This window comes from Nocardioides alpinus (genome assembly GCF_900112035.1).
GTDB lineage: Bacteria > Actinomycetota > Actinomycetes > Propionibacteriales > Nocardioidaceae > Nocardioides > Nocardioides alpinus.
Genome location: NZ_FOKC01000017.1, coordinates 1 through 57,671 on the forward strand (window position 1 = coordinate 1; position 57,671 = coordinate 57,671).

Consider the following 57,671-nt stretch of genomic DNA (forward strand, 5'->3'; position numbering starts at 1 on the left):
CCGAGCCGCCCGAGCCGACCGAGCCGCCCGAGCCGCCCGAGCCGCCCGAGCCGACCGAGCCGACTCGCATCAGCCGAGACCTCGTGCGGACTCTGCGCGAGATACATCAAGCAGTCGCCCAACTCACACTCATGCGTGAGCATGCCGTCCCCACGGATGCGGAAGAAGCCGAGGAACCGACGCACGCGAATCTCATTGAGGCCGAGGTTGTGGCGATCTATTGGTGACTTCGCCCGGCCCCACCTCGACCTCTGCTTCGTAAAGGTGTCTTAGCCGTCCGTCGGTCCGAGGTGTTCGTCGAAGCGATTTCCTGCCGAAACCTCCGGCCCTGCATGACACATTGAGCCGATCCGGGAAGCGCGTCGTTTCGCCGCGAGCGGACCAGCGACCTCTGTGCGGGCGTCCTCGGTGACCGAGTCAGATCCGATTTCGCCGTCGGACTCAGGTGATACAGACTTGCTGAATGAGTTCTCCTTCAAGCTCCGCCCCGCGGCCGAGAGACCTCTTTACCGAGTTCCCCGCCACGGCGCATGAGAGCCTCATCGTGAGGTACCCGGATCGCGATGACGGACGTTTGGCCTATTGCTTCGCCGACGCAGCGGAGCGGCTCGGGGACTCGTACCGGGGGTCGGCACCTGACGACGCACTTCTGTTGCCGTTCCTCTATCTGTACCGCCACGCGATCGAGCTCGACCTGAAGTACTGCATCAAGTTCGCGGCTCGACTGCGTCGACGCGAAGGGCACACCGACCGCGAACTGATGCCTTCAGTTGTTGAGGCTCGGCTTCACAAGAAGCACGGACATCGCATCATGGCGCTGCTCGACGAACTCGATCGGCATATGGACGCACTCGGTCTTGAAAAATCGCCTCCTGCCGTACGGCAGATGCTCACCTTGCTCGCCAACACAGACCCCCGCGGCGAGTCGTTCCGCTACCCAGGTTCTCTTCCGCAGGCGCAGGACCACATCGACTTCGAAAGACTTCGCGCGGGGCTCAAGGATGCCTACAACGTGTCGAGCGCTGCAGCAGACGTGCTCTACACAGTCGAGGAGTACCAGCAGGACGCGGCGGAGGAGGCCCGTTACGTCGCGGCGGAGTACGCATACGACGGCGCCGAAGAGGCGCGGGAGATCGCGGCCGAGTTGCGCCGCGAATTCGAGCAGTACTACTGATCGAAAAAACCCCAGACAACGAGTCGCCCGTAGACGGAGGCGTCTGGGAAACCCAGTCGAATGTGGTTGGTCGACCTTCCCGCGACATCAACGAGACCGCCGCACCGTTGTCAATCCGCCGCGAGTCGAACACCACGGAGTGGTGAGATCGCTGGTCGGTGCAGGCGAGCTTCTCCAGTCAATTGCGCGGAGGCTGGCGCCACTACGGGGTCACCTTGGTTGTTGCTACTCCGACGCGCGTGAGCCATCATCCGGAGTCAGCCTGATGACGAGGAGCGGAAGTAGTGCTAGCGAGTTTGCTACCTGGATTGCGCGACGTCCGGACCCCTATCGCCGTGGGGTACCTCTGGCTCGTCCTCTGCTGGATCTGGTTTTCTGACGAGCTCCCCGCCGCACGTCCAAGTGGCGATGGACTGGTGGCGCGAGTCTTTGAGCTATCCGCGCTGGTGGGCAGCGCGGCGACCATTGGAGCGATTTCGTTTGTGGCCTACCTGCTCGGAGCGCTACTGACCTTGTCATTTGAAGGAGCGGTCGCGCAGAGAGTCATGCCTTCTTTTGCCGTATCTCGGGGCGTGCGCATCACGGGATACCAATACCGAGAGCTTGTAGATCGACTTGAAAGCGAGCTCGAGGAGCGACTCGGCTCTCTCGATGGCCCGATTGCACGGAGGTACGGTCTGCAACGTGGACTCTCCGCAGGTACAGAGGATGACCTGCGTGCCCGCCTACTCGTTGCAAACCAAGAGCTATATGGGGAGTACGACCGGTTAGCCGCCGAGTCAACCTTTCGATTGAATGTATGCCCCGCGCTCCTCGCCGGCGCCATCACGGCCGGTATCGAACTGTGGTGGGGGTGGCTTGCGATCGGGGTCGCCGGGGTCGCCCTCCTAGTGGCGCAAGGCGTCAACCGCTATGCCCTTTCGATGACCGTATTGAGGCGCGCCGTGCTTAACGGAGCGGTCGAGCACCCCTACCAAGCTGCGATGCGCTCGCTGGAGGAACAGGAGATGGCCGATCAGACTCGCGCTCTGGAGCAGGAACGCATTGCGGCGGAAAGGCGAGAGCGAGAGCGCAAGGGCGGGCGAATCATCAACTAGGGCCGCTCGATGCCAGCAGCCGCGCAGCGGAATCGGCATAAACGCGCCAAGCGGACCGCCTGTGGACTCCGTCGGCACATTGCAAGCGCGTCATTCCGCCGCGAATCTGTTACCCGGACGGGCAGCATCATTTTGGAGGGCGCTCGCTACTGCGTGAGTCGTTCGATGAGGATGCGATCGAGACGGACGCGCTCTGCCAGAGCCTCCACTACCGCCATTGCGTCCTCCCAGTCGCTGTCGCGCGGCGTTCGCTCGCCGGTTTCAATCTGTTGAAGTACCCCGCCGTCAGCGGCCACACGAGTCAGCATGCTGCGGGCGGTGGCAGCCGCCTCCTGAAGGTCGTTCACCACAGGTACCTCTCGACGAACGCGGCGCGGGTGTCCGGCTGGTGAAGAACGTCGGCCTCGATCAGCTCTTCTACGGTGACCGCCTGGAAGGTCGACTGGTCGTTCAGCACTGTTGTGTAGGTATCGGCCAGCGCCGCGAAAGAGGTGTTGCCGGCGGGATAAGCCAAGACGTAGCGGCCGTCGGCGAACTCCCCGGACGGATGCTGCAGGAGCGCCAACAGGAGGAGGTGATCTCGCCAGATCTGCTGGAGAGCGGTGCCCACGATGCGCGACTCCCAGTCGGGCTTGAAGACGTTGCGTTCGGCGATGGCCCGCTCGGTGATCTCGCGATAGCGGGGCATCCGGGTGGTCGCGTCGGGTGCCTTCTCCTTGACCGCGTGCTCGTGGTACTTGGTCTCGACTCCCACTACCGTCTGGCCGCCGATGGCCGGGTCCCCGAAGAACAGGGCCACGTCGAACGCTGTTCGGTCACCGGTGTAGGACGGGTCGGTACGGCCGGGGGACCACTCGAACTCAATGCGGTCGCCGTGCGCGGTCGTGCCGAAAAGGGCGGCCCCTATGGCTGTGAGGCGGCCGGGGTCGCCGTCAACCTCACCGAAGAGGTTGAAGCACATCGGCATGGACGACAGCAGGTTGTTGCGCAGACGCGTTTCGTCGAAGGTTTGCCACTTCTGCTTGGTGAGCGCTCGACGGCGAACGGCTTCCTTGATGCCGTCGCTGAGGAAGTTCCCATAGCCGCGGCCGACCTCATCCGCAAGTGTCGAGCCGTTGGGCTGGCCCTTCGGCTGCTCGCCCGCTTCGAACTGCTGATTAACGCGCCAGGTCGCTTGCTGTCGGCGCGCTGCCTGCTTGAACGCAGTCATGGCGGGATCGCCCGACACGCGGTCCCACTCCGGTCTCAACAGGCCGAGGTCATTCTCCGTCATGACGGCGAGAGTAGATCAGCCTCGGAGTCTTCAAGGGTGTTTCGCAGTGTCGGAGTTTGCCCCCGCAACCAGGGGACCGGTGCGACCATCCGCTGTCTGTCGTCGTGTCCGGGACGATGGTCCGTCAAAGGACTCGCCGAGCTCGGCCCTCATCTGCTCGCGCAACCGTGCGTAGATGTCCTCCAGTTCAGCATGGTCGCCGGCACTGCCGGCTTCACGCCAACGCTCCACGAGTCCCCTAACCTCTTCGCTTCCGAATGCCTCGAGGCCCGCACGAGCCTTGATACTCATCCGTACGCGTTCCCCCTTGGGAAAGGTCTCCTCGAGCTTGTCGAGTTTGTCTTGGCGCCCTTTTTGCGCGTAGCGCCGCCGGTGCGACTCAAGCTCGCCGTTTTCGAGAGCAGCCAGGTAGGCATCACGCTTCTCCTTCAGGATGCGTGCATGGTCCTGAACGTGCTGGTTCAACCGCACGACCCGCTCGGCATGCGCCCGGCCCTGCGCCCCGCTCCACCATGTGAAGAAGATGCCGCCGAGGCCGACCACGGCAGTGCCGGTCGGCGCAATCCAGTCCCAAGCCATCCGCACATCTTGCACAGTGCGGCGATGAATGTCAGCGACTCCCGGGAAGCGGCGGCGTCGCTCAGACAAGTGGGTCATTCACCCGACTGCGAGCCAAAGACAGGTCGAGGTACGCAAGGCGACAGCAGAAGCTGCAATCGCCTGCCGCCCCCCCGTGCGTGCAGCTAAAGTTCTTTACGCAATCCTGCGAGGACACGCACTGTGTAGATGAACCTGGGGGCGATGAATGCATCGGAGCACAGTCATCGTTTCGCTCGCAATCTGCTCGCTCCTTGCGGGATGCGCGGCTCAAGAGGCTGGGGACGCCGCCGCGCCCGCGGAGGCGACGACGACTGTGACAGCAACAGTCACAACCACGGTCACAGCAGAGGCGGGCAGCACGCCGAGTCCCCAAGCGACGCCCTCTCCCGCCGTTCCGGAGGAGGCTGCCGGAGTGTCCCTGCGCGGCACGCTGCAACTATTCGTAAATCGCAATCCGAACTACCCTGACAACTGCGCAGGATTCCCGGAAGAGGGTTACGGCGACATCCATGTCGGTCAGCAAGTAGTTGTTTCGGGGCAAACAGGGCAAGTCCTGGCTCTCGGTCAACTCACCAAGTGCGAGTTCTCTCCTTTGGAGGGACCTGACCAATCGCGTGGACTCCTCTTTAATTTCGTCGTCAAGGACGTCCCGGAGTCGCCCTTCGTGAAGATTGACATCGGAACGGGACAGCGTGGCGGCCCAACGTATTCCTGGAGTCAGCTTGAACAGGCTGGCTGGAAAGTCGATCTCACCCTCTAGTTGCTCGGGGTTGCTGACCAAGCGCGCGGCACAACCAACGAGTGCGTCGTGGTGACGGCGATGCATCGCCGTCGGAACCCACACGGGCGGTGCGGCTGCGCGCTCCTGCGTCATACCGCCGCGATCGGACGCTTGCTCCACGGTGGTCCGATGGCTAGCGCTGACTCGAGGCATCGGGGGGTGCCGCCTGCCCTTGCAACTCACGGTCCTGCTGATTCAGCATGACCGGCGCGACCTGCGGTTTTGGTGATTTGGACCTACTGCCACGCGCTCAGGTTGATTCCGCTCAGAACGCGGGGTCCGATCAAGTCGTCGGTCACGCACTCATTGTGCGTGTGGAGAGCACCACTTCTCGCCCGTCCTGTGCGCCCGTCCTCTGCGCCCGTCCCCGGACGGGCGGAGGAGCGCTGAGGGCATTCGCGCAGCTCCGCGCGGTCCCCGCCATGAGCAGAGGTTTCTAGTCCAGGCCGACCTTGAACCCGCGTCAACACGCCAGGTCAGGGCTTCACGCTCAGGTCGTAGCTTGCCGCGCTCGGCGATCGAGATCGTGTGCCCCGACACGTTCGCGTTCATGGGACTCGACCCCGTCGCCGAACTCCGACTTGAGGCGAGGGCTCACACGCAATCGGAAAGTGGTCGTCGACGCAGAGGTATCTATCGTCGAACAGCTCGTACGTCACTGCGTAGCAGCATGCCGTTGTCGACTCGGCGGATGCCGCCATCCTCGACGGGCCTGATGTGGGCGGCCTCCAGGAACCGGCTTGATTCTTGACTCGGTGATGGTGCAGTGGCGCTCGAGGGCGCCGATGACGGGGCTTCCATGCCTGACTGGCCCCGCGGAGTGGTCAATCAAGAGGTACCGACAAGCCCTGCGACGTCGAGCTGAAGGTAGGCGGGCCAGAGGCGCGACCGCGCGCCCGGGATGTCGGACCATCCTGTATCCGTCACACCGTCGACCCGGTGCCTGCTCGCACTCAAGCACTGCATCCGCAGCATGTTTGCTGATCCAAGAGTCGCGGGTCTCCATCCATCTTGAAGGTGTCGCAGAACTTCCGCCCGTCCTCAACCCATTTCGACATACACCTCTTGCAGATCGAGGTGGGTTCTGTCCGCCTGCGGCCTGAACAGCTGGCCGCTTGGCCGACGTGGAACAACTTCTGCACCTGCGTATCAAGGAGGTGCGTCTGCGACCGTCTCGACGCGTGCGATGTCGGAGGGCAGGGCTACAGCTACCTGCTCCAGGGCGTGGTCCATGGACACCTGTTGCGAGCTTCCGCTGAACCCGGCACGCGACAGCCGGCGGGCTGGGCTGCGACGTGACGCTCGACGTGGTCCCAGGAGTCGGGCACTCCCACCGCGCCCTCCTGTCGTACGTCACAGGTTTGATGGCGCGGCTGGATCACGCGATTCCGCGCACGTCGTCGACTAAGCCAGACGGTTTGCCCCCGACTCGGCGCGGCTGTGCAGCGCGAGCGGCGGCACCACGAGCGGCAGCACCACGAGCGTGTCCACGATGACGTCGATGCGCTCTCGAGGCAGGTCGCCGCGGATGGCCAGCTCGTGGCGTCCGAGGTCGAAGGGGAGGGCCATCACGGCGGCCGGGATGTCGTTGCTCCCCAGCTCGCCGCGGGCGCGGGCGTTGTCGATCGCTGGCTCGACCAGGTGTGCGCCCCACTGGGAGATGAGTTCACTGGTCGAGGCGGCCGAGCGCTCGTCGAGCTCGGCGAGGAGCCCGAGCATGGTGGCGCGCCCGGCGCCAAAGTTCTCGCGCATCGCGTGCATCAGGGTCTTGACTTCCTCCGCGAGTCACCGTGGTCTGGTGTTGTCACTACTTCCGTGCCTGACGTCATCACGGCGGTCAGGACGATCTCGGCTCTGGTCGACCAGCGGCGGTGGAGCACGGGCTTGCTCGGCCACGACATCGGCGAGGCGATCTTCCTCGCCGACCGCGTCGCGATCAGAGCCCGCTTAGCAACTTGGCCTTGGCGCTCGCGAACTCCTCGTCAGACAAGATCCCTTCCCGGTGGAGGGTGGCGAGTTCGCGGAGGCGGTCCGCCAGACTCGGAGGGGCGACCTGAGCAGCGACTTCCACTCCGGGCTGGACTGCTGGCTGAAGCTCCGCTGCAGCAGCCTCCACAGTCAGAGAGCTGTCGGTGCCGAGCACCGCATTTCCCGCGGCTACGAGCGCCAGTCCGACGTCGACGTGGCCCTTCTTGGCGGTCTTGAGGCCCATGCTGTTGGGGACTTGGTTGGAGAGCGTGTAGATCTGACGGTCCGTAGCGATCGTCAGGTACGAGGTGCGAGACCCTTGGCTTGCGACATGCGCGATCCCGGCGGCAGCCAATCCCGGTGCACTCGCCTTCATTAGGTGTTTCGTGCCCTTGAGGAGACCCGCTACGGCCGGACCGATGACACTCTCGAGACCAGGGCCGTCTTGTGAGGTCTGACCCGAATCGGGAGAGGTAAACGTGATCGACCGCAACTTCTCGTATGGAGTTTTCGCCGTGATTCCACCGCCGTTCAAGTTCGCGGCCATCTGCGAACGCACATTCGCGGCGCTTGGGCGCTCGGGCTGCTCCCCGAACGCAACGCGGGCGTAGCCACCTTCGTAGATCTCGACGGTGGACAGCCCAAAATTTCCGCTGGTGACAAGCGCGCCCGCAGCGGCTACGTCTTCGGCCCATCTTCGCTCTTGGGCCTCCTTTGCTTCCTTCTTCTCGGCTGACCGATCGGCGGAAGCCTTCCTTAGCCTGGCGAATGCGCCGTCTTTCTTGGCTGCCTCTGGGATCACGACACCCGCGCCCTGATCCTGGGGTTCCTCTGTCCAGGCTGTTCCGTCCCAGTATCGCGTCGTGCCCTGTTGGTCCGGGTACCACCCCGCGGGGGTCTGCTGGCTCATGGCGGCATTCTGGCACCACGAGTCGACTGAGCCGAGGAAGTCCATGGATTTGGTGGCCAGCCCTATGACCGAGATCTACGGCATTTGCTGGCCGGTCAAGCAGTCATGGCAATTGCCACTGGCGTTGACGGCCGCAGCGATCTGCGCCGGCACCATCGGTCATGGGCTGGATGGACGGCCACTGGGACCTCCGCCCTGCTGCTTCGACTTCGAAGCTCATGGAAATCCCCGCTCCCCGTCACCGAGGCGTTCAACCCGTTAGCCCGTCCATTCCGTAGGTGGTCAGGCGCCATCGGGACCGGGGAAGATCGCGTCGCGGGGCTCCGGCGGGTACGTAGAACCGCACGAAGGGATGGTGTACGTGACGAAAGGCGGAAGTGCGTACCACTTTCGAGAGGACTGCGGAGCCCTTCGTAGCGGGCAAGCAGAGGCTATTGACAGGGGACTGAGACTCCATCGAGTCCGGCTGGTCGCCGCGTCTAAAGTCATGCACCTCAGGCATCCATGCTCGCGGTGTACCTCGTAATCGGAGCCTTCAACCCAAGTGCGCGCGGCGACCACGCGACACCTCGCCTTGTGTGAGCGAGTCGACCTACCGTCGAGCTGCGAATGCCTCCGCGGCGCGTCGACGTGCGCTACCTGTGAGCGACTTCAGGCGGCGAACGAACCTGTCCTCGTCAATGGCGACTTCCACGAAAACCTCGTCCGACGTAGCGATCGTGATGAGAGCTTCGTTGGTCTCCACCGAGGCGCCCGCAGGAATCCGCACCCTGTGCTCGACCGGCCATCCCATCGCTCGGGAGACCTTGATGCGGAGTGCCTCCTTCTTCGATTCTGCCGTCTTCTGATACTTCGACACCAGGTCCGGCAACAGGGCGCCGTGCGAGGCCACCTCGACGCCGCCGATCTTCAGGGAGGTACCGCGACTGTTGGCGACAAGTTGAGCCTTTCCGAGCACCGCCGATCCTCCGCAAGACACGCGGACGGCCCACGCAGCGGTCAGGTCATCCAGCGCCAGCGAGCGCAGCTCAGTCGATTCCCGTGCCAGGCCCCGGAGCCGGCCAGCGAGAGCGGCTGCCGCGACCCGTGTGGCGTCGTCAGCCCCTGTCTCATCGTCCGGCCAGGCGAGCAGTTGATCGAGTTCCTGTCGCAGGAGAACCAGAAGCAGAGCCTTGGCACTGACGAGCGCGCGTGCCGACGGCCGGAACGGCTCGAAGTCGACCTCGACGTTGACGATCGAGCGAACGCGGCTGAAGTTCTGGACCATCGCGTCGGCCGCGTCGGCGGCCAAGCCAGCGTCGCGCACACGGCGCTCCACTGCGTCGAGCACCTCGTTCGGACTCCACGCCTCGCTTACGTCTCGGTCGCCCAGGACGTCATAGGCAGCCCTGAACCCGACGTGGTCCGGCCGCGTGCTGTCGGGCTTGGGGCGAGTATCGGGGGCGGCGTGGTCGTCGAGGTCGAGCCATCCGAACCACGCGGGCACACTCACGGTGGCCGGCAGTTTGGTCGCGCCGACCAGCGCAGCCGCGAGGACCAGCTGGTCGCCGGACCTGACCGACGCGAATACGGCGTTGATCGCTCCACGGACTCGGTCGATGCTGCGCCAGTCGATAGCAGGTGCCGGACTCGCCGGGCTAAGACTGATCACATCCGAGGCGTCCGACTGGAACAGCTCGGGAGTCGCCCGCAGGAGCTGGTCGTGCGGATGGACGTTGCTGTAGCCGCGAGCGCGGTGCTCGCGTAGGTCCCGCTCGGACGGAAAGTGGATCGCCACAGCCTCTGCCAAGGCGACCGCGGGCACGTAGACAATCGGGTCGTCCGACTTGACCTTCCCGAGGACATCGAACGGGAACTCAACCAGCACCGGTGCTCCTGCGCCCTGTTCGCTGGTGACCGCTTCGATCTGCGCAGGCGTCGGTGCGTCTCGGAGAAGTGGAACCCAGCCGGGTGTCTGCTGCAGAAGATCGATGTAGTACTTCTGGAACGACTCGCGGGGCGCCACGAGCCGTGAACTAAGGATGCCGTTGAGGTTCATCCGGTTGGTCAGGAAGTAGAGCGTCCGAGCGGGGACGGCAGACTCGCTCGCCGCGGCGCCGGCAGCGGATGAGTCGGTCGTCCCAGTCGGGCCAGTCCCAGACTCGGCCGACTGCGCCGCGATGTCGTGCCCCCCAGGCATCGGGGGCTGCTCGGATCTCTCGACGATGGGTTCCTCCAACGCTGGCTCATTCACTTCCACCGACTCTTCGGCGTGGTCGTCAGGATCGCTGGCGCTCGACGCGACATCGGCCTCGGCGGACGTGTCCCCGGAGTCGGGCGCGGGCTGGTTCTGCTGTTCGTCGCTCGGACCGGCGAACGGAATCTGATCATCCTCGGTCACAGTTCGCGCACCAGGCCTTTCACGTCGCTGAGGATCGGCGGGAGTCCCCCCCTACCGCTGTAAGACAGATGCAGCTCGTCCCTAGCGCGGGACATCACCACGTAGAACATCATCCTCGTTGCCGCCGACGTCGGGTCAGCAGAGTGCTGCTGCAGCTCGGGCACAAAGAGCGTGTCGAACTCAAGACCCTTGAGCGAACGGAAGTTCACGATGGTCACGGCGGGGGCATCGAAGTCGAGCGTCTTGTGTTGCTTGTTGCCCGAGGCGTACATCTGCACTGGCACCGGCAGCTTGCGTTCCTCAAGCAGTCGCAGGATTCGGTACTGCATCCGCTTGTTCTCGCAGGCGATGCCAACCGTCAGGTTGTTGCGAGCCTTGACGTAGCGCGCGACGAAGTCGGCCAGGTCGGCGTCCGAGTCGTACCGGCGCAACGTCGGCGCCTCCCCGTGCCGAATCGGCAACTCCGGGATGCCCGTGGGTGTGCCTGAGTAGAACTTGGCTGCCACGGCAGCGATCTCAGCCGTGTTGCGGTAGTTCCGCTTCAGTTCGAGTTGCGCGTCGGCACTGATGGCCTTCGCTATCTCGTCTAGCGTCGTGTTCTGATCTGACAGCTGCTGATTCTCGTCGGCGAAGACGGTGATGTTCGTCGTGAAGAACCGCGTCAGTCGGAAGAAGCCGAGCGACAGATCCTGTCCCTCATCGATGAGCAGGTCGGCGAGGGTGTCTGGGTCTGGTGGCGACGCGAAGAACTGGCTGGTCATCTCGGCCCAGTCGGGCGCGTAGGAATCACCCTCCAGCGTCGGTGGCTGCTGCTTGAAGTGCTCGCGCCAGAAGCGCCAGATCCAGCTGTGGAAGGTCCGCACGAAGCCGGCGACTTCGAGGGTGTCAGCCGCCTGCGCGGTGTACTGCTGGAGCACATTGTTGTACATCAGCAGGGCTGGTTCACGGTCGTCGAACGTCAGCACCTGTGCTCGATAGAGCGCCATGACGGACTTGCCGGTGCCAGGTGGGCCCGACACGAGGTAGTTGCCATCGAGGTCGAGGTTGTAGATGAGGTCCTGCTCTTTGGAGAGGTCCTCGAAGGCCGGCAGTCTCACGAGATCCCTCGGATCCCTTCGCCGGCCGCTTCGACGGCCGCGTCGAGCACGTCCTGGAAGTAGCCAGGCACCTTGTCGCTCCCAACGACGAGGACCCGGTCGAGGAGGTAGTTGCCGCTCTCGCAGCTCGTCTCGGCGACCAGGGTGCAGGCATGGCAGGCCGCGAAGTTGAGGCTGGCGAACGTCGAGGCGAGATTCTCGCTGCAGAGCGGATCGGACGAACACCACATGGCGTCCTGAAGTGCCTCCAGCACAGTCCCCTGCAGCTGCGGCGGTTCGCCTTGGCGCACCAGACCGCCCAGTGTGCCTTCCGAGTCTCCGGCGGCCGTGTAGATCAGGATGCCCGCCTGCTTGGAAGCGCCACCTGTCTCGACTGCACTCCTGGCGTAGATGCGCTCGCGAAGACTGGTGGCGGCATAGCCGGACTCGAACGCAAGCCGACGTATCAACAAGTGGGCGAACGTGTGCAGCAGGACGTACCGCGGAGTGAGGATCGGACCGGTCCGCTCACGCAGTCTCGGCTCCATGAACGACGCGTTGAGGCGCTTCTCCAGCTCCAGGACGCGATCACGAACCGCGCCCTGCTCTTCCCAGACAGCCAGGCGCCCCTCGTCCATCGAGAGGAAGATGCCCTCGCCGCGCACGTCGATGGCGGGTAGCCAGTCGACCGTGGCCTTGTGGTTGAGGGCTACGGGCACCAGCTTGTCGCTACCCGCCGGAGTGACCCGGTGGAACCCTTCGAGGGCTCGCACCTCGCGGAGGCGGTCAGCCAGCACCACCTTGTCGACACGGTCAGCCAGGAGCGAGGTGACCTTGGTCTTGGTGGTCTGCACCAGGTCGACGTGCCTGGTACGGAAGTGCGGGTCGTCGGAGTTGTCCATCTCCGTCAGGAAGGCCGCCCATTCCTCTCCCAGGAGGTCACCCGGCGTCGCCTCGACCGTGGTGGCCTTGCCAGCCTCACGCTGCTTCTCGTCACGGACCAGGCCCTTGACGTACTCAGTCGTGACACCGTGTGCCTTGACCAGGGTCTCGACCATCATGTCGAACATCGGGGCGTCCTCGTTGACGCCCAACAGGGGCCGGAAGAAGTCGTCCGCCTTGATCGCCAGGGCTGTCGCGCTCTGGGAGTCTGCCCGTGATGCGTTGGGGATCTCGATCGACGAGTGCACCATTGGGAAGTGGACATTGGAGGCGCCTCGTTGGACTGCCAGCGGCACCTCGTCACAATCCGAGCGCTCGTCCCAGCGCTGCCAGGGCTGCCGGCCGTTGCAGGTCACACCGATCGACTTGAGCGATCCCTTGGTCGTGATGCCCATCAGGTTGCGTCGGCTGTGGCAGCTGTGGCAGTGGACCTGGAGCGTGTCGAGACCACCGGCTCCCTTGCCCGAGACGGACTCGAAGAAGAGGTTGTCCTTCTGACACTGCCGCGCTTCGGGGTTGGTGTTGCGTGAGTGCGCCCATCGCTTCCAGTCCAGATCATCCATGTGCCCGTTCGGACAGATCTGGATCCAGCGCATAGGCACTAGCTGCTTCTTGCCGGGACAGCTCCCGCAAGTCGGCGCCTTGTCCGATTGCTCGAGCGCCCGCGTCCAGCGGGTCATGCGTCGGCACTTCTGGCAGAACAGCCACGCTGGGAAACGGGCGTATGGCACACCTGCGGACGGAGCAGCCCAGGCATTGCTTGCGACGGCCGGGGCGGCGCGGAACTCCGAGACGCCGAGGACAGCGGCCAGTCGATCACTCTGGATGCGTTCACCGCGCGGACCCCAGCGGAAGGTGTCACACGCGACGAGCGACTCACCCTGGAGATCGAAGATGGCGCCGACACCGAACGGGACGATGGTCTGCGACTGCCGGATCTTGCGTTGCATCAGTCCCCCTTTGCGGCAGCGCCGCCGCCGCTACGCGCGACCTCGATGAGCGATTCCATGTCCACGTTGCGCATCGATCCGAGCGTCTGCCAGCCGACCGCCTTGGTGTGGAACTGACGGATCAAGTTGATCTGGCCCTTGCCGTTTGGCTTGTAGTACAGGAGCTTGCTTTCCCTGTCTGCCCGTTCAGCGCGCTCGACCCAGTCCTCGAGGAACTGGGCGAGGTGCTGTTTGGCGCCCTGCCTCTCACGTGGCTCGACGCGTTCGACGACGTCGACCAGCCTGGCGGCCATGTCCTCGACCTCGAGCCGTCTGTCCAGGATCTTGCCCGCGCTCCCGTCCGACTGCATGCCCAGACGATGGCGGGCCAGGATGACCAGTGCCGCGTGGAGAGCGCGGTCACGCGATGGCGGTGAGTATGGCGTCACGCTCATGGGCTCCACGTGGCGATATAGCGCCGAGTGGAAGGCACGGAAGTTCTCGTAGTGCGAGCGATCGCGCGGCTTGGTTGAGCGGAACAGCCCGAAGACCAGACCCGGGGCTGTCGAGCGACCGACTCGGCTGGTGGCCTGGATGTACTCGGCTGTCGCCTTCGGCTGCCCGTTCACCAGCATCAGACCGAGACGCGGGACGTCGACACCGACCGACAACATGTTGGTGCTGGCCAGGAAGTCGATCACCGAGCCGCTCGACACCGGCAGATTGAGGCGCTCCAACAGGCGGGGCTGCAAGGCACGTGGCACAGACGACGACAACTCCTCGACGTCGTACTCGCGGCGGGGCCGGCCGACGACCAGGCTGCCCAGCCGGGCATTGATGTCGTCGCGCGCGATGGTGACGGTACGGCCGAGCTCACGGAGCGAGCTGTGGTAGGCCACCACAGTCCAGTAGGCGTCTTGGGCCTCCCCTGTCAGACCGAGATCCACCGGTGCCTGGAGCAGCGCCGTGCCGGTGTGCACGACGGCAGTGTCAGATGTGTGACCCTGCGCCATCATGCCGACGTAGAGCCGCCCTGGTGTGCTCTCGTCGGCTCGGGCGAAGTAGGAGTCGTCGGCGTCGATGCCCGACGGTGGGAACAGGTCGACCCGCCGCCCGAAGAGACCCATGATCTGCGCGGAGGCGCGACGGATCGTCGCCGTGCTGGAGATGACCTTCGGCGGACGGTCATCGACCTCGCACAGCAGATTGATCGCCGCCTCATACAGGCCGACGGTGGTGCCGAGCGGGCCGGTCAATAGGTGCAACTCATCCTGGATGATCAGGGTCGGTGGGTGGTTGCCGGCGCTGCGACCGAACAGCACCCCTGACTCGGGCACCCAGGCGAGCTGCGCGAACTTGTCGACCGTCCCAAGCAGGAACGTCGGCGGCGCGTCGTAGAGCCCGTCGTCGATGACCTGCACCGGAATCTGCTCGTGGAACTCGCACTTGGTCGACGGGCAGTTGAAGGCGAACGAGCGGTCGGTCGACGTGATTCCGTAGAGGGCGTCGTTGTCGTGGTGCTCGCGCGGGACGATCTCAGTGCCACACCAGGGACAACGGTCGAGCAGGAATCGCTCGTCCGTCTCGCCGGCATCCCGCAACTCCTCGAAGCGCTCACGTGCCTTGGCGTACCGGTTGGGCGATGTCGCCTCGCCGACCCAGAGTCCGACCGAGATCGGCTCGTCGCCCAGATCGGAGCGCTGACGGCGCAGGTATTCACAGGCGGCCGTGGTCGAAGCGGTGCGCTTGAACTGGTCGGCGGTCAACAGCGACAGCGTGTACCGACTCACGACAGCAGTCCCACCACCCGTGCCATCGAGCACCAAGCGGCGGCGAAAGATCTCGAACGCCGCTACGAGCAGATACGCCTCGGTCTTGCCTCCCCCAGTGGGGAACCAGATCAGGTCGACGACCTCGCGATCGTCATGTTGGTCGTCAACCAGGCCACGCAGCGTCGTCAGGAAGAACCCGAGCTGGAACGGTCGCCAGGTCGCGCCCGGCCCGTAGGTCGTGGGCATATCGGGAGCCTTGCCAGCCGGTCGGCGGGAGCCCGCCATGTCCTTCTGGCTGTGCCGCATTTGGAGCAGCATCGCGCGGTTGGCCAGACGGAATGCTTGGAGCACCTTGACCCGGTCCGGATGGTCCGTGAAGACGCTGGCCCCGTCGCGCATGCGCTCCAGCGCACGCTCCAGACGCTCGATGATCGACGTAGTGGCTCCCTGATAGCGATCGTCCAGCCCGGCTGCCTTCTTCTTGACCTTGCCGATCCAGTCCTCGTACGGATCGACGAACGCGTTCAGCTCGGCCTGCAGCACATCCGCCGAGATCGCCTCGTCAGCCAGCCAGGCGACGTCCAACGCCTGCGCAGCGTCCCCGTCAGCACTGACCCGCGGCACGACGTGCGACGGCATCACCTCGGAGCGAACCGAGGACACGACGCCGTCAGTGGTCGACCACTCCGGGGAGCAACCATGCCCGATCGCGTACACCTTGGCCTCGCGATGGATCAGGCGAAGTTCCTCCTCCTCCGGGTCATGAGACGCCAGGGCAACGCTGGGGTACTCCAGCACATGGAATTCAGCCGGCACCGTCACATCGAACTCGACCTGCATGAGCATTTCGTCCCAGTGACGCTCCGGCCGCTCGTCATCCGCCTGGCGCGCGTTGACCAGTGTGATCGTGACCAGCGAGCCATGCGGGTAGCTGCGCCAGCGGACGTGCACCTCCGCCCTATCGCCCCAGACCTTGGTGGGCTCCTTGTCGGTGGCGCTCACCTTGACGGTGGCCTCATCCAACTGGTGACGACGCCAAATCTTCGAGGAGCCCTTGGCCTTTTGGCGTGGATCCTCTTCCTCGAGCTCCTCAGTCGCCCGACCATGAAGCGACAGCTCCTTGAGAGCTTCCTCGGCGACGGCGCCACTGAGCGTCTCGTATTCGGCGGCGCGGGCGCGCACCGTGAGCTCGGGCGCCGTCGTGAAGAACGACAGCCCCTGAGAGGCAGGCAGGAAGTCGTTGGCCGCCGAGACCGGATCGTCGCTGAACTGACTCTCTTCGCCTGTGTCGGTGGCGGAGGTCTCGTCGCGCTCCTCTCCCTCGCTCTCTACGTAAGCTTCGAAGGCGACCTGACGCGGGAACAGGATGCCCATGAGGTAGCGGCGGTTCGGGGGATCGAAGATGATCTCCGCTGGACCATCGAAGGGGCCGACGAGCTGCCGCCTGACATAGGCCACGAAGTCGTCTCTGGTCTGAGTCAGGTCGGTCATAAGGCTGCCTTCTTGTATGCGTTTATTGCACCGTCGAGGTGCTGCTTGAACAGCTCACCGAGCTGCTTGTTGACGTGGGGAGAGGTCGCCACCCAGAGGCCCGCCCGCGGGCGGCTGAGGGCGACGTACAGGAGATCCAGTTCGGTCTCCGTAGTGACTGAGTCGATATCGACCACGCAAACGAAGCGGTTCTCCATCCCCTTGATGTCCATGGCAGATGACCAGGTCATGCCTCCACCGGGCCACACGGAGGCGAGGGCTGGCGACATCTGCGTCAGGCGTCCTTTACGAGCAGCACGCAGACTCTTGGCGACTGAGGTCTCCCACTCCCCGCGTAGCGACACGATAGTGATGTGCTCGGGAGCTACCTCTTGTTCCGCAAGGGAACGCAAGTGCTTCTCAAGGGCGGCCAGCTCGGCCTGCTGGTCGTCGACCGCGACGAAGACGACCTCGGGGCCGGTGCCGGCGGTTGCCACTCCGGTGTCGGCGCCGGTGTAGGCACGAGTCTGGAAAGCGATCTCGCGAGTGTTCCGACAGTTGAACTTCAGTGTCGGCTTTACCGGACCAAACGACTCGACGTAGGCCAGAGCGTCCGGATCGAAGTCGCCGTAGAGGTGGGCCTGGCTGTTCTGGTCGAGGAACATCGTCCAGCGACCGTCGGCCCAGCCGCCGACAACGGCCCGCTCTAGGTCCTCCAAGATGTCGAAGGTCATCAGGTCTTGCGCCTCGTCGACCACGAGCACGTCGTAGGGAGTCACGTCGCCCAGTTTCGAGGCCGCCCTGACTTCGACGGCCGTGCCTTCGAGAGTTCGGGTGGCGAACGCCGCCAGCACCTCGCTGCGGCAGGTGAACAGCACGCGCTGACCAGTCAGCGACTGCCGTCGGGCGACTTCGGCCGCGAGGAAGGTCTTGCCGGTACCGGCACCACCGCTGCAGATGACCTGGGGCTCATCGCTGATCAGGTCGAGCCGGGCGTACTGCTCGTCGGTCAATCGAACCATCGCTGCGTCGAGCAGGTCCGCCCGAGCGTCGAGCAGCGGTGAGCGGTCGAACGACGGCCGTAGATCGTGCATGAGACGAGCGCGCAGTTCCGTGCCGATCGGGAACTTGTTCGACTGTTTGCCCAACCAGTACTTGCCCGCTCGGTCGACCGCCTTCGCGATACCACGGTTGAACGGCCCTCTGCCGCAGTAAGTCTCGTCGTCCCACTCGAAGCTGCTCGCCAGATCCACGTCTGGTGTGACAACGAGATAACCGAACGCCAAGTCGTCCACCTCTACGCCCAGGCGCTCTCTCAGGCGCTCTCGCAGGGCGTACATCGCAGTCTGAACCTGCTTGAACGGGCCTTCGCGCGACGTCCGCCGGTGGCCGGCTTGATCGCTGTACGTCCACAGACCGTCGCGGCAGGAAACCTGGCCACCCTTGACCTCGATCGCGAGGATCAGGTCGTCGAGCATCAGCACGAAGTCCAGCTCTGCCGTCAACTTGTACTCGTGATCGGGCAGGTTCAGCGAATGCAACGCATTCCCACTGAGCGGGCTGCCCGCCAAGGCCTCGAATACCCGGCGCTCGGAGGTAGTGATGTCCTCCGCCCCGAGTTCTGTCGGCACCATCCTCATCAATACGCCCCCGTCTTCGATACCGCGTGACATCGTGCCGGAAACTGTCGGTCCCCGTCCCTAGATTGAGAGACACCGGCAATCGCGGGTGTGAAAGGAGAGCCTGGGGGTGGATCTTGAGTACCTCGGCCGCGTCCTAGCGCGCCTGAAGCCTTTCATACGGAGTGAGGTCATACGCCGCACGCGATTGGAGCGCGTGCTCGCCACGCTGCAAGTGCCCGCGAGTGATATCCGACCCGAGATCGAGCGCCTTCTGGCTCGGGCGAATATTGTCATCGACGAGGATGTCGCGCCCTCGGGACCTGAACCGACCCCGCTGAAGGTCCATCCTTCCGTGGTCCAGCTAGCCGCAGCCTGCGACTTTGAGGAAGAGTCGGTTATGTCGGATGGCGGCGGGCTGGAGGAGTCCGTCCAGACGGTCCTCGAGGAGCCCGATCTCGACTTAGGGGTGGGCTTCGAGATCAACCAGGCCGACTCAGGTCCCGGAAGACTCACACAGGAGTTCGATGTCCTGATCGGGCTTGATGGAAAGAAGATCCTTCCCGACATTCCCGATGAGCAATTCGAGAAGGACGTCGTCGCCGACGCACCCAGCAAGGAGGACGAGCAGGGGGCTGGGTCAGGGAGCTTCGTCGTCTCCTATTCCGACAGCACCGATGAGCCAGCCCAACGGGTCATCGTCGCTGGTGCGACCGCCGACGCGGTAAAGGACTACCTGAAGCAGATCGGGAAGGTCCCGCTACTCAACGCCGAGATGGAGGTCGAGCTTGCCAAACGGATCGAGGCAGGCCTCTTCGCCGAGAAGCTCGCCCGGGGCGCCAGGGTCTCGGCGCAGCTGTTCGAGGAGCTGGAATGGATCTCTTGCGACGGGCGCCGCGCCAAGAACCATCTGTTAGAAGCCAATCTGCGCCTCGTGGTCTCCCTCGCCAAGCACTACACCGGGCGCGGCATGCTCTTCCTGGATCTGATCCAGGAGGGCAACCTCGGTCTGATCCGCGCGGTCGAGAAGTTCGACTACACCAAGGGCTACAAGTTCTCGACCTATGCGACCTGGTGGATCCGCCAGTCGATCACCCGCGGGATGGCCGACCAGGCCCGCACCATCCGCATCCCAGTGCACATGGTCGAGCGCATCGCAAAGGTCTGGCGCATCCGGCAACGGATGACGGTCTATGGAAAGCCTCCGAACCTGTACCAACTCGCGCTCGCCGCTGAACTGGCCGAGGAGCAGGTCATGGAATGCCTTCGGCTCGGCCCTATCCACCTCGCGTCTCTCGATCAGCCGATCGGTGACGGTGAGACGACCCTGGGTGATTTGCTCGACGAGGATCGTCGGGAGCCTGGGCCGCACGAGCAGGTCGAGTTCGCGTTGCTTCAAGAACAGCTCCACGCTGTTCTGGACACCCTCTCCGAGCGGGAAGCCGGCGTGATCTCGTTGCGCTTCGGTCTCACCTACGGGGAACCAAAGACCCTCGACGAGATCGGCAAGGTCTATGGCGTCACCCGCGAGCGCATCCGCCAGATCGAGTCGAAGACGTTGTCGAAACTCCGTCATCGGTCGCGCAGTCAGGTCCTTGAAGGATACTTCTACGCCGGCGGTCAACGCCCGAAGAAGAAGGAAACTGAAATGGATGGCGACGAACAAGACGATCAGGATGTCGAAGCAGTCGGTCAAGGCAGTCGACCCGACGGGAACTAGTTGGCTGAAGCGGTCCAGTGGTTCGATCCACGAAGGTCTCATCTCGGACCAGCATTCATACCCCATAACTGAACTGGATCTCGTACAGCGGGTGATTCCCCGTTCTTCATGGAATGAACTGCTCGCTTCTTGCTTAACCGCCCCGCGTCGTGTCTGACCGGGCTCGAAGCGTGCCGATGCCTTCGGACCTGTTCAAGCATCCAGTCTCCGCCGCCGCCAAGCTCTTTCGCCTTGGCCGTGGAACATCGGTGCAGCGCATCCAAAGACCCCTTCCGGGGATTTAACCCATCGAAACTGGTCGCTCGATAGGGTTTCGGCCGTGCCCCGTGATCCGCAACCCCCACTCGCCCAGCCTGGCGACGAGTGCATCTCGGATCGTGCTGGTCTCGTACACCAGATCGTTCATCCCGACGATGACGTCGAGGTTCAACAAGTGCTCGCCTGGCTTCGCGGCACCCCGTTGAAGCAGCTCATGACCGGCGCCGTCGTCGATGCGATCGAGTACGTCCTGGACGGGGCCAAGACGTACAGGTTCGATCTCGACTCAACGGAGGTGGACTCCGACGAGCGGAGGACTGTGGGGGTCAAGCTGCAGTATCGGATCCTCGAAGCGTTCGGCCTTCCGAAGGAGCGTCCGCTGGACACGACGATCATGGGCATTCCAGTCGAGCTCAAGGCAACGATTGGCGGCAACTGGACTATCCCCCGCGAAGGTCAGTGCGAGATCTGCCTCCTCACCCAGGTCGATTCGAAGAGCGATCGCTACCGGGTGTTGCTCATGCGCACCCACCGGCGGTGGCTCAACGAAGGCAAGAACCAGGACTCGAAGCGGACCATCCGTGCCGATGCCCGGGATGAGTTCGGCATTCCAGTTCTCGAGTGGACCCCTCTCCCGCGCAATCCCTTGAAAGAGTTGACTCCACAGCAGCTCGAAGTCGTATTCGCCGCCCGGGTCGGCATCAAGCGCAGAGTGACATCCCTGTTTGGCTTTCTACCTGAGGTCGTCATCCCCCGGGTGGCGATCGAGACTGTTGCTGCCATGGCCAAGGATCCGCTCCGACGTGCCCGGCAGGCGAAGCCGGACATCTTCTTCAACCATGAGCTGGTCGTCCTGATGGGCACATGGACGCCTCAACGCGAACTCGCGTCCAAGTACGGCTTCGATCTGTCAGGCGATGCGTGGGTGGCCATACATCGCGAGACACTCGGTGAGGACTACGAAGCCGCGAAGTCGATGATGGAGCGCACCGGCGGCTGACCGACCCCCGAGGTCATGCGACGTACGGCTTGATGTGGCGTGCGATCGCACGCGCCAAACCGGACGGAACGGCGTTGCCGATTTGCTTCGCGATCGCGATCTTTGACCCGACCCACAGGTAGTCAGAGGGGAAGTCCTGGATCAAGGAGGCCTCGTAGTGCGTGACGACCCTGTCGACGGACAGTTTCGGGTCACCTTTCATGAACCTCCGGTCATCGCCTCGGCGTTGACGACCGGGCACCCACTGCGGGTGCAGGTAGGAACCCTTCTCCGGCTTGAAGAACTCCGTCCGGATCGTGTGCGACGGGAAGTCCCACCGCATGCGGCCCATCACGTCGGTTGTCCCAGTCGGCTTCTCACGCCAGCATCGTGGCAGCAGCTCGGTCGGCACATCGAAGCGTCCGCCCCCGGGCGGTACGAACGAGTACCGCTCGAGTGAAAGCTGGTTGGGGTTGCGACGGAAGTGAATATCCAGACTTTTGAAGACGCCTGGCATGGCTTCACCGAAGAACTCAGTAACGGAGGCGGGGAGTTCTGTTGAATCGGGTCGAACCGGCAGACCATCGATGGCGTCACGAACTGTTCGCCATGTCGGGAGCCCCCTTGCTCCGTCTCGGGCATGTGTCGGCTCGGGCAAGTCGATCCGTCCCACCCGGGACCCGATGACGATGGTTCGACGCCTTCGCTGGGAGACCCCGTAGTCCGCTGCGTTCAGCACGCCGTACGAGATGTTGTAGTCCTTGAGGAGCCCGTGCTCGACTTCACCCACCAGCATCTGGAACTCGGGTGACTTGGAGAAGCGATCGACGTTCTCGATAACAAAGACCTTCGGCCTCGCCGTTCGAATGAACCTCATGTACTCGCGCCACAACTGGTTCCTGGGGTCATCGAGTGCCTTGAGCCCGAGGTTGGAAAAGCCCTGGCAGGGCGGCCCCCCGATCACGAGGTCGGACGCCGGGATCTGGCTCTCCTTGACCTCCGCGATGTCGCCGGGGATCACATGGTGCTCGCCCCAGTTGGCCGCGTAAGTCGCGGCGGCGAAACGGTCCCACTCGACGGCCAGTACCGGTTCGAAGCCTTCGGCGGCGAATCCGACCGTCATCCCGCCACAGCCGGCGAAGAGGTCGATCACAGTGGGCTGACTCATGGCATCAGATCGTATGTCGCGGCTCCGACAGTTCCTTCAGCCTCGCCGCCGTGAGACCAGAGTGACGGGTGAGACACCATCTCGCACGCTGCCGCGCAGACGCCCAGCGTTGAGATCGGACTCTCTAGTGGTCGCTTCGCACGGATTGCGCCAAGAATGCCGCTCGTCCAGGGAGCCAAGATGGCTGCACTCCGACGAGGGCGCATGGCGCCTTTCGCGGTCGTCACCATGGCGCGCGGGCCTTACACGCTCCGCTGGCTCGGCGGGGGTTCTGGGGATGTCGATTGCGTCCCACCACCTCGGCTTGCCGGGCCTTCGCATGCAGTCGCTCAGACTGCCTGGGAAAGCCGAGGCGACGTCGACGCTCGAGATCTTAAGCGGGGCGCGAAGCGCAGCGCCGACCTCGCGACTCGGAAGATCTGGTGGCCTACCCAGCCACACTGTGAGTGTGACCGAATCATGGGCGTCCTCTCCGGGGGTCCGGCGCGGCATGCAGGCGAACCGTGGACGAGACACCAAGCCGGAGATGGCCGTGAGGCGCGCTGCGCATGCAGCCGGACTACGTTTCCGCGTCGACTACCGACCGATCAAAGAGCTCAATCGCAGGGCTGACCTGGTATTCACACGCGCGAAGGTCGCAGTGTTCGTGGACGGGTGCTTCTGGCACGGGTGCCCCACCCACCACACGGTCGCGAAGTCGAATGCCGACTTCTGGGCGCAGAAGGTGAACCGGAACCGGGAGCGCGACCGCGAGACGGATCGATTGCTCCGCGATGCCGGTTGGACCGTCATTCGAGCGTGGGAACACGAGCCTGCCGACGATGTCGTAGCCCGGATCTTCGCCTGTGTTTGAGGCGGATGACTGCCAACCGTCGTGGGGTCCGTGGGCAATCACAGTCGATTGACCCACCGCGGATCGTAGGCCCGGCCGGGCGGACTCAAGCTGCCGTTACCAAATCCTTGATCACGCACGAGGACACAGAACGGCTCCGAACCCGACCACTCACGACGCATGAAGAACTCAACCAGCACCAACTCACAACGCCGCTTTCCGCATTGAGATCGAGCGGCACGCATGCCACGAAGGTTCGTAGATCGGTCCGCCCCTCGGGGCGGGCCAAGCGTCATTTCAAGGCGCCGTTCACGGACCGTCTGTTTGTCACTTAGGGCCACTTTCCAGAGTCGAGCTGTCGCCATGTGCCGGCCCTCGAGGCCGCGAACAATGTCGGCGGCGGCCGCACGGTCGACGGGCTGCCCGTCCTGGACCTAGTTGGACGCAGCGGCCGCTGGTTGGCAACTTCCCACACGCCCGGCGCCAGTCCGAGGCATCCCCAACTGACCCACAGGCGTTGGGCCAAAATGACGAGTAAATGACAAGTCGATCTAATCCTCGGCCCGGAAATGACGAGGACCCCGGCAAACCTGCAGGTCAGCCGGGGTCCATCTGCGCGCCTGTAGGGATTCGAACCCCAAACCTTCTGATCCGTAGTCAGATGCTCTATCCGTTGAGCTACAGGCGCTCGTCACTCGCAGTGCTTGCACGCCGCGAGGACTGGATGAGGATAGCCGACCCCCGTCGAGCGGGCGAAATCAGCATCACCCCGGAGGGCTGGTCCCACAGTGTGGACGATCCCCTATGGTGCCTAGCACCCGCACACGCGGCGGTCACGGCCGCCGCAGGATGAGAGGCAGCGCGATGGCAGATCTCGAGGCAGTCATGGACGAAGCGGGGCTCACGAACCCCCGCGTCCGCGAGTTCGTGAAGGAGTACGCCGAGCTCACCGGCGCCGAGCGCATCGAGGTGGTCAACGCCTCCGACGACGCCCGTCTGCTCGAGGAGGCCGTCGAGGCCGGCGAGCTGGAGAAGGTCGGCGAGGGGCGCTACTACTCGCGCTCCTACTTCAAGGACACCGCCCGCTCCGAGGAGCGCACCATCGTCGCGACGAGCGACGAGAAGGACCGCGGCGTCTACAACAACTGGCGTCCGGCCTCGGAGATGAAGCCCAAGCTCCACGACCTGATGCGCGGCGCCAGCGCTGGCAAGACGATGTACGTCGTCCCCTACCTGATGGCGCCCGCCGGCAACGCCCTCGAGCCGTGGGCGGCCGGTGTCGAGATCACCGACACCCGCACCGTCGTGCTCCACATGATCCGGATGTCCCGGGTGGGCGTGCAGTTCGTCAACGACCTGGAGGACCCGGACCACTTCGTCCGGGCGGTCCACGTCAGCGGCGACCTGGAGAACCTCGGCCAGGGCACCGACGGTGACAAGCGCTACTTCGTGACCGTGGCCGACGAGCGCACGATCCTGCACTTCGGGTCGTCCTACGGCGGCAACGCGCTGCTCGGCAAGATCGCGCACGGCCTGCGGCAGGGGGCGTACGACGGCTGGGCGAGCAAGAAGTTCCTCGCCGAGCAGTACATGCTCATCGGCATCCACGACAAGGAGACCGGGAAGGACTACCACATCTGTGGCGGCTTCCCGAGTGCCTCCGGCAAGACCAACCTGGCGATGATGGCCGCCCCCGAGGCCCTCGGCGACCGCTACCACGTGTCGTTCTACGGCGACGACATCGCCTGGCTGTGGGTCGAGGAGGAGACCGGCCAGCTCTACGGGATGAACCCGGAGTACGGCGTCTTCGGGGTCGCGAAGGACACCAACGAGACCACCAACCCCAACGCCCTCGCCTCGGTCGGCGAGCGCACCGACTGCATCTTCACCAACGTCGCCTACAACCCGACGACCGGTGAGGTGTGGTGGGAGGGCCGCACCAAGGAGAAGCCGGCCGACCGGCACGGCTGGCTCGACTGGATGGGCTCGCCCATCGCCGACCGCAAGGAGGACGACTCGGCTCCGTGGGCCCACCCCAACAGCCGGTTCACCACCACCCTGGCCAACGTCCCCAACATCGCCGTCGACTACGACGCGCCGCTGGGCGTGCCGATCGACGCGATCATCTTCGGCGGCCGCACCCGCGACCGCGAGCCGCTGATCCGCGCGATCACCGACCTCGCCGAGGGTGTGTACGACGGCTTGACGCTCGGCGCGGAGGCGACCTCGGCGGCGGAGGGCAAGGAGGGCGTGCTGCGCTACGACCCGATGTCCAACCGGCCCTTCATGGCCTACGGCGAGGGCGACTACGCCCAGCACTACCTCGACATCGTGGGAGCGGCGAAGGACCAGCCCATCTTTGCCCACGTCAACTGGTTCCAGCGCGACGCCGAGGACGGCCACTTCCTGTGGCCGGGCTACCGCGACAACCTGCGCCCGCTGCTGTGGCTGCTCCAGCTCAAGAACGGCGAGGTCGAGGGACGGCGTACGGCGGTCGGCATCATCCCGACCGAGGAGGAGCTCAACCTCGAGGGCATGGACATCCCGGCCGAGGACCTCGAGCGGATCCTCACCATCGACAAGGCGCGCTGGCAGCAGGAGATGGGGTTCCGCGAGGAGCACCTCCAGCAGTTCGACCGGATGCCCGAGGCGATCTGGGAGGCCCACCGCCGCGTGGCCGCCGACCTGGCAAACGAGCAGTAACGGCCCCGGCGACGCCGCACTGGCCTACGCTGAGCCGGTGCGGCGTCGCGTCTCGGGGACTGCCACGGTTCCGTCCTCCTCCATCGATCTGAGGCGAGGCACGCCCACGCTCGCCCTGCCCTTCGCGGTGGTGGCGGTGATCGGACTGATCACGGTCCTCCTGCCGCCCTACGACGGTCCGTGGTGGGTGATCGGGCTGGCGGTGCTGGTCCTGGGGCTGTCCGCGCTCGTCTTCTTCGCGAGCCGCCTCCGTGGCCGGCGTTCCTGGCTCGACCCGCTCGCCGCCTACCTCCTGTTCCCCTACGCCGCACTGCTCCACGACGCTGCCGGGGCCGGCGCCGGCGGGTCGTCGTCGGGGATGACCGCCCTCCTGCTGCTCCCGATCCTCTGGCTGGCGATCACCGGGACGCCTCATCAGCTCTGGGTGGCGAGCGCCCTGGCCGTGCTCACCTTCGCCGTCCCCATCGTGCTGGTGGGCCCCCCTGGCTACTCCTGGGGTGACTGGCGGAGGGCGGTCGTGTGGTGCGCCGTCGCGCTGGTCATCGCGCCGGTCCTCCAGCGCATCGTCCGCGACCTCGTGCGACAGAGCCGGCGCGTCCGCATCGCCAACGATCGGGTCGAGCGGCTCTTCGACGACGCCCCGCACGGGGTTGCCCTGCTCGACCCCGTGGGCACGATCATCCGGGTCAACGTCTCGATGTCCGTCATGGTCGGCCTCGAGCCGGTGGACATGGTGGGTCACCGGCTGGGTGCGTTCGAGACGCCGGGGGAGGACCGGATCCAGGACCACCTCGGCCGCCTGATGTTCCGCCGCGGGGAGAGCCACTCCACCGAGTGCCGGCTGCGCGACTCCGGGGGCAACGACGTCAACGTGTCCCTCAGCAGCACCGTGGTGAGTGACAGCGAGATGGGCGACATCGTGATGGTCAACGTCGTCGACATCTCCGACCGCCGTCGCTACCTCGACCGGCTCTCGCACCTCGCGGACCACGACGTGCTCACCGGCCTGGCCAACCGTCGCCGCTTCGAGACCGAGCTCGAGCGCCACCTCGACCACTGTCGGCGGCACGGCCCCTCCGGCGCACTCCTCCTGCTCGATCTCGACAACTTCAAGCAGGTCAACGACAGCCTCGGCCACAACGCCGGCGACCAGCTCCTCGTCGTCATCGCGGGCCTGTTGCGCCGCTCGATCCGGAGCACCGACGTGGTGGGGCGACTCGGCGGTGATGAGTTCGCGATCCTGCTCACCGACGCCGACCAGGCAGACGCCGCACGGGTGGCCGAGCTCGTGGTCGAGCGCGTCCGCACCCACGCCGCCACGCTCGACGGTGTCGCGCGCCGCGTCACCGCGAGCGTCGGGGCCGTCACCTTCCGAGCGGCCTCGGAGCACGCGGCGGATGCACTCGCGCTCGCCGACATGACCATGTACGACGCCAAGGAGGCAGGCCGCAACCAGGTCGCCGTACTGACGGAGGGCGACGTGCGGGGGCCCCGTACGTCGGCCCGCCTGCACTGGCAGAGCAGGATCGAGGCGGCCCTGGAGAACGACCGGTTCGAGCTGCACCTCCAGCCGATCATGAACATCGCGGACGGCCGGATCAGCTCCGCCGAGGTGCTGCTGCGGCTGAGGGACCAGGACGAGCTGGTGCCGCCGGCCCGCTTCATCTACATCGCCGAGCGCGTGGGGCTGATGCCCCGGGTGGACGCGTGGGTCGTGGACAAGAGCCTCGAGCTCCTGGCACGCCTGCGTCGCGAGCACGACCCGGAGTTCGAGTTCGAGGTCAACCTGTCGGGCCACTCGATCGGTTCCACCGAGATCGAGAGCGTGATCGTGAGCTCGCTCGCGACGCACGGGGTCGACCCGTCGGCCCTCATCCTGGAGATCACCGAGACCGCGGCCGTGGGCGACGTCGCCCTGGCGCGGGACTTCGCGGAGCGTATGACCGACCTGGGGTGTGCCTTCGCGCTCGACGACTTCGGTGCCGGCTTCGGCTCGTTCTACTACCTCAAGCACCTGTTCTTCGACTACGTGAAGATCGACGGCGAGTTCGTCGCCCACGTCCACGAGTCACAGGTCGATCGCACGATCATGCGCTCGATCGTCGGCATCGCCCGCGACCTGGGCAAGCGGACGGTGGCCGAGTTCGTCTCCTCCCAGGAGATCCTCGACGTGTGCCGCGAGGAGGGGGTCGACTTCGCGCAGGGCTACCTGATCGGCAAGCCGGTCCCCTACGACGAGTTCGTCGAGCGGTTCATGCCCTCGGCCACCGCGGTGGCGCGGGGCTGACGCACGACAACCTGCGGGCTCGCCCCGCACCATCGGAACGGAGACTCGGGACCAGATGCGGTGGCTACAACGATCGGTGGGTCTGGCGATCATCGGCACGGCCGGCCTGGGGGCCGCTGCCCTGTGGGTGGCGATCGCCCAGGGCGACCCAGAGGCGGGACAGCGCCCCAGTGAGGGGGTCCTCTTCGGCATCTGGCGGGTCTTCTACGACACCGAGATGCCGGCCCCGCGCGTGCTGCTGGCAGCCGTGGGTGTGGCCCTGCTGCTGGCGGCCGGTGTCGCCGGTCTCGAGCGACGCCTGCTCGACCGGGCGCGCCGCAGCGAGGACAGCGACCGCATGCCGCTCGCCCCGAAGCTGGTGATGGCGCAGACGCGGGGGGAGTACGCCGGTCCGGTCACGATCACGGTCCTCATCCCCGCCCACAACGAGGAGGGCTGCATCTCCGAGACCCTCGCGTCCCTGCTCTCCCAGTCCCTGCCTCCCGCGCGGGTGGTGGTCGTCGCCGACAACTGCACGGACGCGACGGTCCGCCTGGCCGAGGAGGCCGGGGTGGAGGTCTTCGAGACCGTGGGCAACACGCACAAGAAGGCCGGCGGTCTCAACCAGTCACTGGCCCGGGTCCTGCCCGGGCAGGGTGACAACGACTGCGTGATGATCATGGACGCCGACACCACCCTGGACCCCGGATTCCTCGAGGGCGCGGCCCGGCGGCTCACCGATGACCGCGCGCTGATGGCCGTGGGCGGTCTCTTCTACGGCGAGGACGGCTTCGGGCTGATCGGCCAGTTCCAGCGCAACGAGTACACGCGCTACCAGCGCGACCTGCGGCGCCGGCGCGGTCGGGTCTTCGTGCTCACCGGTACGGCTTCGGTGTTCAGGCCGCGGGCCCTGCGTGCGGTGGCGGAGGAGCGGGGGAAGATCCTGCCGGGTGTCCCGGGCGACGTCTACGACACGGTCGCCCTGACCGAGGACAACGAGCTGACCATCGCGCTCAAGACGCTGGGTGCCCTGATGATCTCGCCGAGCGAGTGCACCGTGGTCACCGAGGTGATGCCGTCCTGGAGCGGCCTGTGGGCGCAACGGCTGCGCTGGCAGCGGGGGGCGCTGGAGAACCTCGGTGCGTACGGCATGCGACCGCAGACCTTCCGCTACTGGATGCAGCAGCTGGGGATCGGCTACGGCGTCATCGCCCTCGCCTCCTACCTCGCGCTGATCATCTTGATGCTGCTGGCGACCTCGGCGTGGGTGTGGTTCCCGTTCTGGGTCGGGATCGGCCTGGTCTTCACCCTCGAACGGGTCGTGACGGTGTGGCGGGGCGGCTGGAAGGCGCGGCTGCTGGGCCTGTCGCTGTTCCCCGAGCTCTTCTACGCGATGTTCCTCAACGTGGTCTTCCTCAAGGGCATCGTGGACCTGTCCCTGGCGCGGCAGGCGACGTGGAAGCACATCGTCCAACCCGACTCCGGCGTCCGGACGGAGGACTGACGTGCCGACCCTGCTCCCCATGGGGGTGCTGCTCCCCGACAGCCTCCTGCGCAACGACGTGGTCGCCGTGCTGGCGGCCTTCGTCGCGATCAACACGATTGTCTACGTCACCCTGGCGGTGGCCAAGATCCTGCCCAAGCTCTACGTGCGCGACTGGCTCAGCACCCGCAACCGACGCTCCGAGACGCGGAGCATCGATCCCGACGCGCCGGTCTGAGATCCAGGTCACAACCCTTAGACCGATCCAATATGTGCCCGCTTTCACAAGCACTAGCGTCCGAAACAAGTCGCCGTCAACGAGGCCGCGCGAATCGCGACGAACGCTGAAGGAACCCGGGATGACCGCACTGACCCACACCGAGACGACCACCGAGCAGACCGCTCCGACCACGCACCAGGGCATCGCCGCCTGGGTCGCCGAGATCGCCGAGCTCACCCAGCCGGACCGCATCCACTGGTGCACCGGCTCCGACGAGGAGTGGCACCAGCTCACCCGGTCCCTCGAGGCGACGGGCACCTTCACCCGCCTCAACCCCGACGTGATGCCCAACTCGTTCCACGCGGCCTCTGACCCGACGGACGTGGCGCGCGTCGAGGACCGCACCTACATCTGCTCGGTCAACGAGCGGGACGCAGGTCCGACGAACAACTGGATGGACCCGGAGTCGATGAAGGACCTGATGCGCGGGCTCTACGCCGGCTGCATGAAGGGCCGCACGATGTACGTCATCCCGTTCGTGATGGGCCACGTCGACGCCGAGCGGCCGATGTTCGGCGTCGAGATCACCGACTCCGCCTACGTCACCGTCTCCATGCGGGTCATGGCACGCATGGGCACCGAGGTCCTGCGCCGCATCGAGGAGCTCGAGGACGCCGGCCAGGCGCCGCAGTGGGTCCCCGCGCTGCACTCGGTCGGGATGCCGCTCGAGCCCGGCCAGGACGACGTCGCGTGGCCGTGCAACGACACCAAGTACATCGTCCAGTTCCCCGAGGAGCGGATGATCTGGAGCTTCGGCTCGGGCTACGGCGGCAACGCCCTGCTCGGCAAGAAGTGCTACGCCCTGCGCATCGCGTCGGTGATGGCGCGCGACGAGGGCTGGCTGGCCGAGCACATGCTCATCCTCAAGCTCACCTCCCCGCAGGGCGTCACCAAGTACGTCGCCGCGGCGTTCCCGAGTGCCTGCGGCAAGACCAACCTCGCGATGCTCAAGCCGACCATCCCCGGCTGGACGGTCGAGGCGATCGGCGACGACATCGCCTGGATGCGCATCGGCGAGGACGGCCGCCTGTGGGCGGTCAACCCCGAGTTCGGCTTCTTCGGCGTCGCGCCCGGCACCAACGAGCACACCAACCCGCACGCGATGGAGACCATCCGCAAGGGCAACTCGGTCTTCACCAACGTCGCGCTCACCCCCGACGGCAACGTGTGGTGGGAGGGCCTGGAGAACACCCCGGCCCAGGCCACCAGCTGGAAGGGCGAGCCCTGGACGCCCGAGTCCACCGAGCTGTCCGCCCACGCCAACAGCCGCTACTGCACCCCGATCAAGCAGTGCTCGATCCTCGCTGCCGAGTACGACGACCCGCGCGGCGTGCCGATCGACGCGATCCTCTTCGGTGGTCGCCGCAAGACGACGATCCCGCTGGTGACCGAGGCCCGCGACTGGAACCACGGCACGTTCATGGGCGCCACGCTGTCCTCCGAGACGACCGCGGCCGCGGTCGGCGCGGTCGGCGTCGTGCGCCGCGACCCGATGGCGATGCTGCCCTTCATCGGCTACAACGCCGGTGACTACTTCAGCCACTGGGTCGGCATCGGCAAGGACAACGACGTCGCCAAGCTGCCGAAGATGTTCTACGTCAACTGGTTCCGCCGCGGCGACGACGGTGACTTCCTGTGGCCCGGCTTCGGCGAGAACAGCCGCGTCCTCAAGTGGGTCATCGAGCGCATCGACGGCCAGGCCGCCGCGGTCGAGACCCCGATCGGCCACGTCCCGGACCCGGGCTCGCTCGACATCGACGGCCTCGACCTCACCGACGATGAGCTCGCGCAGGCCCTCGCGGTCGACGTCGAGGAGTGGCGTGCCGAGCTCCCGCAGATCCAGGAGTGGTTCGAGACGTTCGGCGACGACCTCCCGGCCGTGCTGTGGAGCGAGTTCGACACGCTCAAGGCCCGACTGGAGTCCTGACCCACCGATCCACCCGTCACTGACCCGCCTCACCGGCCCTCCGGGAGGCGGGTCCGTGCGTTTCCCGGCCGTGGCACGAGGACCCTTGTGGCACCATCCTCACACTGGGTGTCGGGGGTGACAGGGAGGTGTGCCATGCCCTTGGGGCAGCGCGAGCGCGACCTCTTCGAGGAGCAGGCCACCCCGCTCTACGAAGAGATCGTGACCACAGGCGGGATCAGCGCCACCGACAAGCGTGTCGCCGCGCGCGGCGAGCTCCACAGCGCCTTCGAGCTGCTGGTCGAGGTCGGTCTGGTGACGAAGAGCGAGGACGGCACGCAGTGGCGAGCCGTCGACCCGGCGGCCGTGCAGGCCCAGGTGGTGGCACCGCTGGGCCAGCAGGGCGCCGAGCTGATCGCCGAGTCCGCCCACTGGGCCCAGGCCTTCAGCACGCTCTCCCACGCGTGGCGTCGTTCGCCCAGCGCCGTGGGCGGCCCCTTCGCCGAGATCCGGGGGCTGACCACCATCGGCAACTTCCTCGCCTCGCTGGTCAGCGACGCCGAGGACGAGCTGCTCACCGCGCAGCCCCAGGACCGCCGCGGCGTCAAGCAGCTCGGCGGCGACGTCGGCGCGCGTGACATCGCCGCCCTCAAGCGCGGCGTCAAGATGCGCACCCTCTACCAGCACGCCGCACGCCGCGGCGCCGACACCCGCAAGTACGTCGCCGCGGTCACCGCGGCCGGCGCCGAGGTCCGCACCCTCGACGAGTTCTTCAACCGGCTCATCGTGGTCGACCGCCGGATCGCGATCATCCCCAGCCACCAGGGCCTGACGGCCGCGATGGTGATCAGCGACCGGTCGATGGTGGGCTACCTCGTCGACATGTTCGAGCGCCACTGGGAGCGGGCCCGACCGTTCACCAGCAGCGAGACGTCCGTGATGCGCGACATCGCCGCTGAGCAGCGCGCGATGACCATCCGGATGCTGCTGGAGGGGCGGGCCGACCCGGCCGGCGCCAAGCGCCTCGGCGTCAGCCCCCGGACGTACGCCGGCTACGTCGCGGACCTCAAGAACGAGTTCGAGGTCGAGACCCGCTTCCAGCTCGGGTACGAGATGGGCAAGCGCGGCATCGACGGACGCGAGACGGACGAGCCGACCTCCTGAGCCGGGAACGGTCTGCAAATCAGTCGAGGGCAGCAGCTCTGTGAGCTGCTGCCCTCGTGCTGGGACGTGGCCTGTGGGGGAGGCCGTCCGGACCAGAACTCGTGGGGGGTTGAGGGGTCCGTGTCCCAGCTCTTCACTGCGTGCCAATCATGGCACGGCTGAAACTCAGCGCTTGATCTTGGCGCCCCAGCTCGTGTCGATGGCGTTGGCCGGGGCTGCGCCCATGCCGACGAATCCGAATCCGAGCGCTGCCACGAGGGCTGCTGCGGCGATGCGGCGTACTGGGGTCATTGCTTTCACCTCTACGGTCACGATGTCACAGGGGATGACCTGTTCATTCTCACCCACGGCCCGGGGTGGCGTCTGCGGCATCCCGCTGCAGGTCTGTGCATTGCAGGTTCCTGCAAACCATGCGACGGCCCCCCTCGCGAGGAAGGGGGCCGCGCACTGGCGGAGGCGGAGGGATTTGAACCCTCGATGGGGTTTTAGCCCCAAACCCGCTTAGCAGGCGGGCGCCATAGACCGGACTAGGCGACGCCTCCATGCCCGGGGCGACCCGGGCGCACAGAAGGTTACAAGGCGCGACGCTCCGGCGCCGAATCAGGTCCGGCTCGGGCCAGGTGGCGGGCCGGACCGCCGTCAGAACTTCCTGAGGCCCTGTCCGCGCCGGAGGTGCTGCTGGAGGTCGCGGACGAAGGCCTCGCGGTCCACGGCCAGCATCTCGACCGGGATCGTGCTGGTCCGTCCGTCGCGCAGGCGCAGCACCACCACGGGGGCGCCGGCGACGGTCGTGGTCACCGCGTCCTCGACGTCCTTCCACCGGCCGGAGGCCGCGCCGACGCCGCGAACCCACTGGATCCGGTAGCCCTCCGGGGTCAGCCGGGCGACCCACCCCTTCTGCCGCCACCCCCACCAGGTCGCCCCTAGCAGCACGAGCACGAGGCCGACGGGCACCAGCAGGAACGCCGTGTGCAGGTCGAGGACCGCGATCGCGAGGGTGCTGAGCAGGATCAGCACGGCGACCGCGCACAGCAGCACGCCGACCACGCGCGCCGCGACGGCGGGGGCGAGGCGGTAGACGGTGGCGGTCTCGGTCGTCACACCGGAGATTTCACCACGTCGGCACATGCAGGCTCCCGCTCGGGTCGGACCACTCCTGCCTTCGGTAGAGTTCCGCGGTGTGCGGCACCCCGGTGCCGTACGAGGAGAGGTGCCGGAGCGGCCGATCGGAACCGCCTTGAAAGCGGTCGTAGGGAGACCTACCGCGGGTTCGAATCCCGCCCTCTCTGCCAGCGGCCCTCCCGACCGGGGTGGGGAAGGCGTGTCAGGCGTGAGCCACGACGGGCGACTGTCGTGCCCGCCATCGCAGGCGCAACGGCTCCTCGACCCTGAGCGTGAAGTACGTCGCGAGGCCGAACGCGACCAGCAGCGCGGGCAGGCTGGACCACCCTGAGTACTTCTGGCCCGCGAGGATCAGCACCGGCCAGTGCCACAGGTACAGCGCGTAGGAGATCCGGCCCACGAAACGGAGCGACGCCCCCTCGAGCAGCGGCACACCGGGCACGGCACAGGCCACGACGGCTGCGGCGACCAGCGACACGGGGATCGGCACGAGGACGAAGTACGTGGATCCCGCCGCCACAGCGAGCAGCACCATCGCCGCGACGCCGACGACCGGGACCATCCGCTGGTAGGCACCTGGGGGGACTCGGACGGGCCTGATCGCCAGGCAGGAGCCGAGCAGCAACGCGAACGCGTTGGTCGGCAACGTGGGGTAGGTGGCGTAGGCCCCTGCCACGACGAAGACGATGACCCGCGTCACCATGGATGCCGCGATGGCGACGACGAGCCAGAACACGGGGCGCCGCAGCTTGACGACGAACGGCAGGGCCAGCGGCCAGAGCAGGTAGAACTGCTCCTCGACGGCCAGCGACCACGTGTGCTGGAAGAGGCCGCTCTCGAAGTGCATGAAGAAGATGTTCTTGGTGTAGGTCAGCGAGGCAGCGACCTCCCCGGCGAGGCCGTCCGTCGGCCCTCCCACCGCGACCCACAGGGCGACCACGAGGACTTCCATGACGAGGAGCGCGGGCATCAGGCGTACGGCTCGAGCCAGCAGGAATCCACGCATGGACCAGGCACCTCGCGCCCGGTCGGCCAGGACGAGTCGCGTGATGAGGTAGCCCGACAGGACGAAGAAGACGGCGACCCCGGACGCACCCATGGCTCCGCTGCCTCGCCCCGCGAATCCGGCGTGGTCGGCGACGACCATCAGCACAGCCACGCCGCGCAGTCCGTCGAGTGCCGCCAGGCGACGTCCGTCGTGGGTCACGACAAGCAGGGCAGGGAGAGTGCCTCAACAGGGGCCAACGCAGAGTGAAGCACGATGAGGACCCCCGACCCGGCGACGACGAGCCGCCATCCTCACACGTCACGGCCGGCCAAACGTCGCGAATGGCGAAGACGCTCAGCACCGTCATCTGGCGCCGAAACCCCCGGATAGGCTCGGCAGGGTGACGACGACCTGGTTCGCCTCGCCCGCCGACGCCGCCCGACGACTGCGCGAGGCGGGCTACCTCACCGACGACGCCACCGCGCTGACGGCGTACCTCTCGGGAGCCCTGGAGAAGCCGCTCCTGGTCGAGGGGCCGGCCGGGGTCGGCAAGACCGAGCTGGCCAAGGCGGTGGCGCGGGCGACGGGCGCCGAGCTGGTGCGGCTGCAGTGCTACGAGGGCCTCGACGAGGCTCGGGCGCTCTACGAGTGGAACTACAAGAAGCAGCTGCTGCGGATCCAGTCGAGCGGCGGCGAGGACTCGTGGAGCGAGACCCACGACGACATCTTCACCGAGGAGTTCCTGCTCACCCGGCCGCTGCTGAGCGCCATCCGCCGCGACGAGCCGACGGTCCTGCTCATCGACGAGGTCGACAAGACCGACGTCGAGGTCGAGGGCCTGCTGCTCGAGGTGCTGAGCGACTTCCAGGTCACCATCCCCGAGCTCGGGACGGTCACCGCCACGCGTCGGCCGTTCGTGGTGCTGACCTCCAACGCCAGCCGCGAGCTGTCGGAGGCGGTGAAGCGCCGCTGCCTGTTCCTGCACCTCGACTACCCGGACGCCGAGCGCGAGCGTGCCATCGTCACCAGCCAGGTGCCCGAGCTGGACGAGAAGGTGGCCGCCCAGCTCGTCGACGTCGTCGTGCGCCTGCGCGACCTCGAGCTCAAGAAGGCGCCCTCCATCGCGGAGTCCGTCGACTGGGCGCGCACCCTCATCGCGCTGCAGATCGCCGACCTCGACGAGGCGACCGTCGCGCGCACCCTGGGGGTGGTGCTCAAGCACGCCTCCGACCAGCGCCGCGCGGTCAAGGAGCTCAAGCTGGCGACGGCCTGACCCCGATGAGCCTTCTCGACACCCACATCGGCTTCGTGGAGGCGCTGCGCTCCGCGGGGCTGTCGGTGTCGCTCGCGGAGGGCCTCGACGCGATCGCCGCGCTGGAGAAGGTGCGCTGGCACGACCGCGAGACCGTGCGGGCCGCGTACGCCGCCACGCTGGTCAAGCGCCAGCCGCAGCGGGTGACCTTCGACGCGGTCTTCGACATCTACTACCCGCGCCTGATCGGCAGCGGTGTCGCCGGCGACGGGCTCGAACGGGTCGCCGGGCCACAGGACACCGGGCCGGCTCTCGAAGACTTCCGCGAGGCGCTGGCGGAGGCGCTGGCCTCTGACGACGGTCGGACCCTGCAGGACCTCGCGGTCGAGGCCGTCGCCCGGTTCGGCGCGATGCCCGGTCGCGGGCCGGGCCTGTCGAGCTGGTCGGCCTACACCTCCCTCCAACGAGTGTCCCCGTCGGAGCTGATGGACCGCCTCGTCCGGGGGCTGCTGGGCCAGGGCCTCGATGCGGAGCAGGCCGAGCGGGTGGCGGGCCGGCGGATCGGCGCCTTCACCCGCCTCGTGGAGGGCGACGCGCGCCGCCGGATCGCCGAGGAGAAGGGCCCCGAGCACGTGGTCGACGTGACGGTGCGGCCCACCATCGACCGGCTCGACTTCACCGCGGCCCGGCGCAGCGACCTGGAGGAGATGCGGCGCGAGATCTACCCGCTCGCCCGGCGTCTCGCCGCCCGGCTCACCAAGGAGCAGCACGCACAGCGGCGGGGCCCGCTCGACGTACGCCGGACGGTGCGCGCGTCGATCGCCACGGGCGGGGTGCCACTGACGACCCACCACCGCCCGAAGCGACCGCACCGGACCGAGCTGGTCGTGCTGTGCGACGTGAGCGGGTCCGTGGCCAACTTCGCGCACTTCACCCTGCTGCTGGTCTTCGCTCTGCGCGAGGCCTTCAACGGCGTACGCGCCTTCACGTTCGTCGACGACGTGGTGGAGGTGAGCGAGGCGTTCCGTCCGGGCGCCGACGTCGTGGAGGTGATGGAGTCGCTCTCGGCGAGCATCTCGCACGCCGCACTGTGGGGGCGGACCAACTACGGCCGTGCGCTGACCCGTTTCGCCGACGAGCACGGCGACGCGATCGGACCGAGGTCGTCGCTGCTGATCCTGGGCGACGGGCGCTCCAACTACAGCGACCTGGCCCTGCCGGTCCTGTCGGACCTCGCCGGCCGGTCCCGGCACGCGTGGTGGCTCAACCCCGAGCATCCGCGCCACTGGGGCACGGGCGACAGCGCGGCGGACCGCTACGGAGAGATCGTGCCGATGACGGAGTGCCGCAACCTCGCCCAGCTGGGCGAGTTCGTGCACGGGATCGTCTGATGGTCTGGCGCTCGCTCCGAGCTCCCCTAGCCCGCGAGGTAGCCGAGGTCCTGCATCCGGCTGATCTCCGCCCGCAGCTCCGGGTGCTCGGCGCTGTCGGCGGCCCTGGCACCCGCGACGTAGGTGTGGCTGCCGTCGGCGGTGGTGCTGTCGAAGACCACGGTCAGTCGGTTGGCGACCGTGGCGTTGATCAGTGAGCCGAGCAGGGCGACGGGGTCGCTGCGGTCCTCCAGGGACAGCATCCGGGTGGCCTCCGGGATCCGCGGCACCTGCGCCGACGGGGCGCCGGCCGTGACCACCTGGTCGACGACGAAGCGTGGCGAGGAGGCCGTGGCGGCGATCTCCGCCGCCACCGCGCCGCCGGCCGCGGAGCCGACGAGCATGACCCGCGCATCGTCCTCGGTCACCACCTTCTCGATGGCGCGGACGACCTGGCTGGCGTACGTCGTGGGGTCGGCGCCGACGAGGCGGAGCCGCCCGGAGTCCGGGCCGAGGGTGCCGGGGAGGTAGGCGATGTAGCGGCCGGTGCCGACCCGCTGCACGCTGATCCGGCGGTCCTCGGCGACGAGGTTGGCCATCAGCTCCTCGAGGGAGCGTGGCTGCTGGGCCGTGCTGGTCGCGGACTCAGCCTCCGGCGCCTCGGCCTCGACGAACGAGCCGGCGGAGTCGCGGAAGGCGGACACCGCGTCCGTCGGGAACGGCGCGATGCCGATGGCCCGGAGACCACCACGCGCGGCGTGGGCGCCCTGGTCGGAGGCCAGGACTCCTGCGGTCAGGAGGGAACGCATGTGCAGGCCGTCGAGCAGCCCGCCGCCACCGGAGAGGTGGTCCATCAGGTCGGGGTTGTTCTCGGCCAGGTCGCTGAGATAGGCGGTGACGCCATCACGGTCCAGCGCGTCGGTCTCGATCAGCCCGGCGCTCACGATGGCCCCGCCGAGCGCGACCTCGGGAGCGAGGTAGCCGATGGCGCGACCCGCGATGGAGCCGAGCGTCTTGTAGGCCGCCTGCTGCAGCTCGTCGATCCAGCGGTAGGTGAGCACGGTGGCGCGTACGACGAGAGCGTCGGCGTCGAGCTCGACCGAGCGGGTCAGCAGCCCCTGCTTGCCCGTGGTCGCGGCCCGGATGTCCTCCTCGGCCTGGCCCCAGGTGGCCGGCGACAGCAGCCCGGAGTCGACGACGTCGTCGTCCCCGAGGATCTCCGCGCCGAGGCGGGCGCGGGTGCGCATCTCGTTGCCGGAGGAGTCGAACAGGTCGGCGAGCGCCAGCATCTGGTCGTACTTGTCGGCAGCGACGGACGCGGACGACTCCTCGGGCGAGGAGTCGGCGCCCTGGGTGCGGGGGATGTCGAGCTCGCTCATGTCGTGCCCTCCCGGAGGCCGACCTGGGCCAGGACCGGCGCGAGCTCGGTGGCGAGGTCGTCGGGGTCGACGCGGGCGATCGCGACGCGGGCCCCGTCGTCGTGGTGCGGGGTGAGGGAGTGCCAGCCGTCCTTGAGCAGCACCCAGGAGACCACGCCCACCGATGCGGTGGCCCGCTCGGACACCTCGGCGGCGAGGATCCGCAGCCGGCCGCGGCTCTCGGAGTGGACGGCCGACAGCGCCGCGGCCGCATCGGCGTCGCCGAGCTCGGCGCCGTCGCCCAGCACCGTGCCCTCGCCCTGCCCGACCAGCACGGGCACGAGGTCGGAGCGCCCCGAGCGCAGGGCCTCCCCGACCGAGTCGGCCAGGGCGTAGGGGACGTCGAGCAGCGCGGGCACGTGGGAGGCAGCGAGGCGGAGGTCCTCGGGGACCGCCGTCACCCGCGCGAGCTCGGTCGTCCACTGCTCGACGGGGAACCACGCCAGCTCGAAGACGATCCCGTCGCAGGTCGACAGGCTGGCCACCGCGCCGCCGTCCTGGCGGTGCCACGCCTTCACCTGCGTGGCGCCGGCAGCCACGTCGATGTCGAGCGCGAGACGCGGGGTGGCCAGCAGGCCCACGGCGCCGACGAGGCCCGCGTCAGGTCCGTCGTCGCCGACCAGACCGCGGCGGCGGAGGGTGTCGTGCGGGTCGTGGAGGGTGCCGAGCGCGTCGGTGTAGGCGGAGTCCTCGACGGAACCGCGGCTCTGGCCGAGGCGCCCCGACAGGGACCCCCGGCCCGGCACCGAGCCGTCGTCGGCGAGGTCGAAGGGCAGCGGTGCGCCGCCCGCGAGGTCGGCGACGACCCGGAGCTCGGGCAGGGTCAGCGCGAGTCGCCGGGCCATGCCGTCGAGGAAGGTCGTCGGCGGCGCCGGGGGCGTGGTCAGGTCGATCGTCACCATGTCAGAGGCCCGGGAGCTCGAGGGTCAGCCAGTCCTGGTGACCGGCCAGCGGTGGGTCGAAGGCGAGGAGGGCCGCGTCGGACGCGTCAGGGGCGGTCTCCGGGTCGGCCTCGCTCGCCCGGGTGCGGGCGTCCTCGACGAGGGTGGTGGCCTTGTGGGACCGTGTGTCGATGGCCTCCTTGAGGCTGTCGACGTGACCGAGGTGCTGGGCCAGCGAGTCGGCGGCCGTCTCGTGGTGCGCCGCGGCGGTGCGCAGGTGGTGGGCACGCTCCTTGATGCGCTCGCGCATCGAGTCGGCGGCCCTGCCGTGCCACGGCACGGCCTCGGCCTGTGAGACGAGGCGGGAGGCGAGGGCCCGGATGTCGCCGCCCTGCTCGCGGAGCTGGGCGACGCGCTTGCGGCCGGCCGCAGTGTCGCCGTACATCGGATCACACCCTTTCGTCCGAGAACGCCTTACCCGAGGAGGGTCGCGCCCAAACGTTGCCGAGGCCTCCATTCTCCCTCGCGCAGGCGCCGACGTGGGCCCGGCGCGCAGGCCCGTCGGTGCTGGAACGACGTCACGGGTGCCCCGCCACGACCGATAGGATCGAGGCCTCGCCCGCCCTCCCAGACGAAGAGCACGAGGTCTGCATGACGTTCGACGTCCACCAGCTCGACGTGTTCGTGCTGGTCGGGGCGGTCGTGACGCTGGCCGCGATCCTCGCCGTGCGCGTCTCCGCGGGCGTGGGCCTGCCGTCGCTGCTCATCTACCTCCTCATCGGCGTCCTGCTGGGCGAGGGCGGACCGTTCGCGATCCCGTTCGACGATGCGCAGCTCGCGCACGCGCTCGGCTTCGGGGCGCTGGCGATCATCCTGGCCGAGGGTGGTCTCACCACGGAGTGGCGCCAGATGCGGCCCAGCATCAGGCTCGGCCTCTCGCTGGCGACCGTCGGCGTGGCGGTGTCGGTGGCGGTCGTCGCGGTGGGTGCCCACTTCCTCCTCGGCCTGCCGTGGGAGCTGGCGATCCTGCTCGGTGCGATCTGCTCACCCACCGATGCGGCGGCCGTGTTCTCGGTGCTGCGCGTGGTGCCGCTGCCCAAGCGGCTGACCGGCGCGCTCGAGGCCGAGTCGGGTCTCAACGACGCCCCGACGGTCGTCCTCGTCGGCATCATCTCCACGGGCGCCGTCGCCGGCGCCAGCCTGTTCGAGGTGGCCGGCATCATCGTCTTCGAGCTGATCGCCGGAGGGCTGGTCGGTGTCGTCTGCGGTGTGGGCGGCGCGTGGATCATGCGTCGTGCGGCCCTGCCGTCCTCCGGCCTCTACCCGCTCGCGGTCCTGTGCCTGGCGTTCACGGCGTACGGCCTCGCCTCCGCCGTGCACGCGTCGGGCTTCGCCGCGATCTACGTCGCCGCGCTCATCCTCGGCAACAGCGAGCTCCCGCACCGGGTGGCGACGAAGTCGTTCGCCGAGGGGATCGCCTGGCTGGCGCAGATCGGGCTGTTCGTGATGCTCGGCCTGCTGCTGTCGCCCGGCCGGATCGACCTCAACACCGTGGTCCAGGCACTCGTGACCGGACTCGTCCTGACCGTCGTGGCGCGACCGCTGTCGGTGCTGGTCAGCAGCATCGTGCAACCGATGGCACTACGCGACCTCGCCTTCATCTCGTGGGCCGGCCTGCGCGGTGCCGTCCCGATCGTGCTGGCCACGATCCCACTGTCCGAGGGCGTCGAAGGCGCCGACGACCTGTTCGACATCGTCTTCGTGATGGTCGTCGTCTACACGCTGCTCACCGGACCGACCCTGCCCTGGGTCGCCCGCCTGCTGAAGGTGTCGCGTCGCTCCGAGCCGCGCGGCCTCGACGTCGAGGCCGCTCCCCTCGACCGGGTCGCGGCCGACCTGCTCCAGGTGACGATCGCCCCCACGTCGAAGATGCACGGCGTCGAGGTGGGCGAGCTGCGGCTCCCGCAGGGGGCGTCGGTCTCCCTGGTGATCCGGAGCGGCTCGTCCCTGGTGCCGGAGCGGCGTACGGTCCTGCGCTCGGGAGACGACCTCCTCGTCGTCACGCCGCGCAAGCTGCGCGAGGCCACGGAGGCCCGGCTGCGCCAGGTGTCGGCGAACGGCCGCCTCGCCCAGTGGCTGGGCGACCCGTCCCGGCGGGAGCGGGACTAGCCCCTGCTACTCCGCGCCGGTGGCCCGGCAGAAGGTGGCGTCTGCCTGGGCCAGCACCGACTCGACCTGCTTGGGGCGCAGGGTCTTGAACTTCTCGCCGACCACCACCACGACCCCGACGCCGAGCGCGTCGCCGGTGACGACGCGGGCCTGCTTGAACTGCTGCTTGACGAGGTCGACCGCCGGGTTGGTCGGGTCGTCGGCCCAGATCTGGGTGCTCGCGGCCGGCTGCGGTGAGTCACCGATGTCGCCGGCGACGAAGCCGCGCTCGGTCAGCTGGGCGCTGGTCGCACCCGCCAGGCCGCTGCGACCGCTGCCGTTGAAGACGCTGACGACGACCTGGTCGCGGCGCACCTCGGTGCCGGCGGCGACCTCGGTGTCCTCGCAGATGGCGACCGGCTCGTCCTCCGGGAACGGCTCGGTCAGTGCGGTCCAGCCCCAGGCAGCGGCACCGACGACGAGCAGGCCGAGGAACGCCAGCGTCAGGGCGGACTTGAGGGCGCCGCTCATCGGGTGCTCACTGGTCACCGGCCTGGTGGACGCGGGCGTGCAGCACGCTCCGCTGCTGCAGGGCCGCGCGCAGGGCGCGGTGCAGGCCGTCCTCGAGGTAGAGGTCGCCGCGCCACTGGACGACGTGGGCGAACAGGTCGCCGTAGAACGTCGAGTCCTCGTCGAGCAGGGTGTCGAGGCGGAGCGTGTCCTTGGTGGTCACCAGCTCGTCGAGCCGGATCTGGCGCGGGGGCAGGTCAGCCCAGGCGCGCGAGGTCAGCCCGTGGTCGGGGTAGGGGCGGCCGTCGCCCACCCGCTTGAAGATCACGCCGGTGATCATAACGACGCCGCCCCACGGCCCCTCGTCGTCGCCACCTGCGCTGACTAGGCTCCCGACATGACCGAGACCCCTGAGGCCGTGCCGACGCCCGCCGAGGCCGCTCCCGAGGCCGCGCCCGTCGAGGCATCCACCGAGCCCCCCGCCGAGACGCCCACGGCGAGCGACCCGATCTCCGAGGCCGTCGCTCCGGGCTACCGGTTCGAGGGAGCCGCGCTCGAGCTGGGCGGGCTGATGCTCGACGCCGACGACCTCGGCGACGTCCACATCAGGATCCCGCTCGCCATGCTCAACCGCCACGGCCTGGTCGCCGGCGCCACCGGCACCGGCAAGACGAAGACACTGCAGCTGCTGGCCGAGCAGCTCAGCGCCCACGGCGTACCCGTCTTCGCTGCTGACATCAAGGGCGACCTGTCCGGGATCAGCGTGCCGGGCGAGCCGAGCGACAAGCTCACGGCGCGGACGGCGAGCGTGGGTCAGCAGTGGACGGCTACCGGCTTCCCGACGGAGTTCTACGCGATCGGCGGCCAGGGCATCGGCGTACCCGTCCGCGTCACCATGACGGCGTTCGGGCCCACCCTGCTGGCGAAGGTGCTCGACCTCAACGAGACGCAGGAGTCCTCGCTGGGCCTGGTCTTCTACTACTGCGACAAGCAGGGCCTGCCGCTCCTCGACCTCGCCGACCTGCGCGCTGTCCTGCAGTTCCTCACCGGTGACGCGGCCGGGAAGGCCGAGCTGAAGTCGATCGGCGGCCTCTCGCCCCAGACGGCCGGCGTCATCCTGCGCGAGCTGATCACCTTCGAGGCGCAGGGGGCCGACGTCTTCTTCGGGGAGCCGGAGTTCGAGACCAAGGACTTCCTCCGGCTGACCGAGGACGGTCGCGGCATCATCAGCCTGCTCGAGCTGCCCCACCTGCAGGACCGGCCGGCGCTGTTCTCGACCTTCCTGATGTGGCTCCTCGCCGACCTCTTCCACGACCTGCCGGAGGAGGGCGACCTCGACAAGCCCAAGCTGGTGTTCTTCTTCGACGAGGCCCACCTGCTCTTCAACGACGCCTCCGACGCGTTCCTCGACCAGATCGCCCAGACCGTACGGCTGATCCGCTCCAAGGGTGTCGGTGTCTTCTTCGTGACGCAGTCGCCGACCGACGTGCCCGACGACGTCCTCGGCCAGCTCGGCTCGCGCATCCAGCACCAGCTCCGCGCGCACACGCCCAACGACGCCAAGGCGCTGAAGGCGACGGTCAACACCTACCCCAACAGCGCGTACGACGACCTCGGCGAGGTCATCACGTCGCTGGGGATCGGCGAGGCGGTCGTGACGGTGATGAACGAGCGCGGTGCCCCGACGCCCGTCGCGTGGACCCGCCTCCGGGCGCCGGAGTCGCTGATGGACGCGGCGCCCGCCGAGCAGATGGAGGCGGCCGTCAAGGCGTCGCCGCTGTCGGCGAAGTACGCCGAGGCGATCGACCGCGAGTCCGCCCGCGAGCTGCTGGCCAAGAAGCTCGAGGAGGGTGCGCGCAAGGCGGCCGAGGACGCCCGGGTCCAGGAGATGGCCCGTGAGCAGAAGAACGAGCGGGTCACGAAGAAGTCGACCGAGAAGGCTGCGAAGGACGACGACGGCCTCGTCATGGACGTCGTGAAGTCGACGGCGTTCAAGGACTTCATGCGCACCGCGGCCCGCGAGATCGCCCGGGGGATGTTCAAGAGCGGCCGGCGGTAGTTGCTTGGCGCTCGCTCCGCTCGCGCGTGCTCGCCGCCCTTGAAGACGTCGTCTTCCCTCCTCGCTCGACGGCGCTGCCTCGCTGCGCTCGTCACGCCTGCTCGCTCGTCAGTCCAGACAACGTCGGGCGACGAGCGCTGTGGCTGGGCCACGCGGCCGACTTGATCCTCTGATCTACGTGGACGCAACGAGCGTGGCGAGCACGGGGTCAGGTCATCGAGCACGCCCGAGCGAAGCGAGGGCAATCAAGCCCAGCCCTCACATCGTCGGGTCCAGCCAGGCCAGCTGCGCCGTCTGGGTGCCGCCGTCGCGGGTGACGACGCGGGCGCGGCCCTCGGGCGCCGGCTGCGGGCGGAGGTTGCCGATCAGGACACCCTCGTCGCGCGGACCGGAGAGCATCACGCCGGGCATCGCGAGGTCGCGCAGCGACTGGATGACGGGCTCGTAGAGCGCGCGGGAGGCACCACCCGTACGCCGGGCCACGACGACGTGGAGCCCGACGTCGCGGGCCTGCGCCATCAGCGGCTGCAGCGACGAGACCGGCGAGGACTGCGCGGTCGCGACGAGGTCGTAGTCGTCGACCACGACGTAGACCTCGGCGCCGGTCCACCAGGAGCGGTTGCGCAGCTGGTCGGGAGTGACGTCGGGGCCCGGGATGCGCCCCTCGAGGTAGGTCGCGATGTCCTTCAACGTCGGCGTCGCCTGGGTGGCGGACGTCAGGTAGTTGAGGAGGTAGTCGTCCGGCACCTCGCCGAGCATCGAGCGGCGGTAGTCGACCAGGACGATCTGCGCCTCCTTGGGCGTCCGGGTGCGCATGATCTCGTGGACGTACGCCCGCAGCAGGGCGCTCTTGCCCGACTGCCCGTCGCCGAAGATGAGCATGTGCGGCTCGCTGTCCACGTCGAGGGCGACGGGGGCGAGCTCCTTCTCGTTGATGCCGAGGAGGACGTGGCGCTCGGGGATCTTGCGGCGGATGGCGTCCTCGCGGACAGCCTCCAGCGTGACCTTCTCCGGGAGCAGGCGCAGCTTGGGTCCCTGCGGGCCCTTCCACGCCGCGGCCATCTTGTCGATCAGGTCGTCGACACCGTCGCCGAGGGTGTCGGCGCTGCCGTCGCCGTCGATGCGTGGCAGCGCACCGAGGAAGTGCAGCTTGGACGGCACCAGGCCGCGCCCGGGACGTCCGACCGGCACCAGCGCCGCGACCTTGCGGTCGATCTCGGAGTCGAGCGGGTCGCCGAGCCGGAGCTCGAGCTTGGAGCCGAAGACGTCGCGCATCGCGGCGCGGTAGTCGGCCCAGCGCGTCGAGGCGGTGACGATGTGGAGACCGAACGTCAAGCCGCGCGCGGCGAGCTGCTGGATCTCCATCTCGAGGTCGTCGAACTCCGCGCGCAGCGTGCTCCAGCCGTCGATGACGAGGAAGACGTCGCCCCAGCCGTCGTCGGCCCGGCCCTGGGCGCGACGTGAGCGGTAGGTCTCGATGGAGTCGATGCCGTTGGTGCGGAAGTAGGCCTCGCGCCGGTCGACGATGCCCTCGACCTCCGCCATGACCCGGCGTACGACGTCCGGCTCGGAACGCGTCGCGACACCGGACACGTGCGGCAGGCGGGTGAGCGGCGCGAACGTGCCGCCGCCGAAGTCGAGCACGAAGAACTGCGACTCGGTCGGGGTCGTCACCAGCGCCATGCTGGTGACGATGCTGCGCAGGAGCGTGCTCTTGCCGGAGCGGGGACCACCCACGACGGCGACGTGGCCGGCTGCGCCGGTGAGGTTGAGCGTCATCGTGTCGCGGCGCTGCTCGCGCGGGCGGTCGACGGTGCCGAGCGGGATCACCAGCCCGGGGACGTTGCGCCACTGCTGCGACGTCAGGCCCAGCTCGGGGTGCTCGGCCAGGTCGGGCATGAGCTGGTCGAGGGTGTCGGGGACGTCGAGCGGCGGCAGCCAGACCTGGTGCGCCTCGGGTCCCTTGCCGATCATCCGGGTCACGGCGATGTCGAGCAGCGAGGGTTGCTCGCCCTGGTGCTGCGCCGCCGGCGCCGGGGTCTCGGGGCCGTCGGTGTCGACCTGCTCGAGCGCCTGCACCTCGGAGATCGTGAACGGCAGGATGCCGCGGATCGCGCCGCCCTCGTCGCGCGCCACCCGGGTGCGGCTCGACGGCGGACCGGAGACGTACGCCGCCTTGAAGCGCAGCAGGGTGGACTGGTCGGGCTTGAGGTAGCCGAGGCCCGGGACGGCGGGCAGCTCGTAGGCGTCGGGCACGCCGAGGACCGCGCGGGACTCGCCGGCCGAGAAGGTGCGCAGCCCGACCCGGTAGGACAGGTGGGACTCGAGGCCGCGGAGGCGGCCCTCCTCCAGACGCTGCGAGGCGAGCAGCAGGTGGAGGCCGAGCGAGCGGCCGAGCCGGCCGATCGCCACGAACAGGTCGATGAACTCGGGCTTGGCCGAGAGCATCTCGGAGAACTCGTCGACGACGATGAACAGCGACGGCATCGGCTCGAGCGGCTCACCGTTGGCGCGGGCCTTCTCGTAGTCGCGGACCGACGCGTAGTTGCCGGCGTCGCGCAGCAGCTCCTGGCGCCGCGTCATCTCGCCCGACAGGGCGTCCTGCATGCGGTCGACGAGGGTGAGCTCGTTGGCGAGGTTGGTGATGACCGCCGAGACGTGCGGCATGTCGGCCATGCCGGCGAAGGTCGCGCCGCCCTTGAAGTCGACGAGCACCAGGTTGAGCTGCTCCGACGAGTGCGTCATCACCAGGCCGAGCACGAGCGTGCGCAGGAACTCGGACTTGCCGGATCCGGTCGCACCGATCACCAGGCCGTGCGGGCCCATGCCCTGCTGGGCGGACTCCTTGATGTCGAGGTGGATCAGGCCGCCGGAGTCCCCGATGCCGATCGGCACCCGGAGCCGGTCACGGGCCGGCCGCGGACGCCAGGCGGTGGACGGGTCGTAGGCGAAGATGTCGCCGAGGCCGAGCAGGTCCATGTGGTCGGGCGTCGACGAGGTGATGTCGACGGCGCCGCCCGCGTTGGACGACTCGGCGCTGGCGGTCTTGAGCGGCGCGATCCGGCGCGCGAACGCCTCCGCCGTGGCGATGTCGCACTGGTCGGCCAGCGCCTTGATCGGCTCGCCCCGCAGGCGCAGCGCCCGTACCGGACGCTTCTCCAGCTCGTCGGGGCCGTCGGCGAACTCGAGCCGCAGCCGTGTCGAGTCCTCGAGCTCGTCCCAGCGGCTCGGCAGGTCGAGCAGGGTGACGCCGTGCAGGCCGTCCGGCGGCACGATGTGGTTGCCGGGCGGCAGGTGTCCGCCGTCGATCACGAGCAGGATGTGCGGCGTTGCGGCGCGCTCGTCGGCGCCGAAGCGCGGCCGGTCGCTGAGGTCGGGAGGGAGCAGGTTGCCCAGGTCGTCGAGCGAGGTGGAGACCAGTCGCATCGGACCGACGGCGTCGGCCTCGCGGGTGCTCTGGGCGTGGGGCAGCCACTTCACCCAGTCCCAGTGGGTCAGGTTCTGCTCGGAGCTGAGCACCGCGACCACGAGCTGGTCGGGGTTCTGGAAGGCGGTCGCCGAGCAGATCATCGCCCGGGCGGTCGAGCGCACCTCCTCGGCGTCACCGCACAGCTCGATGCGGTCGAAGGCGCGCAGGTCGATCGAGGCCGGCAGGTGCGGCTGGAGCCGGTGCACGACCAGCAGCCGGTGCAGGGCCGACGCGGCGGCGGGATCGACCTGGTCGACCGGCGCGCTCTCGGGCGGCACCAGCTCGAGCGACAACGGCTGCGAGCACAGGCCGTAGCGCACGTGCAGGAAGTTGTCGTCAGTGCCGGTGTGCTCCCACAACCGGGTGCGGTCCTCGGCGAGCGAGGGGAGTGCAGCCGGCTCGGGGTGGTGCCAGTTCAGCGCGCGGCGCTGCTGGTCGGCGGCCTCGCGCGCCACCTTCCGGATGTTGCCGAGGTAGCGGAGGTACTCCGTGCGTGAGCCGGTGACCTGCTGCGCGCGCTGCTTGCGCTGGCGGTCGATCTGGACGACGATGAAGCCGAGGGTGGCGAAGAGGAACATGCCGGCCGCGAGGAAGCTGCGGCCGCGGTTGGAGCCGCTGCCCATGGTCGCGACGAGCACGATCGAGCCGAGGCTGCCGAGCATCGGGATGGCGTTCATCAGCACGCCGCTCGCGCCCTCGGCGTCCTGCAGCTCCGGCGGTGGCTGCAGCACGATCTGGCCGCCGGGCATCTCCGGCTCGTCGAGCCTCTGGCCGCCTCGCAGTGTCGTGCTCACGCATCCCCCGTTGCCTCACCCGATGAGTCGCGACGATGATAGGTGTGCCCCAGCGGCCGCGCGACTAACCTTCACCCAGAACGCCTGCTCGAGGCTCGCGAAGGGGGAAATTCGTGTCGGACGTCGCCATGCCCAGCTCTGCTGACGCGACCATCGCCGTGAGCATCCATGGTCCCGCCGGGGTGCTCGACCTCGTCGTGCCCGCGGGTGCGACGTCGGTGGACGTGGCACGCGAGTACGCCAAGCAGGCCGAGGTCCCCGGGATCCCGCTGCTGCAGACGGCGCTCGGCCAGCGGCTCAACGCCTCCCTCCCGCTCGGCGACGCCGGCGTCCAGGCAGGCGACGTGCTGGTCGCGACCACCGGAGTGCACCGTCCGCGCAAGGTCACGCTCCTCCAGGCAGCCAAGAACGCGCCCGAGAGCCCGGCGCTGGCGTCGATGATCGCGACGATCGCCGCCCTCGCCGCCGTCCTCGCAGCCTGGTACGCCGGTCGCGCGGGGGAGGAGACCGTACGCACGGTCGCCGTCGGCATCCTGCTCGCCTGCGCGCTGGTCAGCGTGATTCCCGTCGGGCGGCACCTGCGCCAGCGCTCCGCCGCGGCGCCCGCCTTCGCGGCCGCCGCTGCCTTCGCGGCGCTGTACGAGCCCGGGATCCACCTGCTCCCGGCGATCCTCGGCGCCGCCGGGATCTCTGCGGCCGTGGTCGCCGGCATCGGACGCGCCCTGTCGGCCAGCAGTGACGAGATCAGCACCGTGTGGATCGTCAGCGGGCTCGCCGTCTTCGCCTGCTGCGCCCTGCCGGCGCTGCTGGGCTGGGACGCGCGGGTGGCGTGGACGCTGCTGGTCTTCGGTTCGATGATGGCGGCCCGCTTCGCGCCGTCGCTGGCGATCGACGTGCCCGACGAGGCGCTGCTCGACCTCGACCGGTTGGCGGTCACCGCCTGGTCGGCACGCGACAGCCAGCGTGGCGGTCGTCGCGGCCGGATCGTCGTCGGCGCCGATGCGATGGAGCGCCTGGTCCACCGGGCCTCGCGCATCGTCACCGGTGCATCGGTCGCGATCCTCGTCACCGTGCTGGTCGCGAGCCCGCTGCTGCTGCAGAGCGCCACCATCGACCTCGACGTCATCGGTGCGCGGTGCCTGGTGTTCTTCGCCGGCTGCTCGCTGCTCCTCGCCGCCCGCTCCTACCGCCACGCGGCGGCCCGGGCACTGCTGCGCCTGGCCGGGCTGGGGGCGCTGACCGCCCTGGCCGTGCACCTCGTGGTCGGCCCCGGCGCCCCGCACCTGGGCTCCTTCTTCTACGTCGTCGTGGGCCTCGGCGGCATCGCCCTGGCCGCGGCGGTGGCCACCGGACGAGGCTGGCGATCGGTCTGGTGGTCGCGTCGTGCCGAGGTGGCGGAGTCCCTCTGTGGCAGCTTTGCCTTCGCGTCCGCCGTGGTCGCGGCCGGGGTTTTCCGCAGGTTGTGGGAAATCACGTCCTGATGTTTAGGCCCAATTCGGTCGGGTAGATGCACGTCAGCGCGGGGGGCCGGGACGTCTCCCCGAGTCACCAGGTCCGCCTCACCAGTGGATCACCACCTCACCAAGACACTCGGTCGGTTCGGCCGCCGAGGGAGAAGGATCTTTCATGAGCGAGATTTACGGCCAGACAGAGAAGGCTCTCTCCAAGGGCGCCGACTACGTCGACCAGGCCCGCGGCGACGTCAAGAACAAGTGCGGCGTCCTCTCCGGCAACATCCAGACGATGATGGCGGGATGGGGCGGCCAGGGTGCCTCCGCGTTCAACAACCTGATGATCTCGTGGGACCAGAAGCAGGAGACCATCCTCAAGGCGCTGGACCAGCTCTCGGCGTCGATGAAGGAGACCGAGCGCGACAACGTCTCCACCGACGAGAACCAGTCCGCCACCCACACCAACCTTCAGGGCCGTCTCGGCTGATCGCCGACACCCCTCACTGACCAAGGAGATCGATGATGAGTTTCGACGGAATCAAGGTTCAGCACGGCCACCTCGACGCCGGTGCCGCCGACGTCATGAAGGCGGCCAAGGACATCGAGGCCCGCCTCGACCAGCTCGAGACCGAGCTCAACCCGCTGCGCTCGGACTGGAACGGTAACGCCAAGATGGCCTACGACCAGGCCAAGGCCAAGTGGGACCAGGCCATGACCGAGATGACGCTCCTGCTGCAGCAGGCCAGCCAGGGTGTCGACTCGTCCAACGCCGAGTACAAGGCTGCCGACGCCCGGGGCGCCAACCGCTTCTGAGCGCCCCCGCCGTTGCGAGGCCGGTCGTCCCTCCGGGGACGGCCGGCCTCGGGCCATTTCCGGGCGAGGTGCCGCACACCACCGCACGAATTCGCCCACTTTGCCGCGCAGTCGGCGCGACGCGGTGACAATGGACGTGCGCCGGGGGTCGGCGCAGGGCGTGAACGTTCGGGGGAACGCGTGGGCACCACCAGGGTCGATGCCGATCTGATCAAGGGCATCTCGTCATCGCTGCGCCAGGCGGCGGGTCACATGGACCCGTCCTACGACCGTTTCGGGGTCGAGGACGTCGTCCAGGTGCGCAGCCACCGCGACATCGACACGCTCGAGGGCTCGGAGACGAGGGCCGGGAACTTCGGCGCCTTCCACGCGGGCCAGAGCCTGCGCACGGTGTACGAGCGGGCGCACCAGCGCACCCTCGAGGACCGGCGCGCCCAGGCGAGCAAGGTGCGGCGCTTCGCCCGCGACCTCGAGGCGTGCCTCGGGGACCTCGAGGGCAACGACGAGCTCGACCGCGAGCACTTCCGGCGCCTCGCGCAGCTGTCCCTGGACGAGGACTGATCCATGGCCGGCTACTACGAGACCCAGGTGCGGCGCGCCATGCTGACCGTCGGCGACGCCGACGTGCTCAACGAGATGGCGACCGGCTGGCGTGCGTCGATCCGCGACCTCAACACCGTCGACGACCGGCTCAAGGCGGGCATCGACGGCCTGCGCGACCACGACCAGCTGGGTGAGCAGACCCGGGACGCGGCTGTCGCCGCCTTCCGTGACATGCGCGGCCACGTCGCCGAGCAGCGACTCATGCTCGGCAGGACCGCGCAGGCGCTCGATGCGGCAGGCGGTGCCGTCACGCAGGTGAAGTCGTTGATCCGCTCGTGGGACCGGGTGGGTGCGCCCGTCGCACCCGGCCCGGCGCCGGTCCCTGACCCCGCAGCGACCGACCAGACGGCGTACTGGAACCAGGCGCACGCCCACCGCCGTGCGAGCGAGGGCTACACCCAGCAGGTGCAGCAGCGCGAGGAGGAGGCACGCGCCGCCTGGGACTCCCTCAACCGGGTCTTCGGCCTGGCCGAGGACAAGATCCGCCGCGCGCACGGCATGCCGCTCGACAACGACCCCGAACCGGAGCCGACGCCGTGGCCGCCCGCCGGCTGGCCCGGTCCGCCGCCGCCGGAGCCCGAGCCCGGGTGGCCGCCGCTGCCGCCGTGGCCCCCCGTCCGTACGCCCGATCCCGATCCCGGACCCGGACCCGGACCCGGACCCGGACCCGGCCCCGGAGCGGGACTGCCGCCAGGGCCCGGACCGGGTGTGCCGCCCGGACCGCACCCCGTCCCGGAGACCGGCACGCCGTCGCAGCAGCCCGCCGGACCGGGCCACCCCGGTCACCACCCTCAGGCCCCGACCACGGCCGTCTCCGGCTCCGCCCAGAGCGGCGTCGCGTACGCCCCGGGTGCGGGCGCTGCGCCGGGTGCTGCCGTCGCGGCGCCCGCCTCCGCGGCCGGCGCGCCGATGGGGATGGCCGGGATGGCAGGTGCCGCAGGCGCGGCGGCGGCCGGGACGGCGATGCGCGGCGCTGCCGCAGGAGCAGGAGCCGCCGGCGCGTCCGGCCGGTCGGCCGCCGGCAGCGCGCCGGGATCGGCGGGACGCCCGGGCGCGGCAGGACAGGGCGGCAGGGGGAGCCAGGCCGCTCGCGGTCGCGCCGCCCGAGGCGGGGCGCAGGGCAGCCAGCAGGCCAAGTCCCAGGCGAAGTCCCAGGCCAAGTCCCAGGCCAAGACCCAGGCCACGTCCGGTCGCGGCGGTGGCGGTGCCGGCGGTGCAGGAGCGCGTGGCGGTCGCCGCAAGGACCGTCCTGCGGTGGCGCGCAACGACCTGCTGGCCACCGAGGACCACTGGCTCGACGGCGAGGGCACGGCCCCGGACGTCCTGCGGTGAGGCCGACGGGCATGCCGCACCTGGTGCCCCGGCCGATCTCGCCTAGGCTGCACCCCGTTCAGTGCCCCGGCCTCTCGGGCGGGCGCAGGGGAAGGACGATCAGGGGGAAACACCAATGAGTCAGGGGTCCTCGGTTGCCTCGGGCCTGGTCCGGGTGACCATCGCGTCGGGTTCGCGGCGGGTCGACCTGGTGCTGCCGGGCTCCATCCCGGTGGCCGAGCTCGTCCCCGAGCTGGCCCGCTCGGTCGGGCTGCTCGACGCCTCCACCGTCTACGGCGGCTACCGCCTGGTGACGCAGGAGGGCCGCATCCTGGTCAACAACGCCGGACTGACGATGCAGGGCATCGAGGACGGCGGCCTGCTCACCGTCACTGCCGGCGTCGACGAGAAGGCGCCCCGCGTCTACGACGACGTGGTCGAGGCGATGGCCGACGTGGTGGAGAACGAGCTCAGCCCCTGGGAGCCGGCGGCAGGACGTCGTACGGCGCTGGGCGCGGGCAGCATCCTGCTCGGCCTCGGCGCCCTGGCCCTGCTGCTGCAGGGCGAGAGCCTGCTCGGTGGCGTGGCGGCCGCGGTCATCGCGGCCCTGCTGGTCGTCGGTGGTGTGGTGCTCGCCCGGGCCCAGGGGGAGCCGGAGGCCGGTGTGGCCGTCTCCCTGCTGGCCGCGGTGTACGCCGGTGTGGCCGGCCTGCTGCTCGCGCCGGGCGACCTGCCCGCCTGGAGCTGGCCGCTGGACGACGCCTTCTTCGGTGACCCGCTGCTCTTCGCCGGACTCGGCATCCTGGCCACCGGCCTGGTCGCCGTCGTCGGCCTGCAGGACGGTCGGCCGCTGGTGATCCCCGCCGTCGTCGTCGGTGCGGTGCTCGTCGCGAGCTCGGTGCTGATCCGGGTCGCGTCGCTCGAGCCCGGGCCCGTCTTCACCGCGCTGATGACCCTCGTCGTGCTGGCCGGCAGCGTCTTCCCGTGGCTCGCGCTCGGGGTGACCGGCACCAGCGTCGACCAGCTCTACTCGCTGCACGACATCACCGCCGACCCCGAGGAGATCGACCCCGACGAGGTCGCCGACGACGCCCGCGTGGGCCACGAGATCCTGCTCGCGGTCTCCGCGACGGTCGGCACGCTGCTCGTCCTCTTCGCGCCCTTCGCCGTCGACCGCGGCGTCTACGGCACCGTGCTCGCGGCCGTGTGCTGCCTCGCCGTCATGTTCCGCACCCGCCAGTACCGCACGGGCGCCGAGGTGCTCGCCGGCCTGACCTCCGGCATCCTCGGCCTGGTGTCGGTGGCGGTCTCGATGCTGCTGATCCACGACGGGTGGCGCGCCGGAGCAGCGATCGGCCTCGCCGCCGTCGGTGCGGTGCTGCTCGCGCTCACCCTGGTGCCCGCCTCGCCATCGGTGCGCCGCGGTCGGATGGGCGACATCGTCGAGACGGTGACGCTCCTCGCGCTGCTGCCGCTGATGGTCCTGGGTGCCGGCATCGTCGCCGCGGTGGCGGGCTGATCGATGGCCACCAAGAAGGACCTCGTCGAGGCGCACGCGTTCAGCCGCCGCCGTCTGGTCACCGCGTTCGTCTCGGGCGCGCCCGGCGGCCGCGAGGTCGAGCCGGTGCGCCCGGGTCGCGTCCTGATCGGCGGTGTCGCACTGTCCGTGCTGCTCCTCGCCGGGGCGGCGATCGCCGGCTTCCTGCTCGGCCGGCCGCCGGCGCAGTGGCTCGAGGCAGGCAGCTTCATCATCTCCAAGGACACCGGCGAGCAGTACGTCGTGATGCGCGGCGGTGACGACCCGCAGCTCCAGCGCGTACCCAACTTCGTCTCCGCCCAGCTGCTGCTGGAGCGCGCGGACCTGACCCCCTACACGGTGCGCGACAAGTACATCCGCACCGTGCAGCTCGGTGAGGACCTCGGCATCGAGGGCGCCCCGGCCGGCCTCCCCTCGTCGGACGAGCTGGTCGACGACGGCTGGACCGCGTGCACCGCGGACGGGGCCGGCATCAAGGTCGCGATCCAGAAGCAGCCGTCGGTCGAGGACCTGACCGGCTCGGCGTTCCTCGTCTCCAGCGACGACCAGGAGTGGCTGATCGCCACCGCGCCCCCCGACGGCACCCAGCAGGGCCGGGCCTACCGCTTCCCGATGCCCGCCGACGAGACCAGCGCGTCCACGGTCGGCAACAAGCTCGGCTTCGGTGCCTCCAGCACCGAGGTCGACGAGGAGTGGCTCAACCTCTTCCCGCTCGGCGAGGCGCTGGAGCAGGACTCCTTCGGCGTCACGCGCACCGGGGAGCCGGTGGACTACGCCGCGACCGGTGTCGAACTCGCGCAGTACAGCATCGGTGACCTGCTGCAGTCGAGCACCGGCGACTACTACCTGCTCGGCGACGAGCAGGTGGAGCCGCTCGAGGACTTCACGGGCATGCTCTACGACGTCGTCGGCTCGCCCGCCGTCCAGCTCGACGGTGACGTCCGGGCCGACTTCGCGGACGCGGGCTACCCCGCGGAGTGGCCCGTCGGTCTTCCCGCGGCGGTCGAGAACGGCGCGCTGTGCGGTGTGCTCCACCCCGGTGTCGGCGCCGACCCCGCGGTCAGCCTGGCCACCAACCCGACCGGTGCCGCGGACCCCGCCGACGACGTGTCGTCCGGGCGCCACGACGTGGACGTCGAGCCCAGTGCCGGGGCGTACGTCCTGTCCGGGTCCGACGCGTCGGCCGACAGCGGGACGCCCTACGTCATCGACACCAAGGGCGAGAAGTACGCCCTGCGCGGCACGCAGGTGCCCGAGTACATCGGCTACGCCGACGTCGAGCCGCCGCTGGTCCCGAGCAGCTGGCTGTCGTTCTTCGAGCCCGGGGTGACCCTGTCGACCAACATGGCGCGCCGGCTCCCGGCGGACGCGCCGCCCGCGGATGCGGGGTCGGAGTCGGAAGAGGACGCCGGCTCATGACCGGGGTGCGTACGACGCTGGCGGCGGGGGTCCTCGCCGCTGCGGTCGTGCCGGTGTGGGCCGGGCCTGCGGCGGCGGACCACCCGGCCCCGTGCTCCGTCAGCGAGGTGCCGGGCTCGGAGCGGCTGGCCGACACGCACACCAAGGACAACCCGGCCTTCGACCGGATGCACGTCGAGCAGGCGCAGGGCGTGGCCACCGGCAAGGGTGTGAAGGTCGCCGTGATCGACAGCGGCGTGATGCCGGTGGAGGGACTCGACGTCTACGACGGCGTCCCCATCCCCGGGGTCTCTGCCACCACCCTGCTGTCCGGGCACGGGACGATCGTCGCGAGCCTGATCGCGGGGCCGCGCGGGGTCGCCCCGGACGCGCAGGTCTTCGACGTCAAGGTCTTCGACGTCGAGACCGCCGACACCACCGAGGGCGAGCGCGAGCTCACCTCGGCCGGCATCGTGGCCGGCATCGATGCGGTGATCGCGGCCCACCGCACGCAGAAGTTCGACGTCGTCAACATCTCCCTCGCCGTGCGCCAGCCTGACCCGCTGCTCGAGGCGGCCGTCGCCCGGCTCGTGGAACTCCCGCTCGTGGTGGTGGCCGCGGCCGGCAACAACGAGGAGAGCCCGGAGACCGACGACGCCAGCTTCGAGGGGACTCCCGGCAGCGACGCCGACGTCTACCCGGCCGACTACCCGGGCGTGGTCGGGGTGAGCGCCACCCCGCCGGGCGACGAGGACCCCAGCACCTACGTCGTGCCCAACATGGACACCGACGTCGCGGCCCCGACGGCCGGGGCGATCTCGGTCAACGCGACCGGGCAGGTCTGTGTCGTCGGTGAGGTCGCCACGTCGTGGGCGGCGGCCGAGGTGAGCGGCATCCTTGCCCTGCTGCGCGAGCAGTTCCCGCGCGAGACCCCCCAGCAGCTGGTCGCGCGGCTGCAGGCCACCACCGAGGGATCCGGTGTCCCGCAGGACGCCGAGGCGGTCAACGACCCGTGGTCCGGTGCCGGTGTGGTGCAGGCGCACGATGCCCTCACGCGCCAGATCAAGCCGGGGCGCCAGGGCAAGGTGGAGACCACGACGGCCGAGACCAGGGCCGACGCGCAGGCACCGCCGGCACCCCGGCAGATCGACCTGTTCAGCACACCCCGGGCCATCCTGCTCTGGTCGGGCCTGGTGGCCGGCTCCCTGCTCGCGCTCGCCTTCATGCTGCGTCCGTTGCTGCGACGCTGAGACCTGCCCACCGTGCGCGTGATGGAATCGCCCCATGACTGACACCTCCGACGAGCCCGTTGCCGTCATCCTGGCCGGTGGCCAGGGATCGCGGCTCTGGCCCATCAGCCGGGATCGTCGCCCCAAGCAGTTCCAGCCCGTCGTGCACGACCGGCCGCTGCTGACCGGCACGATCGAGCGGCTGAGCGAGCTCGTCGACCCCTCGCGCATCCACGTCTCGACCCGCGCCCGGTTCGCGGACGCGGCCCGCGCGACGCTGGGACCGGTCCCGCCGGAGAACCTGATCCTCGAGGAGGATCCCGCCGGACCGGCGACGGCCTTCGCGCTGAGCATCGCCGTCCTCGCCCACAAGTACGGCAACGCGCCGGCGCTGATCGCCCCGTCGGACCACCTCATCAACGAGGAGGAGGCCTTCAACCAGGCCTCGCGCGACATGCTCGCCCAGCTCGTCGACAGCCCGGAGTCGATGGTCGTGCTCGGCGCGGAGCCCACGGGCTTCGACGGCAGCCTCGGCTACATCCACACCAAGGGCGAAGGGGGCGCCGTC

Annotated in this window: 45 protein-coding genes, 3 tRNA genes and 2 pseudogenes (1 of these 50 running past the window's edge); 27 read left to right on the forward strand and 23 right to left on the reverse strand. The window is 68.4% G+C overall.

What is annotated here, in order from left to right; all coding sequences use genetic code 11:
- From BM127_RS22650 to BM127_RS22005, 3 genes and pseudogenes are all read left to right on the forward strand, one after another.
- A pseudogene (locus BM127_RS22650) lies at positions 1-227 on the forward strand (hypothetical protein); the annotation flags it as partial.
- 236 nt (positions 228-463) lie between these two features.
- Positions 464-1,174 carry a hypothetical protein gene (locus BM127_RS20975; protein WP_091201954.1) on the forward strand — a complete coding sequence of 237 codons (711 nt, stop codon included), beginning with the start codon at positions 464-466 and terminating at the stop codon, positions 1,172-1,174.
- A gap of 335 nt (positions 1,175-1,509) precedes the next feature.
- Positions 1,510-2,271 carry a hypothetical protein gene (locus BM127_RS22005; protein WP_157829625.1) on the forward strand — a complete coding sequence of 254 codons (762 nt, stop codon included), beginning with the start codon at positions 1,510-1,512 and terminating at the stop codon, positions 2,269-2,271.
- A 146-nt stretch (positions 2,272-2,417) separates the two neighbouring features.
- Here the strand turns inward: BM127_RS22005 and BM127_RS20985 are convergent, their stop codons facing one another.
- From BM127_RS20985 to BM127_RS20995, 3 genes are read right to left on the reverse strand one after another with little or no spacing between them, the layout of a single operon-like run.
- Positions 2,418-2,618, reverse strand: a complete 201-nt coding sequence (locus tag BM127_RS20985; protein WP_139227830.1) for a hypothetical protein — start codon at positions 2,616-2,618, stop codon at positions 2,418-2,420.
- Positions 2,615-3,544, reverse strand: coding sequence for a PGN_0703 family putative restriction endonuclease (locus BM127_RS20990; protein WP_091201960.1), 930 nt, complete (start codon positions 3,542-3,544; stop codon positions 2,615-2,617). The genes BM127_RS20985 and BM127_RS20990 overlap by 4 nt, the downstream gene beginning before the upstream one ends.
- Before the next feature lie 30 nt (positions 3,545-3,574).
- Positions 3,575-4,123: a hypothetical protein gene (locus BM127_RS20995; protein ID WP_091201963.1), complete on the reverse strand. Its 549-nt coding sequence runs from the start codon at positions 4,121-4,123 to the stop codon at positions 3,575-3,577.
- A gap of 433 nt (positions 4,124-4,556) precedes the next feature.
- On the opposite strand from BM127_RS20995, the gene BM127_RS22010 reads away from it, so the two are divergent.
- The gene (locus BM127_RS22010; RefSeq protein WP_139227831.1) at positions 4,557-4,904 is read left to right on the forward strand and encodes a hypothetical protein; all 348 of its coding nucleotides are present in this window, start codon (positions 4,557-4,559) and stop codon (positions 4,902-4,904) included.
- Between the two features lie 654 nt (positions 4,905-5,558).
- On the opposite strand, the gene BM127_RS23185 is transcribed toward BM127_RS22010, so the two are convergent.
- From BM127_RS23185 to BM127_RS21030, 8 genes and pseudogenes are all read right to left on the reverse strand, one after another.
- Complete coding sequence (locus BM127_RS23185; RefSeq protein ID WP_372476672.1) at positions 5,559-5,726, reverse strand: HNH endonuclease; 168 nt, start codon at positions 5,724-5,726, stop codon at positions 5,559-5,561.
- 603 nt (positions 5,727-6,329) lie between these two features.
- A pseudogene (locus tag BM127_RS21000) lies at positions 6,330-6,695 on the reverse strand (TetR/AcrR family transcriptional regulator C-terminal ligand-binding domain-containing protein); the annotation flags it as partial.
- A gap of 166 nt (positions 6,696-6,861) precedes the next feature.
- Complete coding sequence (locus BM127_RS22450) at positions 6,862-7,803, reverse strand: DUF2510 domain-containing protein (protein WP_157829623.1); 942 nt, start codon at positions 7,801-7,803, stop codon at positions 6,862-6,864.
- Between the two features lie 592 nt (positions 7,804-8,395).
- On the reverse strand, positions 8,396-10,183 hold the full coding sequence (locus BM127_RS21010) for a hypothetical protein (protein WP_091201967.1): 1,788 nt from the start codon (positions 10,181-10,183) through the stop codon (positions 8,396-8,398).
- Positions 10,180-11,280, reverse strand: a complete 1,101-nt coding sequence (locus BM127_RS21015; protein WP_091201969.1) for a DEAD/DEAH box helicase — start codon at positions 11,278-11,280, stop codon at positions 10,180-10,182. The genes BM127_RS21010 and BM127_RS21015 overlap by 4 nt, the downstream gene beginning before the upstream one ends.
- Positions 11,277-13,151, reverse strand: coding sequence for a DUF1998 domain-containing protein (gene drmB, locus BM127_RS21020; RefSeq protein ID WP_139227832.1), 1,875 nt, complete (start codon positions 13,149-13,151; stop codon positions 11,277-11,279). Before drmB ends, BM127_RS21015 begins: the two co-directional genes overlap by 4 nt.
- A complete protein-coding gene (locus BM127_RS21025; protein ID WP_091201973.1) occupies positions 13,151-16,393 on the reverse strand; it encodes a helicase-related protein in 3,243 nt (1,080 codons plus the stop codon). Before BM127_RS21025 ends, drmB begins: the two co-directional genes overlap by 1 nt.
- Positions 16,390-18,045 (reverse strand): nuclease-related domain-containing DEAD/DEAH box helicase, encoded by a 1,656-nt coding sequence (locus tag BM127_RS21030; RefSeq protein ID WP_091201976.1) that lies wholly within the window; start codon positions 18,043-18,045, stop codon positions 16,390-16,392. The genes BM127_RS21025 and BM127_RS21030 overlap by 4 nt, the downstream gene beginning before the upstream one ends.
- A 163-nt stretch (positions 18,046-18,208) precedes the next feature.
- Here BM127_RS21030 and BM127_RS21035 point away from each other — a divergent pair, with 163 nt between their 5' ends.
- Together BM127_RS21035 and BM127_RS21040 are read left to right on the forward strand one after the other, a co-directional pair.
- Positions 18,209-19,711 (forward strand): RNA polymerase sigma factor, encoded by a 1,503-nt coding sequence (locus BM127_RS21035; RefSeq protein ID WP_231263438.1) that lies wholly within the window; start codon positions 18,209-18,211, stop codon positions 19,709-19,711.
- A gap of 319 nt (positions 19,712-20,030) precedes the next feature.
- Entirely contained in the window at positions 20,031-20,969 is a 939-nt protein-coding gene (locus BM127_RS21040; RefSeq protein ID WP_139227833.1) for a NaeI family type II restriction endonuclease, read from the forward strand.
- A gap of 13 nt (positions 20,970-20,982) precedes the next feature.
- Here the strand turns inward: BM127_RS21040 and BM127_RS21045 are convergent, their stop codons facing one another.
- Complete coding sequence (locus BM127_RS21045; protein ID WP_091201980.1) at positions 20,983-22,116, reverse strand: DNA cytosine methyltransferase; 1,134 nt, start codon at positions 22,114-22,116, stop codon at positions 20,983-20,985.
- A gap of 448 nt (positions 22,117-22,564) precedes the next feature.
- Here BM127_RS21045 and BM127_RS21050 point away from each other — a divergent pair, with 448 nt between their 5' ends.
- Positions 22,565-22,969, forward strand: coding sequence for a very short patch repair endonuclease (locus BM127_RS21050; RefSeq protein ID WP_231263437.1), 405 nt, complete (start codon positions 22,565-22,567; stop codon positions 22,967-22,969).
- A gap of 594 nt (positions 22,970-23,563) precedes the next feature.
- On the opposite strand, the gene BM127_RS21055 is transcribed toward BM127_RS21050, so the two are convergent.
- A tRNA-Arg gene (locus BM127_RS21055) sits at positions 23,564-23,636 on the reverse strand.
- Between the two features lie 176 nt (positions 23,637-23,812).
- On the opposite strand from BM127_RS21055, the gene BM127_RS21060 reads away from it, so the two are divergent.
- The 6 genes from BM127_RS21060 to BM127_RS21085 all read left to right on the forward strand — a co-directional run bounded on the left by BM127_RS21060 (position 23,813) and on the right by BM127_RS21085 (position 32,750).
- Positions 23,813-25,651, forward strand: a complete 1,839-nt coding sequence (locus tag BM127_RS21060) for a phosphoenolpyruvate carboxykinase (GTP) (RefSeq protein WP_091201984.1) — start codon at positions 23,813-23,815, stop codon at positions 25,649-25,651.
- Positions 25,652-25,688: 37 nt separating this feature from the next.
- Entirely contained in the window at positions 25,689-27,938 is a 2,250-nt protein-coding gene (locus BM127_RS21065) for a putative bifunctional diguanylate cyclase/phosphodiesterase (RefSeq protein ID WP_139227834.1), read from the forward strand.
- 76 nt (positions 27,939-28,014) lie between these two features.
- A complete protein-coding gene (locus BM127_RS21070; protein WP_198554432.1) occupies positions 28,015-29,421 on the forward strand; it encodes a glycosyltransferase family 2 protein in 1,407 nt (468 codons plus the stop codon).
- A 1-nt stretch (position 29,422) separates the two neighbouring features.
- The gene (locus tag BM127_RS21075; RefSeq protein ID WP_198554431.1) at positions 29,423-29,638 is read left to right on the forward strand and encodes a hypothetical protein; all 216 of its coding nucleotides are present in this window, start codon (positions 29,423-29,425) and stop codon (positions 29,636-29,638) included.
- A gap of 121 nt (positions 29,639-29,759) precedes the next feature.
- Positions 29,760-31,607 carry a phosphoenolpyruvate carboxykinase (GTP) gene (locus tag BM127_RS21080; protein ID WP_091201989.1) on the forward strand — a complete coding sequence of 616 codons (1,848 nt, stop codon included), beginning with the start codon at positions 29,760-29,762 and terminating at the stop codon, positions 31,605-31,607.
- 135 nt (positions 31,608-31,742) lie between these two features.
- Entirely contained in the window at positions 31,743-32,750 is a 1,008-nt protein-coding gene (locus BM127_RS21085; protein WP_091201991.1) for a TrmB family transcriptional regulator, read from the forward strand.
- 165 nt (positions 32,751-32,915) lie between these two features.
- On the opposite strand, the gene BM127_RS23085 is transcribed toward BM127_RS21085, so the two are convergent.
- The 3 genes from BM127_RS23085 to BM127_RS21095 all read right to left on the reverse strand — a co-directional run bounded on the left by BM127_RS23085 (position 32,916) and on the right by BM127_RS21095 (position 33,851).
- Complete coding sequence (locus tag BM127_RS23085) at positions 32,916-33,041, reverse strand: hypothetical protein (RefSeq protein ID WP_269213642.1); 126 nt, start codon at positions 33,039-33,041, stop codon at positions 32,916-32,918.
- A gap of 157 nt (positions 33,042-33,198) precedes the next feature.
- Positions 33,199-33,292 (reverse strand) — tRNA-Ser (locus BM127_RS21090).
- Between the two features lie 97 nt (positions 33,293-33,389).
- Positions 33,390-33,851, reverse strand: a complete 462-nt coding sequence (locus BM127_RS21095; RefSeq protein WP_091201993.1) for a hypothetical protein — start codon at positions 33,849-33,851, stop codon at positions 33,390-33,392.
- A gap of 103 nt (positions 33,852-33,954) precedes the next feature.
- Here BM127_RS21095 and BM127_RS21100 point away from each other — a divergent pair.
- Positions 33,955-34,042: transfer RNA gene (locus tag BM127_RS21100), tRNA-Ser, on the forward strand.
- Between the two features lie 32 nt (positions 34,043-34,074).
- Here the strand turns inward: BM127_RS21100 and BM127_RS21105 are convergent.
- The gene (locus BM127_RS21105; protein ID WP_091201996.1) at positions 34,075-35,079 is read right to left on the reverse strand and encodes an acyltransferase family protein; all 1,005 of its coding nucleotides are present in this window, start codon (positions 35,077-35,079) and stop codon (positions 34,075-34,077) included.
- Between the two features lie 181 nt (positions 35,080-35,260).
- Between BM127_RS21105 and BM127_RS21110 the strand changes: the two genes are divergently transcribed.
- Positions 35,261-36,133 carry an AAA family ATPase gene (locus BM127_RS21110; protein WP_091201998.1) on the forward strand — a complete coding sequence of 291 codons (873 nt, stop codon included), beginning with the start codon at positions 35,261-35,263 and terminating at the stop codon, positions 36,131-36,133.
- A 5-nt stretch (positions 36,134-36,138) separates the two neighbouring features.
- Positions 36,139-37,503, forward strand: coding sequence for a vWA domain-containing protein (locus BM127_RS21115; protein WP_091202000.1), 1,365 nt, complete (start codon positions 36,139-36,141; stop codon positions 37,501-37,503).
- A gap of 26 nt (positions 37,504-37,529) precedes the next feature.
- On the opposite strand, the gene BM127_RS21120 is transcribed toward BM127_RS21115, so the two are convergent.
- Genes BM127_RS21120 through BM127_RS21130 form a run of 3 tightly spaced genes read right to left on the reverse strand, consistent with a single transcriptional unit; the run spans position 37,530 to position 40,226 of the window.
- Positions 37,530-38,861: a hypothetical protein gene (locus tag BM127_RS21120; protein ID WP_091202002.1), complete on the reverse strand. Its 1,332-nt coding sequence runs from the start codon at positions 38,859-38,861 to the stop codon at positions 37,530-37,532.
- A complete protein-coding gene (locus BM127_RS21125) occupies positions 38,858-39,802 on the reverse strand; it encodes a hypothetical protein (protein WP_091202004.1) in 945 nt (314 codons plus the stop codon). Before BM127_RS21125 ends, BM127_RS21120 begins: the two co-directional genes overlap by 4 nt.
- Before the next feature lies 1 nt (position 39,803).
- Entirely contained in the window at positions 39,804-40,226 is a 423-nt protein-coding gene (locus BM127_RS21130) for a hypothetical protein (protein WP_091202006.1), read from the reverse strand.
- A 206-nt stretch (positions 40,227-40,432) separates the two neighbouring features.
- On the opposite strand from BM127_RS21130, the gene BM127_RS21135 reads away from it, so the two are divergent.
- The gene (locus BM127_RS21135; RefSeq protein WP_091202008.1) at positions 40,433-41,950 is read left to right on the forward strand and encodes a potassium/proton antiporter; all 1,518 of its coding nucleotides are present in this window, start codon (positions 40,433-40,435) and stop codon (positions 41,948-41,950) included.
- A gap of 6 nt (positions 41,951-41,956) precedes the next feature.
- Here BM127_RS21135 and BM127_RS21140 read toward each other — a convergent pair whose 3' ends face one another.
- Positions 41,957-42,460 (reverse strand): LytR C-terminal domain-containing protein, encoded by a 504-nt coding sequence (locus tag BM127_RS21140; protein ID WP_101228965.1) that lies wholly within the window; start codon positions 42,458-42,460, stop codon positions 41,957-41,959.
- Positions 42,461-42,467: 7 nt separating this feature from the next.
- Positions 42,468-42,767: a type II toxin-antitoxin system VapB family antitoxin gene (locus tag BM127_RS21145; protein WP_091202049.1), complete on the reverse strand. Its 300-nt coding sequence runs from the start codon at positions 42,765-42,767 to the stop codon at positions 42,468-42,470.
- Between the two features lie 69 nt (positions 42,768-42,836).
- Between BM127_RS21145 and BM127_RS21150 the strand changes: the two genes are divergently transcribed.
- Positions 42,837-44,498 (forward strand): helicase HerA-like domain-containing protein, encoded by a 1,662-nt coding sequence (locus BM127_RS21150; protein WP_091202012.1) that lies wholly within the window; start codon positions 42,837-42,839, stop codon positions 44,496-44,498.
- Positions 44,499-44,756: 258 nt separating this feature from the next.
- Here the strand turns inward: BM127_RS21150 and eccCa are convergent, their stop codons facing one another.
- A complete protein-coding gene (gene eccCa / locus BM127_RS21155; RefSeq protein ID WP_231263435.1) occupies positions 44,757-48,761 on the reverse strand; it encodes a type VII secretion protein EccCa in 4,005 nt (1,334 codons plus the stop codon).
- A 113-nt stretch (positions 48,762-48,874) separates the two neighbouring features.
- On the opposite strand from eccCa, the gene BM127_RS21160 reads away from it, so the two are divergent.
- The 9 genes from BM127_RS21160 to BM127_RS21200 all read left to right on the forward strand — a co-directional run.
- Positions 48,875-50,242: a hypothetical protein gene (locus BM127_RS21160; protein ID WP_091202016.1), complete on the forward strand. Its 1,368-nt coding sequence runs from the start codon at positions 48,875-48,877 to the stop codon at positions 50,240-50,242.
- A gap of 145 nt (positions 50,243-50,387) precedes the next feature.
- Complete coding sequence (locus BM127_RS21165) at positions 50,388-50,699, forward strand: WXG100 family type VII secretion target (RefSeq protein WP_091202017.1); 312 nt, start codon at positions 50,388-50,390, stop codon at positions 50,697-50,699.
- A 35-nt stretch (positions 50,700-50,734) separates the two neighbouring features.
- Positions 50,735-51,025: a WXG100 family type VII secretion target gene (locus tag BM127_RS21170; protein ID WP_157829622.1), complete on the forward strand. Its 291-nt coding sequence runs from the start codon at positions 50,735-50,737 to the stop codon at positions 51,023-51,025.
- Positions 51,026-51,205: 180 nt separating this feature from the next.
- The gene (locus BM127_RS21175; protein ID WP_091202021.1) at positions 51,206-51,586 is read left to right on the forward strand and encodes a hypothetical protein; all 381 of its coding nucleotides are present in this window, start codon (positions 51,206-51,208) and stop codon (positions 51,584-51,586) included.
- Positions 51,587-51,589: 3 nt separating this feature from the next.
- Positions 51,590-52,960 carry a hypothetical protein gene (locus tag BM127_RS21180; protein WP_091202023.1) on the forward strand — a complete coding sequence of 457 codons (1,371 nt, stop codon included), beginning with the start codon at positions 51,590-51,592 and terminating at the stop codon, positions 52,958-52,960.
- 115 nt (positions 52,961-53,075) lie between these two features.
- The gene (gene eccD, locus BM127_RS21185) at positions 53,076-54,458 is read left to right on the forward strand and encodes a type VII secretion integral membrane protein EccD (protein ID WP_091202025.1); all 1,383 of its coding nucleotides are present in this window, start codon (positions 53,076-53,078) and stop codon (positions 54,456-54,458) included.
- A 3-nt stretch (positions 54,459-54,461) separates the two neighbouring features.
- A complete protein-coding gene (locus BM127_RS21190) occupies positions 54,462-55,895 on the forward strand; it encodes a type VII secretion protein EccB (protein ID WP_091202027.1) in 1,434 nt (477 codons plus the stop codon).
- Entirely contained in the window at positions 55,892-57,124 is a 1,233-nt protein-coding gene (locus BM127_RS21195) for a S8 family serine peptidase (RefSeq protein WP_091202029.1), read from the forward strand. The genes BM127_RS21190 and BM127_RS21195 overlap by 4 nt, the downstream gene beginning before the upstream one ends.
- A 34-nt stretch (positions 57,125-57,158) precedes the next feature.
- Positions 57,159-57,671, forward strand: the 5' portion of a protein-coding gene (locus tag BM127_RS21200) for a sugar phosphate nucleotidyltransferase (RefSeq protein ID WP_091202031.1). The gene runs 555 nt beyond the window's last position; only the first 513 of its 1,068 coding nucleotides appear in the window; its start codon is at positions 57,159-57,161; the stop codon falls past the right edge of the window.

Coding starts and splice junctions, on each gene's coding strand:
- BM127_RS20995 (WP_091201963.1), bottom strand. CDS start 4,123: ATGGCTTGGGACTGGATTGCGCCGACCGGCACTGCCGTGGTCGGCCTC.
- BM127_RS21115 (WP_091202000.1), top strand. CDS start 36,139: ATGAGCCTTCTCGACACCCACATCGGCTTCGTGGAGGCGCTGCGCTCC.
- eccD (WP_091202025.1), top strand. CDS start 53,076: ATGAGTCAGGGGTCCTCGGTTGCCTCGGGCCTGGTCCGGGTGACCATC.
- BM127_RS21195 (WP_091202029.1), top strand. CDS start 55,892: ATGACCGGGGTGCGTACGACGCTGGCGGCGGGGGTCCTCGCCGCTGCG.
- BM127_RS21135 (WP_091202008.1), top strand. CDS start 40,433: ATGACGTTCGACGTCCACCAGCTCGACGTGTTCGTGCTGGTCGGGGCG.
- BM127_RS21080 (WP_091201989.1), top strand. CDS start 29,760: ATGACCGCACTGACCCACACCGAGACGACCACCGAGCAGACCGCTCCG.
- BM127_RS21025 (WP_091201973.1), bottom strand. CDS start 16,393: ATGACCGACCTGACTCAGACCAGAGACGACTTCGTGGCCTATGTCAGG.
- BM127_RS21150 (WP_091202012.1), top strand. CDS start 42,837: ATGACCGAGACCCCTGAGGCCGTGCCGACGCCCGCCGAGGCCGCTCCC.
- BM127_RS22450 (WP_157829623.1), bottom strand. CDS start 7,803: ATGAGCCAGCAGACCCCCGCGGGGTGGTACCCGGACCAACAGGGCACG.
- BM127_RS21120 (WP_091202002.1), bottom strand. CDS start 38,861: ATGAGCGAGCTCGACATCCCCCGCACCCAGGGCGCCGACTCCTCGCCC.
- BM127_RS21030 (WP_091201976.1), bottom strand. CDS start 18,045: ATGTCACGCGGTATCGAAGACGGGGGCGTATTGATGAGGATGGTGCCG.
- BM127_RS21190 (WP_091202027.1), top strand. CDS start 54,462: ATGGCCACCAAGAAGGACCTCGTCGAGGCGCACGCGTTCAGCCGCCGC.
- BM127_RS21125 (WP_091202004.1), bottom strand. CDS start 39,802: ATGGTGACGATCGACCTGACCACGCCCCCGGCGCCGCCGACGACCTTC.
- BM127_RS20990 (WP_091201960.1), bottom strand. CDS start 3,544: ATGACGGAGAATGACCTCGGCCTGTTGAGACCGGAGTGGGACCGCGTG.
- BM127_RS20975 (WP_091201954.1), top strand. CDS start 464: ATGAGTTCTCCTTCAAGCTCCGCCCCGCGGCCGAGAGACCTCTTTACC.
- BM127_RS23085 (WP_269213642.1), bottom strand. CDS start 33,041: ATGACCCCAGTACGCCGCATCGCCGCAGCAGCCCTCGTGGCAGCGCTC.
- BM127_RS21180 (WP_091202023.1), top strand. CDS start 51,590: ATGGCCGGCTACTACGAGACCCAGGTGCGGCGCGCCATGCTGACCGTC.
- BM127_RS21165 (WP_091202017.1), top strand. CDS start 50,388: ATGAGCGAGATTTACGGCCAGACAGAGAAGGCTCTCTCCAAGGGCGCC.
- BM127_RS21130 (WP_091202006.1), bottom strand. CDS start 40,226: ATGTACGGCGACACTGCGGCCGGCCGCAAGCGCGTCGCCCAGCTCCGC.
- BM127_RS21085 (WP_091201991.1), top strand. CDS start 31,743: ATGCCCTTGGGGCAGCGCGAGCGCGACCTCTTCGAGGAGCAGGCCACC.
- BM127_RS21045 (WP_091201980.1), bottom strand. CDS start 22,116: ATGAGTCAGCCCACTGTGATCGACCTCTTCGCCGGCTGTGGCGGGATG.
- BM127_RS21140 (WP_101228965.1), bottom strand. CDS start 42,460: ATGAGCGGCGCCCTCAAGTCCGCCCTGACGCTGGCGTTCCTCGGCCTG.
- BM127_RS21170 (WP_157829622.1), top strand. CDS start 50,735: ATGAGTTTCGACGGAATCAAGGTTCAGCACGGCCACCTCGACGCCGGT.
- BM127_RS23185 (WP_372476672.1), bottom strand. CDS start 5,726: ATGGAAGCCCCGTCATCGGCGCCCTCGAGCGCCACTGCACCATCACCG.
- BM127_RS21060 (WP_091201984.1), top strand. CDS start 23,813: ATGGCAGATCTCGAGGCAGTCATGGACGAAGCGGGGCTCACGAACCCC.
- drmB (WP_139227832.1), bottom strand. CDS start 13,151: ATGCAACGCAAGATCCGGCAGTCGCAGACCATCGTCCCGTTCGGTGTC.